Origin of the sequence: Rhodococcus sp. 14-2483-1-2 (genome assembly GCF_002259405.1) — a bacterium.
In the GTDB taxonomy this organism is placed as follows: Bacteria; Actinomycetota; Actinomycetes; order Mycobacteriales; family Mycobacteriaceae; genus Rhodococcoides.
In genome coordinates, this window is sequence record NZ_NPFW01000013.1 from 228,978 (window position 1) to 285,274 (window position 56,297).

Consider the following 56,297-nt stretch of genomic DNA (forward strand, 5'->3'; position numbering starts at 1 on the left):
ATGCCGCGGTACCGATCGCTGAGGCCGTAGATGGTCGTGTTGAACTGATCGTGGCTGCGCAGGGTCTGCAGAATCAGATGGCCCGGTGGAACCTGCAGCACGTCGATCGGTGACACCGCGAATTCACCACGGCCGCTCTTGGTTTCGAACGTCCGACTGTCGCGCGGGGGGTGCGGAAGAACGAAGCCACCGGGGCGTCGAACATTGACCTCGTAGCCCTCGCAACCGGCGACGACACGGGAGATGTGCTTGCGGATGTTGCGGTAGTCGTCGCGGAAACCCTTCCAGTCGAGACCGTATCGGTCACCGAGGGTCGCCTCGGCGATACCGCTGACGATGGCGACCTCGGAACGAAGGAATTCGCTCGCGGGCTTCAGCGGTCCGCGTGAGGAGTGCACCGAGCAGGTGGAGTCCTCGACCGAGATCCACTGCTCGCCACTGGCTTGCACGTCCTTCTCGGTGCGGCCCAGGGTCGGCAGAATCAGTGCGGTCTCGCCGCAGACCAGGTGCGAACGGTTGATCTTGGTGGAGATCTGCACCGTCATCCGCATCTTGCGCAGCGCCTCGAAGGTGACGTCACTGTCCGGAGTTGCCTGGACGAAGTTTCCGCCGAGTCCGAGGAAGAAGTGCGCCTTGCCGTCGCGCATGGCCCGGATGGAATCGACGGTGTCCAAGCCGTGCTCGCGCGGCGGCTCGAAGTCGAACTCCGCGGCCATCGCGTCGAGGAACTTCACCGGAGGGCGCTCCCAGATTCCCATCGTGCGGTCGCCCTGGACGTTCGAGTGACCACGAACCGGGAGCAGACCCGCACCTGCCTTACCGATGTTGCCTTGCGCGAACGCGAGATTGGTGACTTCCTTGATGGTGGCGACGGCGTTGCGGTGCTGCGTCAGGCCCATTGCCCAGCAGAACACGGTGGCCTTGGAGTCGCGCAGCATCTCGGCGGCCTCGGTGATCTGCGCTACCGACAATCCGGTCACCTCGGTGACGAGATCCCAGTCGACCTCGGCGACGTGCGCCTTCCACGCGTCGAAACCGACGGTGTAGGTGTCGAGGAACTCGTGATCGAGCGCGTCCCACTTCACCAGCAGCGAGCCGATGGCCTGGAAGAGTGCGAGGTCGCCGTTGAGCTTGATCGGCAGATGCAGATTCGACAGGTCCGTTCCCGGTCCCACCATGCCGCGCGGAGTCTGTGGATTCTTGAAGTTGAGCAGACCCGCTTCGCGAAGTGGGTTGATGGACAGAATCTTTGCGCCGTTCTGCTTCGCCAGCTCGAGGGCCGAGAGCATACGCGGGTGATTGGTGCCGGGGTTCTGGCCCGCCAGGATGATCAGTTCGGCGTTGTGGACGTCGTCGAGCGTGACACTGGCCTTGCCGATGCCGATCGACTCCTGCAGAGCGATGGACGTCGACTCGTGACACATGTTGGAGCAGTCGGGCATGTTGTTGGTGCCGAACGACCGAGCGAACAACTGATACGTGAACGCGGACTCGTTGGAGGCGCGACCCGAGGTGTAGAAGATGGCCTCGTCGGGACTGGCGAGGGACTTCAGCTCGTCGCCGATCAGGCGGAACGCGTCGTCCCACTCGATGGGCTCGTAGTGGCTGCCGCCGGGCAGCTTGATCATCGGGTGCGTGATCCGGCCCTGCTGGCCCAGCCAGTGCTCGGTATGCGCGTCGAGTTCGGCAATGCTGTGTTGCGCGAAGAACTCCGGCGTCGCTCGCGTCGTCGTCGCCTCCTCGGCAACGGCCTTCGCGCCGTTCTCGCAGAATTCCGCCGCGTGCCGGTGGCCCGGATCCGGATCGGGCCAGGCGCAGCTCATGCAGTCGAAACCCTCGGCCTGGTTGAGCTTGAGGAGCGTCTGCGCGGTGCGCTTCGGGCCCATGTGCCCGAGTGCCCGCTTCATCGACACTGCGACGGCGACGGGGCCTGCCGCGTGGGTCTTCGGCTTCTCGATGTCGAGCTCGGCCTCGTCGACGTCGCTGTCGGTGCGTCTCATGCGGGTCCCTTCGTTGCGTTACCCCCGCACTCGACCATAGCCGTAGGCTCAGCCGGCGAGGAGCTTGGTCACCAGATCCACGTACTGCTGCTTCGCCGAATCCTGGCTCGTACCTTCGAGCTTCGCCCAGGCATCGAACTTCGCGCGGTTCACCATGTCCAGTCGTCCGGGCCGCTTACCCGAGGCGTCACCGATCGAACCCTGCTTGTAGAGCGAGTACAGGCTCAGTAGGTCGTCGTTGCTCGGCTTGGACGTGAGCTTCTTGACGTCTACCTGCGCGTCGGCGAACGACTGGTCGAGATCGGACATGAAGAACTCCTTCGGTTAGAGGTGCAGTCATCCTCGCACGGAGGCTTCGGAAATCAGCCGAATGCAGTGCGCCACGAGGGCTTCGCGGGTGACGGTGACCGTGCCGTCGAGATAGCCGATGAACAGGGCGGTCAGTGCCCCGACGGTTCCGACGGCGATCAGCTGTCGATCGGTGGAGTCGGGGAGTTGGGCGTGCACCAGTTCGACGAAGCCCGGTAGCAAGTCGAGTCCGCGGCGGCTGAGTGCCGGTTCGGCCAACGGCGCGATGAGCAACACCCGCCCCGTTTTCGGTTCGTCGATGATGAGTTCGACGAATGCGCGCACCGGCGCCGCGATGGTGTCCTCGGCGGTGTTCGCCTGCATCACGGCGTCGAGCAAGGCCTTCTGCGCTCTTGCGCCCACCCAGGCGTACACGGCCCGGACGAAGGTATCGCGGTCGGAGAAGCTCTCGTAGAAATACCGTTCGGTCAGTCCGGCGGTACGGCAGACGGCGCGCACGTTGACGGCAGGTCCGTCCGGGGAGCCGAGCAGCTCGACCCCGGCCGCGAGCAGCGCGTCGTACCGCTTGGATCTGCGTTCCTCCAACTGTTGACTACGCATGTTGTCAACTCTAGTCTGACAACATGCGTAGTCAGTCCGATCGACCCGTCCCGCTCGGTCCCGATTCACTCACCTGGAAGTACTTCGGCGACTGGCGGGGGATGCTGCAGGGCGTCTGGGCGGGGTCGATGCAGAACATGCACCCCGGGCTCGGAGCCGGGGTGGAGCAGCACTCCACGTTCTTCGACGAGCGCTGGCAGCGGCTGTACCGGTCGCTGTACCCCATCGGCGGGGTCGTGTTCGACGGCGATCGCGCCGAGGAGACCGCACTGCAGGTCCGCGGTTACCACACGAACATCAAGGGAATCGACGCCCGAGGCCGCAAGTACCACGCACTCGATCCCGACACGTTCTACTGGGCGCACGCCACCTTCTTCATGGGGACGGTGCTCACGGCAGACCACTTCATGGGCGGACTGACCGAGGCTCAGAAGGTGCAGTTGTTCGACGAGCACGTGCAGTGGTATCGCCTGTACGGCATGAGCATGCGTCCGGTGCCCGCGACCTGGCCCGAGTTTCAGCAGTACTGGAAGCACATGTGCACAGACGTGTTGGAAGACAACATGGCTGCCCGCGGGGTGCTCGACCTCTCGAAGTTGGGTCCACCGCCGTACGCGGCGTGGCTGCCGGAACGAGTGTGGGCGGTGCTCAGGCGTCCGGTTGCGGCGTTGTTCGTCTGGATCACCGTTGGGCTCTACGACCCACCGGTGCGCGAGCTCCTCGGATACCGCTGGACCGCACGGGACGAGCAACGGTTCGCGTTGTTCGGTAAGGCGGTGAACCTGCTCTTCGGGCTGGTGCCACCGCGTCTCCGCTTGCATCCGCGCGGGCGGGCCGGATGGGATCGCGCCAAGGGACGTATCCCGAGAACGACACCGCTGGTGCACACACCGGCCCGTAACCTGCCACCGGTGGAGCGCCGCTCGGACCCGTCGCACTACAGCCCCAATGTGTAGATCGACGGGCCCCGGGTACATCGCGGTGTATGTACAACGTACGAACCGGAACCGGAAAACCACTCGTCCTCGTGCACGGGCTCGGGTCCTCGCACCGTAACTGGGACCCCATCGTCCCAGCGCTGGCCGCGCATCGAGAGGTCATTGCCCTCGATCTGCCGGGATTCGGGCAGACCCCGCCGCTGCCCGAGGTGTCGATCGCATCGCTCACCGACGCCCTGCGCACGTACCTCGACGACGAGGGACTGTCCGACGCCGATCTTGTCGGCAGCTCGATGGGCGCGCGCATGGTCGTCGAGCTCGGCCGCCGCGGCCACCGCGGTTCGATGGTGGCGCTCGATCCCGGTGGCTTCTGGAACGACCGCCAGGTCAAGATCTTCGGAGCCACGATCACGGCGTCGTTGGCGCTGATGAAGAACGTGCAGCCGCTGGTGCCGTTCCTTGCCGGTAGTCCGGTGACGAGAACGGCTGCGCTGGCTCAGTTCTCGGCTGCGCCGTGGAAGTTGCCGAGCGGATTGGTGGAGCGGGAGCTGAAGGGCTTCTCGGCCAAGACTTCACCCTCGCTGGACGCCGCCCGCAAGGCCTTGATCCACGGGCCCAAGCAGATCGGTGCGCCGAAGGGGTCGCTGCAAGGCTCGCTGCTCATCGGCTGGGGCCGCCAGGACAAGGTGACGACGCCCAGCCAGGCCACGGTGGCGCTGGAGCGATTCCCCGACGCCACCCTGCACTGGTTCGACAAATGCGGACACTTCCCGCACTGGGATCAGCCCACCGAAACCGCGCGGGTCATCTTGCGGGCGACGGGTCGCTGAAGCTCACCTGCGTCAGCCGTTCCACCAAGGCCGCAGGGGGACGCCTGCTTCGCCCTTCGGTCCGAGCTTGACCGCCAGAACCTGGTGCAGCTGAACCACATTGCGCTCGAATCCCAGACGGGACCCGGCCATGTACAGGCCCCAGACGCGGGCCGTTCCCTCGCCGGCTTCGGCGACGCATGCGTCCCAGTTGTCGACGAGGTTCTGGCACCATCCGGCAAGGGTCAGGGCGTAGTGCTCGCGCAGGTTCTCCTCGTGACGGACCTCGAGTCCGACGTCCTGGATCTCGGTGATGATGCGTCCGGAACCGGTGAGTTCGCCGTCGGGGAAGACGTACCGGTCGATGAAGCTGCCCGCTTTGCTATGCGCGCGATTGTCCGGACGCGTGATCGAGTGGTTGAGCAGTCGGCCGCCGTCCCGCAGCTTGGACTGGATGAACGTGAAGTACGACGGGTAGTTGTGCACGCCGATGTGCTCGGTCAGTCCGATGGAGGAGATGGCGTCGAAGTTGGTCTCGGCGACGTCGCGGTAGTCGGAGAAGCGGACCTCGGCCAACTCGGACAGGCCCTCGTCGGCGATGGCCTTCTGCGCCCACGACGCCTGCTCCTGCGACAGTGTCACGCCGATGACCTGGACGCCTCTGCGCGCGGCGTAGCGCACCATCGAACCCCAGCCACATCCGATGTCGAGTAGACGATCGCCCGGCTTCAGCCCGAGCTTGTCGAACACCAGTCGATACTTGTTCTCCTGCGCCGCTTCCAGAGACTGATCGTTGCTCTCGAACGCAGCACACGTGTACGTCATCGAGGGGCCGAGTACCATCTCGTAGAAGGCGTTGGACACGTCGTAGTGGTGGTGGATCGCTTCTGCATCACGAGTCTTGGAGTGACGCAGACCTTCTGCGATGCGACGCCACCGCGGAATCGCTTCCTGGGGCGGGGGAGCGATGGGCCGCAACACATCCCAGCCGAGTGAACGGGCGATCGAGGTCAATGTCATTGCCGAGGGGCGTCGGAAGTGCAGCTCGTCGCCCATCAGTGCCAGCAACTCGTAGGGGTCACCCGGATGGACGCCCGTAGCTTCGAGATCGCCGGAGACGTACGCGCGCGCCATGCCCAGATCGCCGGGAGCGGTTGCGAGATAGGTGGTTCCGCGAGGGCTCTTGAGGTTGAGGCCGATTCTCGCGTCCTCGGGTCCTGCGGTGCTGCCGTCGTATGCGGTGAAGCGCAGTGGGATGTTGCCGTCGGAGATCAGCTCCAGGATCTCGGAGATCTTGAGCTTCTGGGCACCGTTCACCGTGCGATTGCCGGAGTCCTTGAACGTCGTCATCTGCGTTGCACCGCCTTCGAGTACAAATCCAACAATCGGGATTCGGGATCGTATTTCTTCTTCAGCTGGATGTATCTCTCGCCGCCGTACAGCACGGCGAATTCGTCCTCGGTGTAATAAGCATCCGAGTACAGCGATTTATGCCCGTCGAACTCGGTCACTTTCTTCTCGATGGCGCGGTTCGCGGCACCCTCGGGTTCGCCCGAAACGATCGGGACCGAAGACCAGAAGCCGATGTTGACGTAGGTGCGTTTCGGTTCGAGTGGATACAGCGGCCACGGTCGGGCCGGATTCGCGCCCGGCGCTGCCGGCTCACGAAGTCGCAACGGGCACAACCACAACGGCTCGATCGGGATGTTGTCGAGGAACCACGCCACGAAGCCTGCGGTGTGTTCGATCGGAACCTCGACATCCTGCACGACGCGTTCGCGCGGCGGATTTCCCTTGCGCTTCTCGAGTCGGTCGGCAATGTCGTACTTGCGATCGAGGCCGATGAGCTTCCAGTAGAAACTGCTGCGCCGGTACTTGCGCGGCCAGAAGCGTCGGATTCTCGGGTTCTGTGTTCCGAATGCGCGGGAGCACCAGAACCAGTCGGTGTCCCAGCGCCACAGGTAGTCGTGAATGGTGAGGCGGTCGGTCTTCGGTGTGTCCGACGCATGCTGGATCGAGCGGTAGAAGATGTCGGCACCGGTGTAGTCGCTGACCGGCCCCGGTTCGTCGGTCTGGACGCCGAGGGTGAGGTAGCTTTCGTCGGCGCCGAAGACCACACCGTCGAGGTATTGGACCTCGATGCCGTCGTACTCGCGCTGCTCGACGATGGTGTCCATCGTGGACTGGAGAGTGTCGAGATCGTGAAATCGTAGGTGGCGCAACGCGACATACGGCAGCACGGGTTCGAGCTGAATTCGCAGCCGAGTGGAGTAGCCCAGGGTGCCGTACGAGTTGGGGAAGCCCCAGTAGAGATCTGCGTGTTCGCCCTCCGGTGTCGCGGTGACGATCTCGCCGCTGCCGGTGAGGACGTCGATCTCGAGCACCGATTCGTGCGGGAGTCCACTACGGAACGACGTCGACTCGATACCGAGGCCGGTGACGGCTCCACCGAGAGTGATCGTCTTGAGCTGCGGGACGACGAGGGGCGCGAGACCGTAGGGAAGCGTCGCGTCGACCAGGTCCTCGTAGGTGCACATGCCGGCGACATCGGCTGTGCGCGTGGCGGGATCGACGGTGATGACCTTGCTCAGGCCCGAGACGTCGAGCCCCGGCGTGGTGGTGGTCGTCCTGGCCCGGAACAGGTTGGACGTCTTCTTCGCCAGACGCACCGTCGCATCGGTCGGAATTGCGCGATAGCTGCGAAGCAACTGCTCGACACCCGACCGGTGCGCTGCGTAACCGCTCTCCCTCGGTTCTGGCCGTCGTCCGAGAAGAGCATTCACTGAAGCCACATACAGACGCTATATCTCGTACCGCACGGTATCCACCGGCATTGGCGTCCGACCGGTGAAACTTCACGCAACTGTTGCCGAATCCGAGTGAGGAATCGGAGTAAATCGGACAAATGGTTGCGTCATGCATGTGTTTTGCCGATACGAGAATTGTCGTGTGAAGCACATCACACATGCATCGACGCGATGCCGAAGGTGGCCTCGAGGAGAGGCAGGATGGACGCACATCCCGTCCGCTAGAGAAGGAGAACGTTTCCGTGGCTCAGGTCAGTGCATCCAGTTCCGCCACCATCGCTGCCACACCGGATCGGGTGCTCGCCGCGCTCGCCGACTACGAGACGGTGCGCCCGCGCATCCTCCCCGAGCAGTACCGCGACTACGAGGTGGTCCAGGGCGGGCAAGGGGACGGAACCGTGGCCACGTGGACCCTGCAGGCCACCGAGAAGCGAGTGCGCAACGTCGCCGCGACCGTCACCGTCGCCGGATCGACCATCACCGAACGCGATGCCAACTCCTCGATGGTCACCACCTGGTCGGTCGCCCCGGACGGCGCAGGCACCGCGGTCACCACAACGACGGAATGGAAGGGCGCGGGCGGAATCGGCGGGTTCTTCGAGAAGACCTTCGCACCGCTCGGCCTGAAGAAGATCCAGGCCGCGACGCTGGAGAACCTGCGTCGCGAGTTGATCTAGTTGGGTCGTTCCGCAGGCTCCACTCCTGCCTAGACCCGCTCGAAATCCGGGGCCGCGATCAGCGTCAGGGTTCCGACCACCACGGTGCGCATCGACCACAGGAACATCCCGTCGGGTCCACGGTCGACCGTGTCGTAGGCCCCGGGCAAGGTGTCGAGGTCGGTGCGGGCGGCGATCGCGTCGTCGTACTCACGATCGCGTCGGGCATCGTTGTAGACGACCTCCGCCAACGCCAGCGCATGCTCGACGACGGTGATGACGGCCCACGTCGCCTGCTTCGGAGTGAGGTCGTAGCGAATTCGGTAGCGCGTCTGCACGGCGTCGGCCATCCGAAGAGCGTCGATCGAACTGGGAGTCAGACCGATCAGATACTCCGCGATGCCCGGGTTGGAGTGAACCAGCTCGCGCATCGCGGAGGCGAGGGTCAGCAGAGCGTCGTGCATCGATTCGTCGTCACCGGGAAGCGGCGGCGACCACCTGCGCAGAATCTCCTCCGCCACGAGGGCCTTGAGGGAACCGAGATCGTCGATGTTGTTGTAGATGGCGACGATCGACACGCCCAGACTCTCGGCCACCGACTTCACCGACACCTTCGGCAGCGTCAGCGCGATACCGGCCTCGGCCATGGTCTCGGGCGTCACCCGACGCTTACGAGGGGAGTGACCCTCGGAGTTCGTCGGTGCGTGCATTCGAGGATGGTACGTGTCTCAGTACTGACAGATGTTCAGGCGAGGGGCTCCAGAATCGCATCGTGTCCTTCTCTTCCGCACTACCCGCGACCGACGGGGATCGGACGCTGGTCGAAGACGGATGCGGGATCTGATGAGGACGGCATCCACACGATGGGTGCGGCGGTGAGAGTGGCGGACGGCCGAACCTTCGCCGGGGTGAATCTCTATCACTTCACCGGTGGCCCGTGCGCAGAGTCCGTCACCGCAGGCGGGATCCCGTGTCAGCCGCGAAATTGTGGACACTCAGGTCGGTATGTCGATTCGACGCGCAGTGAATCACAGCGATTCAAGGTGCGACTACGCTGGTGTTCGCTTCGAACCCACGCGAGAGGACGGCACAGTGCAACCCGGTGAACAGCCCGACATGGCATCGATCCTGCAGCAGGCCCAGCAGATGCAGCAGCAGCTGATGGCGGTGCAGGCCGAGATCGCGGAAACCGAAGTGACCGGCCAGGCAGGCGGCGGACTCGTCGTCGCCACCGTCAAGGGAACCGGTGAGGTGGTCGGTCTGACCATCGACCCCAAGGTCGTCGACCCCGAAGACATCGAGACCCTCCAGGATCTCGTGATCGGCGCTATCGCCGATGCGTCTCGCGCGGCTCAGGCCGTCGCGAGCGAGAAGATGGGCCCCCTCGCTGGTGGTCTCGGTGGCATGCCCGGCCTGCCCGGGTTCTAGGCGGTGTACGAAGGTCCGGTTCAGGATCTGATCGACGAACTCGGCAAGTTTCCCGGGGTCGGTCCGAAGAGCGCTCAGCGCATAGCTTTTCATCTCCTGGGCGTCGAGCCTCCCGAGGTGGATCGGCTCATGCGCGCGCTGCAGCGTATTCGCGACGGCGTTCAGTTCTGCATCGTCTGCGGCACGGTCTCGGACAAGGAACTGTGCCGGATCTGTGCCGATTCGCGTCGAGACAGATCGATGATTTGCGTCGTCGAAGAGCCCAAAGATGTTCAGGCCGTGGAACGTACACGAGAGTTCAAGGGCCGCTACCACGTACTCGGCGGAGCGCTCGACCCACTGAACGGAGTGGGGCCGGATCAGCTCCGCATCCGAGAGTTGTTGACCCGTGTGGGAACTCAGGACGACGGAGTGGACGTCACCGAGGTCATCATCGCCACCGACCCCAACACCGAGGGCGAAGCAACGGCCACGTATCTGGTCCGCATGATGCGCGACTTCCCCGGCCTGGCCATTACCCGCCTCGCCTCCGGCCTGCCCATGGGCGGAGACCTCGAATTTGCCGACGAACTGACGCTGGGCCGCGCTCTGACCGGACGTCGACGAATGTGAGTGCCCACGGATGTGGTGCGATCAAGTGCCGCCCAGGGCACTCGACCGCACCACTGCCGTAGGCGCTATCGCAGCCGCTCCTTGCGGAGTTGCGCAACCTCGGGCAACTCGAGCGGAGCGAGCGTGGTGCCCAAGGCGCGCTCCAACAAGTAGTCCGCCAACTCCGGGTTTCGGGCGAGTACCGGCCCGTGCATGTACGTGCCGATCACAGACCCCTGCACGACGCCTTCGCGTCCGTCGCCGACACCGTTGCCCACGCCGTGGGTGACCTTGGCCAATGGGGACGCATCCAGCCCGAGAGTTGTTCCGCCGCGGTGGTTCTCGAAGCCGGTGAGTTTCTGGCTCAGGCCCTCGAGCGCGGGCTCGGTGACGACCTCACCGATGGACCTGGTGGCCTGCGGAGCGGTGGTCACGTCGAACAGGGAAATGCCGTCGACGCGTTCGCCCGCGGAGGTTTCGTACCAGTGGCCGAGAACCTGGATCGCGGCGCAGATCGCGAGCACGGGCGCACCGCGAGCCGCGGCGTTCTGCAATCCGGGATAGCGGGTGAGGTGACGAGTCGCGAGGCGTTGAGCCGAATCCTCTGCTCCACCAAGGGTGTACACGTCCAGGGAATCAGGAACCGGGTCGCTCAGAGTGATCTGGACGACCTCGGCGTCGATGTCGCGCATCCGCAGCCGCTGCCGCAGAATGAGCGCATTTCCGTTGTCGCCGTACGTGCCCATCACGTCGGGCAGGACGAGGCCGATGCGTACGGTGGACTCAGACATCTTTCACCTCACGAGCCAGCGCGCGACCGAGATCGCGGAACGCGGTGTAGTTTGCGAGCACTTCGACGCGTCCCGGCGGGCAGGAAGCAATGGCCTGCAACGGATCTGCGATGGTGGTGTGCTGCGAACCTGCATAGAGCAGCCGCACTCCGAGGTCGGTCGCGCGTTCACCGGCGGCGACGACGGCGACGTTCTCGAAGTGCTCGAAGCGTACGTCCCACAGCCACGACAGGTCTTCACCGTCGGGAACCTGACCGTTGACGGCGATGACGAGCCCATCGCAGGTGGGGTCGATCATCGACAGCGCTTCCTGCCAGCCGGCAGGATTCTTGGCGAGAAGCATTCGGACGGAATGAGATCCGTACTGGATGGTGGAGTATCGACCGGCCACCTCGTCGACGCTCGACGCGGCCGCGACGGCATCGGTCGGTGTCGCGCCGAGCGTCACTGCGGCGGCGACGGCCTGAGCTGCGTTGCCGCGGTTGGCTTTTCCTGGCAGCGACAACGTCATCGGCAGGACGAGCCCGTCGGGCCCGTAGAGATTCTGGTCGTCGAGCCACCAGTCCGGCGTCGGACGCTTGAAGTCGCTGCCGGTGCTGTACCAATGCTCGCCGTCCCACACGATGGGTTCGCCGGTACGCGGACAGCTGACGGAGTCTCCAGCCCACCCACCGCCCGCCGCGACCCAGACGACGTTCGGTGCGTCGAACGCGGCGGACGTGACGAGAACGTCGTCGCAGTTGGCGATGACGACGGTCTCGGGATGCCGGGCCAGTCCGGCGCGCAGTTTGCGTTCGATCATGTTGATCTCGCCCACGCGGTCGAGCTGATCGCGACTGAGGTTCAGCAACACGATGGCAGCGGGGTCGACGGCGTCGGACACATGGGGGACGTGCAGTTCGTCGACTTCGAGGGCAGCCAGCTCGGCGTCGAAGTGGGCGTGCAGTGCGGCGACGATGCCGGCGTCCATGTTCGCGCCGTCGGCTTGGGTGGCGACGTCACCGAGGGTGGCCAGCGCCGCAGCCGTCATTCTGGTGGTGGTGGACTTGCCGTTGGTGCCGGTGACGATGACGGTGCGCCGACCGCGGCCGAGCCCGCCGAGAATGTTCGGGTCGATCTTGAGTGCGACGAGGCCGCCGATCATCGATCCCTTGCCGCGGCCTGCTTTGCGGGACGCCCAGGTCGCCAGCTCCGCCGCGCGCAGTGCCACGCGGCCACGTGCGCCGATAAGTCTGCGCTCACCCACTTCAACCATCCGCCGAGTCTGGCACAGAAGAGGGTGCAGTTTCACGTCGACGGTTTCGACCACCTGGTCATTTCGCGGGCTCCACTCCCGCTACCCCTCGGTCGTTCCGCAGGCTCCACTCCCGCTACCACTTGGTCGTTCCGCAGGCTCCACTCCCGCCCCTCACACCGGCGCTTTCTCCAGCACTTCGGTGGGCCGCCGGACGGTCATGCCGCCCAGACACCCGCCGATGACGACGACGCCACCGATCAGCGCGAGCACCGAGGGGTTCTCGCCCAGGAAGATCCAGGCGCCGGCGATGCCGACGACGGGAACCAGCAGTGAGAACGGCGCGACGAGACCGGCGGGGTTGCGGCTCATCAGGATGCTCCACAGGCCGCTACCGACGATCGTGGCCGGAATCACGATGTAGGCCAACGCGACCAGGCCGGGCCAGCCCTGCGGACCGAACGAGGCCGTCAGTGCGTGCCAGCCGGTGCTCGGACCCTCGACGATCGCCGACAGCGCCAGCATCGGCACCGGCGGCACGACGGTCATCCACAGCATCAGCGTCATCGGCGATTCGGACTTCGCGAGTCGATTCCCCAGGTTGCCGAACGCCCAACCGAGTCCGGCGAGCAGGGTGAGGATCACCGGGAGCAAGGTCGCGTTCTGCGCGCGGTCCCACCCGATCAGCACCATGCCGAGCACGGCGATTCCGATGCCGATGGCCTGCCTGCGGGAGACGTGTTCGCGGAGCAGAACCGCGCCGAGAACGACGGTGAACGGTGCCGACGACTGCAGTACGAGCGACGCCAATCCGGTGGGCATGCCCGCCGCCATCGCTGCGAACAGGAACGCGAATTGCAGGAATCCGAACCCGAAGCCGTACAGCAGCAGCCACTTCAGCGGCACCTTGGGCCGCGGGACGAACAGCACGACGGGGACGGCGATGACCAGGAATCGCAGTGCGGCGAAGAAGAAGGGCGGGAAGTGATCGAGCCCCACACGGATGGCAAGAAAGTTCAGTCCCCACAGCACGACGACGGTCAGTCCGAGGAGGCGGTCGCGAGTGCTCATGGCCCCAATCGTGACGGCAGCGAATGATCAGCACAATCGAATATATCCGCAGGAACAGTTAAGATCCTCTACATGAACGTGGAGCGGCTCAGGATCCTTCGCGAACTCGCCGACCGTGGGACCGTCGCTGCCGTCGCAGACGCGCTGTCCATGACGCCGTCGGCGGTATCTCAGCAGCTCAAGCAGCTCGCCAAGGAAGCGGGGGTGACGCTTCTCGAACCCGACGGCCGCCGACTTCGGCTCACCGACGCCGGGCGTGCGTTGGTGGTCAGGACGGACGATGTGTTCGCCGCCCTCGCCCGCGCCACGGCAGAGATGGATCGATACCGGGCGTCCCCGCGGGGACGCGTTCGAGTCGCGCTGTTCCCGTCCGGTGCTGCGCTCCTGCTGCCCGGGCTACTGACACGGCTGGCGAACTCGGACGTCGACATCGACGCCCGCGACGAGGATCTGCCCGCATCCTCGGTGCCGGAACTTCTGGCGGACTATGACGTCGTCCTCACCCACCGCGACGAGCGGGCACCGTCGACGGCAGGCCCGCGCATCGAGGTGACGACCCTGATGCGTGAGCCCATCGATCTGGTGTTACCGCCCGGACATGCTCTGGCGCAACATGAATCGATAGACCTCCGGGACCTGGTCGACGAACGATGGATCAGTGTCCGCGGCGGATTCCCGGTCGACGACGTGCTGCTCTCGGTGGCCGCGGCGACCGGCGTCGAACCGCGAGTGATGCAGCGAGTGAACGACTTCCGCGTCACCGAGGTCTTGGTGGCCGCAGGTCACGGAGTGGCATTGATGCCGCGCTACGCCGTCGTTCATCCTGGCTTGGTGCGGCGAGAACTGTCCGGGGTGCGGGCAGGGCGAATCTACGAACTCGCGACGCGACCCGACGCGGGACGACTACCCGCGATCGCCGCAGTGCTCGACGCGTTCAGGGCGGAAGCGACGTTCAGGACAGGGCTTTGGCCTTCAACGTCCTGAACTCGTCCTGATCGATGGTGCCGTTGTCCAGCAACGCCTTTGCGTGTGCGATCTCCTCCGATGCCGACCGACCGGCCACTTCCTTGATGTAGTTCTCCTGCTGGTCCTTGGCGTGCTGCAGGGCGGCAACTTGACGCTTGGCCATGTTGCTGCCGTTCACGATGAGGTAGACCAGCGCGGTCAGGAACGGCGCGACGATCAGAAAGAACACCCACACGGCCTTGATGACTCCGGATGTCTTGTGGTCTCGGAAGAGGTCTCCGATGATCGAGAACATCACCATGAGATAGGCCACGAAGGCGAATCCGACGATGAGTAGCCAGAGAAAACCCCAGAAAGAATCCATGGCGAACTTCCATTCCCTAAGGTGCCCCGACGGCAGGTTCATTGTCGCACGCGGCGTACCAGCTGAGCGTCGATAAACAGCGAAAAGCCGCCCGTTCGTGATGAACGGGCGGCTTTTTCGTCGAGCAGAGGATCTATTTCAGAGCGCGGTTCACGGCCGAGACCACAGCGCGCAGTGACGCAGTGGTGATCGACGTCGCGATGCCGACGCCCCAGACGGTGGTGGCGACACCGGCAGGCGAGGTGACCGAGGCTTCGACGTAGGCGGCGGCCTGTGCGTCGTCGCCTGCGGACATGGCGTGCTCGGAGTAGTCGAGGACGCTGACGTCGTAGCCGATGGTGGACAGTGCGTCGACGAACGAGGCGAGTGGGCCGTTGCCGGAGCCGGAGATCTCCTGCTCCACGCCGTCGACCTTGACCGTCGCGGTGATCGTGTCGGTGCCGCCGTCGTGCTCGGCCGCGATGACCGACTGCTTGATGCGCTCGAGCGGGCGGATCGGGGTCAGGTACTCCTCGGCGAAGACGTCCCACATCTCCTTGGGCGAGACCTCGCCGCCCTCACCGTCGGTGATGCGCTGGACGGCCTGGGAGAACTCGATCTGGAGTCGACGCGGCAGGTTCAGTCCGTGATCGGACTTCATGATGTACGCGACGCCGCCCTTGCCGGACTGCGAGTTGACGCGAATGACGGCCTCGTAGGTGCGACCGACGTCCTTCGGGTCGACGGGCAGATACGGAACCTGCCAGGTGACGTCCCCGATGTCCGAACCCTGCTCGTCCGCAGTGACTTTCATCGCGTCCAGGCCCTTGTTGATGGCGTCCTGGTGGCTACCGGAGAAGGCGGTGTAGACCAGATCGCCGCCGTAGGGGTGACGCTCGGCGACGGGAAGTTGATTGCAGTACTCCACCGTTCGACGGACCTCGTCGATGTTGGAGAAGTCGATCTGCGGATCGACACCGCGGGTGAACAGGTTCAACCCGAGCGTGACGAGGCAGACGTTGCCGGTGCGCTCGCCGTTACCGAACAGGCAACCCTCGATGCGATCTGCACCCGCCTGGTAGCCGAGTTCGGCTGCGGCAACACCGGTTCCGCGGTCGTTGTGCGGGTGCAGTGACAGCACGATGCTGTCGCGGCGGTCGAGGTTGCGGCTCATCCACTCGATCGAGTCGGCGTAGACGTTGGGCGTCGCCATCTCGACAGTGGCGGGCAGGTTCAGAATCAGCGGCTTGGCGGGAGTCGGATCGATGATCGCGGTGACCGCGTCGCACACCTCTTTGGCGTAGGCGAGTTCGGTGCCGGTGTAGGACTCGGGGGAGTACTCGTAGCGCCAGTCGGTATCGGGGAACTTGGCTGCTTCTTCGAGGACCTTGCGGGCACCGTCGGTAGCGATCTTCTTGATGACGTCACGCTCGGCCCGGAACACCACCCGGCGCTGCAGGATGGACGTCGAGTTGTAGAAGTGCACGATGACGCTGCGGGCGCCCTCGCACGCGACGAAGGTGCGCTCGATCAGCTCGGGACGGCACTGCGTCAGCACCTGGATGGTGACGTCGTCGGGGATCGCGCCGTCCTCGATGATCTCGCGGACGAAATCGAAGTCGGTCTGACTGGCCGACGGGAAGCCGACCTCGATCTGCTTGTAGCCCATGCGGACCAGCAGGTCGAACATCCGGCGCTTGCGGGCCGGGCTCATCGGATCGATCAGCGCCTGGTTGCCGTCGCGCAGATCCACGGCACACCACTGCGGCGTCCGGTCGATGATCTTGTCCGGCCACGTGCGCTCGGGAAGGGTGATGGGCTCCACTTCCTCGGCGAACGGCCGATAACGGAACGTGGGCATCGAGGAGTTCTTCTGGGTGTTCCAGGCGGGCTGGTCGCTGGGAGCGGGCCGCGAGGGCGGGGTGATGGTGCGGGATCCCGAGGTGAATGCGTCGGCTGGTGACATGGTCTTCGTCTCTCCGTACAGATCAGAGCAATGTGTTCGACCGGCGCAACGAACCCCGCGACGGGAAGCCAGTCTGGTCTCAGACCCCGTCGCGGCTGTTAAGAAGGAGAGCTCGCAGCATGGGCCGAGTGTACTACCGCCGACCGACGGCCTACCCCAGGGTTGACGCGTCGAATTCTGTATCACTGGTCGTTCCTGCCGGCTCCACTCCTGACACCCACCGCATCGAGCCGCCGTTGCCAACGTTCGATGTCATCCATTCGTCCGACGTCGGTCATCGTCCAACAGTGCGCGAGGAGTTCGTACCCGAGGCGATCGACCTCGACATGCTGCGACCAGACCCGATGCGTCCACCCTCGATCGTTGTGCGCGGCCTCGGCACCTGCGAGAGCGGACCCGACGAGCTCGAACTGGACGTCGCGCCGCACGGCGAGAGCCGTCGGCGCGGCCACGTCCTCGGTCCGCAGCACCGTCAGCAGATGCGCGCCGAGCGTCAGGACTCGGCCGTCGGACCACAGCAACGTGCGACGAAATGCCCCGGGCAGCAGCAGCCACAGCGCCGCGAATGCGAAAGCTACTCCCACCGTCGTCTCCACGATCCGGTCGACGACGATGTCCTCCAGCACGGACCCCGGATGGGTCAGGGTGCCCATCAGCAGGGCGAGCGGAGTGATGAACGTGACGGCCAACCCGTAGTTGCGTGCCACCGACACCTCGATCGCGAACTGCAGCACCATCAACACCACGATGACGGCCAGACCGGTCAACGGCGAGAGAAAGATGGCCGAGAACAGCGCGACGCCGGCGAGAGTTCCGCCGAGCCGCTGCAGGCCACGGTAGGTGCCGTGCACCCGATCGGGACCCTGTTGCAACACCAGGACGGCACCTAGGATCGCCCAGTCAGGTCGGCTCAGATCCAGCGCGACGCTGACCCCGCCTGCCGCCGCTGCCGCGCAGAACACCCGAACGGCGGTCGACATCGCATGGGAATCACGGTGCAGCGAGCGCCGCAACCGATACCCGACGCTCGGCCTGGCCAGCGGCAGCTGATCGGACACGGAATCAACCGCCCGATCCGGATCGGCCCGCGCAGTGGTCGTCGCCGCAAAGGCCCGATGCGCGTCGAACAATTTCTGAACCAGCACCGGCCTCGATGACAGCCGCACGGCACCCGCGTCGTACACCGCAGCCCAAGCCGCGTGCAGACGCGCGGCCGCAGCATGACGATCGGCGGCAGACGCCGTCGGCGAGCTCGTGTATTTCTCGATGGCACCCACCGCGGCTCCGACGGCCTCGCGCTCCGGTCCTCGCGGATCCCAGAGCACCCCGGACATCGACACCACCAGCGCCGACGCGACGCCGATTGCCGCACAGACCGCTCCGTGAGCGGCGCTGATGCCGGCTCCGGGGATGTACGACGACACCGCGCACACCAACACGAAGAAGAACGCTCCCGGCGGTCCCAGTCGCAGCGCAGCGATGACGTAGACCGAGACGAGAGCGAGGAGCGAGAGCAGGGTCACCGGGATCATCCGCGCCACTCCGGTGCTCCCGAGATCGAGCGACATCTGCCCGGCCGTCGCCCCGAGCCACACCGAGGCCACCAGTGCGCCGCCCGCGGTCAGGACCACCCACCAACGCGAACGATACGGACGGCCCTCGCCGTAGATGACGGCGAAACTGCCCGAAACCACCAGCAGGGCCTCGGTGTGGAACCCGAGAACCCACGCCGCGATCGCGGGGACACCGAACGCCAGAGCCGAGCGCAGTCCACCCGGCCAGCGACGGCCGACGGCGGGGAGCCCGAAGAGCACCCGCAGACCTCGCGGGGGTGGGGGTGGGCGGTGCTCGGGAAGGGTCACCCGACCATGTTAGGACAGGCGTATCCGCAGGCGAGCCACCCTAAAGTCCCAGCTCGGAGCTACCCGGGCCACTGCTCGGGGCATTCGCTCGGTAGGGTTACCCCGGAACAATCGCCCGATTGTCGGCTATCCAGCGGAGGTAAACAGGCGTGGCTCTCATCGTCCAGAAGTACGGTGGATCGTCGGTGGGAACCGCCGAACGTATCCGACGCGTCGCTGAACGAATCGTCGAGACCAAGAAGGCAGGCAACGACGTCGTCGTGGTCGTGTCGGCCATGGGCGACACCACCGACGAACTACTCGACCTGGCCCAGCAGGTGTGCCCGGCCCCGCCGGCCCGCGAGATGGACATGCTGCTCACCTCGGGTGAACGCATCTCCAACGCGCTGGTCGCGATGGCCATCCACTCGCTCGGTGCCGAGGCCCGGTCGTTCACCGGCTCCCAGGCAGGCGTCGTCACCACCAGCGTGCACGGCAACGCCAAGATCATCGACGTCACCCCCGGCCGCGTGCGCAGCGCCCTCGACGAGGGTTCGATCGTGCTCGTCGCCGGATTCCAGGGCGTCAGCCAGGACAGCAAGGACGTCACGACGCTCGGTCGCGGAGGTTCGGACACCACCGCCGTTGCGCTCGCAGCAGCACTGAACGCCGACGTCTGCGAGATCTACACCGACGTCGACGGCATCTTCACCGCCGACCCGCGCATCGTGCCCAACGCCCGGCACCTCGACACCGTCTCGTTCGAGGAGATGCTCGAGATGGCTGCCTGCGGCGCGAAGGTGCTCATGCTGCGCTGCGTCGAATATGCCCGTCGCTACAACGTTCCTGTTCACGTGCGCTCGTCGTACACCACGAAACCCGGAACGATCGTCTCCGGATCTATGGAGGACATTCCAGTGGAAGAAGCAATTCTCACCGGCGTCGCACACGATCGCAGCGAGGCGAAGGTCACCGTCGTCGGCATCCCCGATTCGCCGGGTTACGCGGGCAAGATCTTCCGCGCCGTCGCCGACGCGGAGATCAACATCGACATGGTGCTGCAGAACGTCTCCAAGATCGACACCGGAAAGACCGACATCACCTTCACGTGCCCCAAGTCGGACGGTCCGACGGCCGTGGAGAAGCTGACCAAGCTGCAGTCCGAGATCGGCTTCGCGCAGGTGCTCTACGACGACCACATCGGCAAGGTCTCGCTCGTCGGCGCAGGAATGAAGACCCACCCCGGCGTCACGGCGACTTTCTGCGAGGCGCTGGCCGAGGCAGGCGTCAACATCGACCTCATCAGCACCTCCGAGATCCGTATCTCGGTGCTGGTCAACGACACCGAGCTGGACGAGGCCGTGCGCGTTTTGCACGCCGCCTTCGATCTCGGCGGCGACGAAGAAGCCGTCGTACACGCAGGGACAGGACGATAGAAGATGACCACAGTTGCAGTCGTAGGAGCTACCGGCCAGGTCGGTGCTGTCATGCGAACACTGTTGGAGGAGCGTAACTTTCCCGCCGACACCGTTCGATTCTTCGCCTCCGCCAGGTCGGCGGGCAAGAAGCTGCCGTTCCGCGGCGAGGAGATCGTCGTCGAGGATGCGTCCACCGCGGACCTGACCGGAATCGATATCGCGCTGTTCTCGGCAGGAGCCACGCTCTCCCGTGAGCAGGCACCGCGCTTCGCCGCTGCAGGTGCCACCGTCATCGACAACTCGTCGGCGTTCCGCAAGGACTCGGACGTGCCGTTGGTGGTCAGCGAGGTCAACCCCGAGGCAGCGAAGAACCCGCCGCGCGGCATCATCGCCAACCCCAACTGCACCACCATGGCCGCGATGCCGGTGCTCAAGGTGCTGCACGACGAAGCAGGCCTGCAGCGTCTGATCGTCTCGAGCTACCAGGCCGTCTCCGGTAGCGGACTCGCCGGTGTCGAGGAACTCGCCACCCAGGCGCGCGCCGTCATCGGCGACGTCGAAAAGCTGGTGCACGACGGTTCGTCGGTGGATTTCCCGGCCCCGAACAAGTACGTCGCGCCCATCGCCTTCAACGTCCTGCCGCTGGCCGGCGCGTTGGTGGACGACGGATCCGGCGAAACCGACGAGGACCAGAAGCTGCGCAACGAATCGCGCAAGATCCTCGGCCTGCCCGACCTGCTGGTCAGCGGTACCTGCGTCCGCGTGCCGGTGTTCACCGGCCACTCGCTGTCGATCAACGCCGAGTTCGATCGCCCGCTCTCGGTGGAGCGTGCCCGCGAACTGCTGGCCTCGGCACCGGGTGTCTCGCTGGTCGACGTGCCGACGCCTCTGCAGGCGGCAGGCGCGGACGATTCCTTGGTCGGCCGCATCCGCCAGGACCCGGGTGTTCCCGAGGGCCGCGGATTGGCCCTGTTCGTCTCGGGCGACAACCTGCGTAAGGGCGCGGCGCTCAACACGATTCAGATCGCCGAGCTGCTGGTCTGACCTCGTGCGCGTTGTGCGTCCCCAGGGGTCACGCACAACGCGCACGACGGTCAGTTCAGGCGGTGACCTTCGGCGGAGGCGTCGAAGATGTGCGCGTGCGCGTCGTCGATGCGCACATGGACGCGGTCGCCCTTCTCGGGCGGGCTGCGCCAATCGGCCCGGGCGACGATGGTTTCGGTGCGGCCGTTGATGTCTGCGCGGCCGAACACGAACGCCTCGGAACCGAGTTCCTCGACCACGTCGATCTCCAGAGCGATTCCACTGCTTGCAATCTCGATGTGCTCGGGCCTGATTCCGAACATCACCTCCGTGGCGGACCCGAGAGTCTGCCGCGGTACGGGAATCACCTGATCGGCCAGGCGAACACCGCCGTCGGTGACCGGGGCACGGAACAGATTCATCGACGGTGAGCCCATGAACCCGGCGACGAACGCATTGACCGGCTTCCGGTACAGCTCGCGCGGAGTCGCGCACTGCTGCAGCACACCACCTTTGAGCACCGCGACGCGATCGCCCATCGTCATGGCCTCTACCTGATCGTGAGTGACGTACACCGTCGTCGTCCCGAGCCTGCGCTGCAGCTGCGCGATCTGAGTGCGCGTCTGGACCCGAAGTTTCGCGTCGAGGTTGGACAGTGGCTCGTCCATCAGAAACACCTGGGGCTGACGAACGATGGCGCGCCCCATGGCAACCCGCTGACGTTGGCCGCCCGAGAGGGCCTTGGGCTTGCGGTCGAGGTACGGCTCGAGGTCGAGCAGCTTCGCGGCCTCCTCGACGCGAGTGCGAATGTCCTCCTTGTTCGCCTTCGCCAGCTTCAGCGCGAACCCCATGTTCTCGGCGACGGTCATGTGCGGGTACAGCGCGTAGTTCTGGAACACCATCGCGATGTCGCGATCCTTGGGTTCGGAATGGGTGACGTCCTTGCCGCCGATCAGGATGCGGCCCGAGTTGACCTCTTCGAGGCCCGCGAGCATGCGGAGCGAGGTGGACTTTCCGCAACCGGATGGGCCGACCAGGACGAGAAATTCGCCGTCCTCGATGTGCAGGTCGAGCTCGTTCACCGCGGGAGTGTCGGAGCCCGGAAACAGCCTGGTGGTGCGCTCGAACGAGATTGTTGCCATGACGAAATAGATCCCTCCACCGGCAGGAACGTGCCGGACGATCCGAGTGTGGGGTGACGGCGGGAGCCGACGAGCACATAGTATGGCCCCCATCACAACCAGTAGAGAGGTGGCCGGGTGAGCGGAGCTGTGTCCCGACGAACCGCGCTGCGAGGGCTGGCCGTGGCCGCCGTCGCCGCCGGAGCCGCTGCTCTTCCGGTGGCGTCGACGACGCGTCGAGCACTGGCGGACGACTTCCTCCGCGGCCAGAGCCCCCTGCTGTTCCACTCACCGCCCCTGACGCCGTTCCGGGACGAGCTGCCGAGGTTGCCGCTGATCAGCGGTACGGAAGTGACGTTGGACGCGCACAGTTCCATGCATGCTTTCCACGCCGATCTGCGCCCCGGACCCACCTTTGGATACGGGCAGTGCGACTACCTCGGGCCCACCATCGAATCGCAGCAAGGCCAGCCCTGGACGTTGAAGTACTCCAACACCACCGCAGGCAACCCGCTCGCCGCGGACATCGACACCTCGCTGCACGGCATGAGCGAGATGGACCGCACGATGACGCCGACGTCACTGCACCTGCACGGCAGCATCACCGAACCGGCGAGCGACGGGCACTCCGAGATGCTGGTGCGCCCGGGCGAGTCGATGACGCACAACTTCCCGGGACTCAACGACGCCGCGGGACTCTGGTACCACGACCACGCCATGTCGATGACGCGCATCAACGTCTACGCAGGTCTGCTCGGCATCAACCTGGTCCGAGATCGTTGGGACACCGGCACACCCGACAACGCACTGGGTCTGCCGTCGGGAGAGTTCGAGCTGCCGCTGGTGCTGCAGGAAAAGATCATGAACCCAGACGGCAGCATGAGCATCCGCTCCAACATCACCGTGCCGCAGGGTAAATGGGAAGGCGGCGGCACCGGAGACGTGGGCGTCGTCAACGGCAAGATCTGGCCGACGATGGAAGTGGCACGCGGGATGTATCGGCTGCGCGTGGTCAACGCCGGGTCGTACAGCGTGTGGAACTTGTTCTTCACCAACAGACTTCGCTTCTGGGTCATCGGGAACGACGGTGGATTGCTCGACGCCCCGGTGGAGACCACCAGCATTCGGCTCGCACCTGCCGAGCGCGCCGACATCCTCGTCGACTTCGGTGCCGTGGAGCCGGGCGCACTGATCGAGCTGCTCAACGACGAGCCACCACCTGCTCAGGCGGCATCACTCGGTGCGGTGCCGATGCCACTGTTCTGTCAGTTCCGCGTCGCGTCCGCCGCAGGCTTCCGAGGCGGCATGCCGTCGTTGCTACGCGGTGGAAAGGGTCAGCCGGATGTGTTGCCGCCGTTGCCGACCGCGACCTTCACTCGAACGGTCACCGTGAACCAGCCGTCCGGTGGGCTGAACCTGGACATGACGCTGATGAACCTGAACAACCTGCGGTACTCGGACCCGGATATCGAGATGCCGAAGCAGGGGACCGTGGAGATGTGGAACATCGTCAACACGACGGTCGAGCCCCACCCGATTCACCTGCACCTGGCGCACTTTCGGACGTTGGGCCGTATTCCCATCGACCTCGCCGCCTACCAACGCGACTTCCCCCGGCCCACGTTCGGTACCAGATGGGCTCCGCCCGTGGAGAAGTTCCTCACCGGTCCATCGGTGCCGCCTGCTTCGTGGGAAGCCGGGTGGAAGGACACCGTCAACACCTACCCGGGCACCGTCACACAGATCCTCGTTCGATTCCCGACGGCCGACGAACTCGGGTTCGACCCCGACGCCACCTTCGCCGGTCCGGCCGCGCACCACGGCGGCGAGCACGGTGGCCATGACATGGGTGGAGGCGGCGAGTTGCAGGGGTACATGTGGCACTGCCACATGCTCGACCACGAGGACCACGAAATGATGTTGCGGTACCGCACCGTCGCTCCGTGACGCACGCACCCGAACCTGTCCTGGGCCGGGAGTTGCTTGCGTTCACCGTCCGGTCGGCCCACACTGGCCCTGCCGCGTCAGGCAATCACCGCGCTCGGTCGACCTTTCTGCCCATCGGCTGACTGCGACAACGGAACGGACCTCGCACATGAGCAGCGGAACCACATCCGACCCTTGGGCTCTCACCACCGCCCCCGGCACCTCGGCGTACACCATGTACCGCGATCCCGACCACGAGCCGCCTGCCCTCGTATGCCAGGTGGGGACGACGACCCTGCGCTACCGCATCGAGGCAGTCGAGGACTTGCACGCGTGGCTCACCGAGCAGGCCGAGTGGGTACTGCTCGGTGCCGCGGACGAGAAGAAGTCGGCTGCTCCTGGCACGGTCGAAGCGTGGGGGCGCTCGCCCGACAATCCAGTCGGCGGTTGGTACGGGCTGAGGAACGGATACCGCGGCCGGTTCGGGATGTACCTGCCGCCGCTACTCGAGGAGCTCGGTCTGGCCGAGCTCACCCACAATGCCCGGAACAACAGCATGCGGGCGTTGTAGACGAGTCATCGAGAAACGTGTCGGTGGGTGGGTATAGCTTTCGTGGGGTGAAGACATGGGGGGATGTGTTCGGGCTCGGGGACCAGGAATTGGTCTCCGAGCTGGCCGACGTTGCCTCCCTCGAAAATGTGCTCGCTGCAACGAGATTGACGCTGCTGGCGGAGATGGACCGACGCGGTTTGGCGATGAAGCTCGGGCACTCGTCGGTGACCCGGTGGTACGCGCGATCGGTGCGGATCACCGACGGGTCCGCTGCCCGTCAGATGGAGCTGGGGCAGTGGCTCACCGAGTGGCCGAGCGTGTCGAACGCCCTCGCAGGTGGTGACATCCACGCCGCGCATACCTCGGCGATCGCCGACGGCTACGCCACCGTGGTGGTCGCCGACCCCACCCTCGACGAGCAGCGCCGTGACGCTGTCGTCGCGGAATTGCTCGAGACCGCGATGCGCAGCACCGCCGGGCAGGTCACCTCCCGTGCGCAGGCACTGGCGCATTCGGCGGCGGACGACGCCAGAGCCCGACACGAGAAGGACCGACGCGAGCAACAACAACGAGAGCAGGAAAAGCGGGAGCAGGAGCGTCAAGATCAGGCGGGTCGGAGCGATCATTCAGCGACTTCCACCGGCAGGCTGCCCGATCCGGAACCGCCTGCACCCGAGCCTGTTCCGCCGACTCCTGCACCGCGACCGGTGGCGGAGAACCCGGACCTGAACCGTTTCGATGTCCACCCGCTTGCCGGTGGCCGCTTCCAGATCGGCGGCAACGTCGACCGGTTGCTGGCAGAAAAGCTGCTCACGGTGTTGTCGCCGTTGACTGCCCCGCGCCCGGGTCCCGGTGGTGAACGCGACCCGCGTGGTCCGTCGAAGCGGCGGGCCGATGCGCTCGATCAGATCCTCGACCGGCACCTACACGGCGGCAGCCGGGGATCGTCGGGCGGGTCGCGAGCGTCGGTGCACCTGATCGTCCCGCTGCGGGAGTTGCTCGCTCGCGGCGACAGAGGCCGATCTGCATGCGCACCAACGGGTTCGAGGCCACCCGCGGCCGATGCCACCGCGCAAACCGGTGATACCGACGCTAGTCTGAGTGGTGTTGGCGGCGGTCACGGCGTCCCTGAGAGCAGTGCTGGCGCTGACGGCAGGCACCGCGTCAGCGAGGGGGCTGGTGCTGGTGCCGATGGCACTGCCCGAACCGGTGATGCCGACACGAGTCCCAACGGTGCGGGCGGCGGTCACCGTGTCAGCGGGAGCAGTGCTGGTGCCGGCGACAATTCACGTACCCACGATTCCAGCAGCGATGCCGGGCAGAGGTCTGCGCCCGAGCCGGGCGATGCCGAGTGGCCGTTCCACTTCGACTGGACCGGGCCGATCAGTCGCTCCCTCGCCGAACTTCTCACCTGCGACGCCGACCTGACCCCCGTCATCGTCGACCACCACGGCGTCCCGCTCGCCCTCGGCCGCACCACCCGACTCGCCAGCGACGACCAACGGATCGCTCTGACCATCCGCGACACCTGCTGCGTGATGTGCGGCCGCCCCGCACAGTGGTGCCAAGCCCACCACGTGAAATTCTGGGAACACGGCGGCCACACCGACCTGAACAACCTCGCTCTGGTCTGCGGAGAATGCCACCGCCTCGTCCACCACGGAGACTGGCAACTGTTCATGGGCGACGACGGACACCCCTACGCCATCCCACCCGAATCCATCGACCCCACACGCCAACCCATCCCCAGCTACCACCGCCGAAAACGTCGCGCAGCCTGACCGCGCATCAGTCGCGCCGCCCTAGCCATTTGCCCCTCGGATCCCTGCGCCCATCGGACATGCTTCGGCGCGCGCCTCCCCGTGTGCACGGTGCTGTCGATCAGAACTGACGCGCGCCCGCCTCTCATGCACCAGCGGCTCTCTCGCCCGATCCCTCGCCACCGCCGGGCCGGCTTTCAGCATTCGGTAGCCGCCCAAATGAACTAGGTCGTTGGCGGCACCAGCGGTGGATTATCCGTCGCCTATCCGTCGCGCGGTGGTCGATGGCCGGTGTCTGTGGGGCCTACGAGACTGCGATAGTGCGCCGCGATCTCGCCCGGGGTGGTGAACCAAACGCCGTCACTGTTGTCGGTTATATGCTGCAGCGCCGCGCGGAACCGTCGGAGACGATAGGGCTGTCCGGTGAGGAAGGTGTGCAGCGAGATCGCGAGCACTACGGGTTGGCGGGTCGAGTTCTCCTTCAGCTCGTCGAAGCTGTCGATGATGTTGCGCTCGAACGTTTCTGCGGTCTGGTGATGGTGAACGAACACAGGGAGATCGTTGACCTCGTGCGGGTACGGGATGCTCAGCAATGTGCCGCCCCGGGTCTCGAGCCACACCGGCTGATCGTCGATGGGCCAGTCCAAGGTGTACTCGTAGCCGCGTTCGGCGAGCAGGTCTTCGGTCACGCGGCTGGGGTTGGCACCGGGGCTCATCCAACCCCGAGGTGGGGCTCCTTCGTGACGCTCGATGGCGGTCGTCACCTCGTCGATGGAGCGTCGCTCGGCATCCTCGTCCAGAGCGTTCGGTTGGACGGCGTTCGTTCGTCCGTGCGCGACCACTTCGGCATCGAGGGCGCGGAAGGCGTCGATCAGCTGCGGGGCATGCTCGTACACCTCGGTGTTGACCAGCAAGGCCGGTCGAACTCCGCTCTGCTGCAACGTCTCCGCAATCCGGAACCCGCCCACTCGGTTGCCGTATTCGCGCCAGCCCCAGTTGTAGGTATTGGGCTGATCCATCGCGGGCGTGTAGCCCAGGCCGGGCTTGCCGTCGTCGTAAGGAAAGTGCTCGCAGTTGACCGCGACGTACACCGCGAGGCCCGCCCCACCCGGCCAGTCGAACTGTGGCCGATCGACGATGGGGGAGTAGTCGAAGCGTCCGTGGGAGGCGAGGGGCATGGCAGCGGTATTGCCCGCGGCGAGCCGAGACAAACGGTGGTCACTGGGACTGCGTCACGGCGGCGACGAGGTCCACGATCTGCTGGTCCCGTGGGGCCTGTCGGTCGTCCTGGCGGCAGATCGCCAGCGCAATCGAAGAGGTGAACGAACTTAAAGTCAGGCTGGACTGTTTGTTGTTTTCGCGCTACTGTGCGAAGTGTGACTACCGACACAGGGCTCGACGATGCAGCTCCCACCGAGCGCCGGACGCAGGCCGAACGCACCGCGGGCACTCGGGCGAAGCTGCTCGACGCCGCGATCGATTGCCTGGTCGAACTCGGCTTCGCCAAGACCAGCACCCAGGAGATCGCCCGGCGCGCCGGTGTCTCGCGGGGCGCGCAGCTGCACCACTTCCCGACCAAGGAATCCCTGCTGATCGCGGCCGTCGAGCACCTCGTCGATCGGCGTCTCTCGGAGATCCTCGAAGCCGAACCGGACCCCGAGCGAGGGCCCGAGATCCTCGCCGACGCGTTCTCCGGCCCCCTGTTCCACGCCGCGCTCGAGCTCTGGGTGGCGGCCCGTACCGACGCGGCGCTGCACGAGGCGATGATCCCGCTGGAGCGACGCGTCGCCGAGGCCATTCAGGGCGGCGCCCAGATCGTCATGGGTAGCCGGATGTCCCCCGAGTCCATCGAGCTCAGTGTCGAACTCGCCCGCGGACTGGCTGTCTCGGCGCTGTTCCGTACTCCCGAAGCCGACGCGCAACTGCGCGGGCGGCTCCTTCCCGTCTGGTCCGAAAAGGTGATGGATTCGTGAACGCAACGCTGCCCGCACACTACGCAACACTGCCCGAACAGCTCGACGTACTAGTGGTCGGAGCCGGTTTCGCGGGCCTGGCCGCGGTGTCGAAGATCCTCGCCGACGATCCGAGCGCCGACGTGACGGTGATCGAACGCGCCTCCGACGTCGGTGGCACGTGGCGCGACAACACCTACCCGGGGTGCGCGTGCGACGTGCCGACCTCGCTGTACTCGTTCTCGTTCGCACCGAGCCCCAAGTGGAGTCATACCTTCGCTCGCCAGCCGGAGCTGTTCGACTACCTGCGTTCGGTGGTGGATCGCCTGAATCTGAGCGATCGCATCGTCACGAACTGTGAACTGAATTCCGCGACCTGGGACGAGGGGAGCAAGCGGTGGTCGGTGCAGACGTCGCAGGGGTCCGCGAGCGCCCGGGTGTTGGTCGCCGCCACCGGGGCGCTGTCCACTCCGAAGATCCCGGACGTCCCCGGCATCGACACGTTCACCGGCACCGTGTTCCATTCGGCCACGTGGAATCACGAGCACGACCTGACCGGCGAGCGGGTTGCCGTCATCGGCACCGGGGCGTCGGCGGTGCAGTTCGTCCCCGAGATCGTCGACCGCGCCGAGCGGCTCACCGTCTTCCAGCGCACCCCCGCATGGGTGATTCCGCGCCTCGACCGCACCATCGGCCGCCTCGAGCGCACACTCTACGAGCGAATCCCGTTGGCGCACCGAGCGGTTCGTGGTGTCATCTACGGCTATCGCGAGGCCTACGTGACCGTGTTGGCGGATAACCCGTGGCTGCTGCCCGCCGTGAAGGTGTTCGCGAAGTCGAATCTGAAGCGTCAGGTCAAGAATCCCGTGACGCGTGCGGCTCTGACTCCCGACTACGCACCCGGCTGCAAGAGGCTTCTGCTGTCCAACGATTGGCTGCCGACGCTCGACCGGCCGGACGTCGATCTCGTGACGTCGGGGCTGACGTCGGTGACCGAGAACGGCGTCGTCGACGCCTCGGGCCGCAACCACGAGGTGGACACCATCATTTTCGCGACGGGGTTCACCCCCACCGAGCCTCCGGTGTCGCATCTGTTGCGCGGCAACGACGGTCGGACGCTGGCGGAACACTGGGGCGGTAGTCCGCAGGCGCATCTCGGGACCACCGTCGCCGGCTTCCCGAACCTGTTCCTGATGTACGGCCCCAACACCAACCTCGGGCACAGTTCCATCGTCTACATGCTCGAGTCGCAGGCCAACTACGTGGTCTCCGCGCTGAACGAAATGAAGGATCGCAGGATCGCGGCCGTCGAGGTCAACGAATCCGCTCAGCGGCAGCACAATTCGTGGGTCGATTCCGCGCTCGACGGCACCGTCTGGAATGCCGGCGGCTGCTCGAGCTGGTACCTCGACTCCAACGGTCGCAACTCCACGATGTGGCCCACCTACACATTCCGGTTCCGCAACAAGACGCGCGAGTTCGACGTGTCGAACTATCGGCTCGTCTCCGACGCTCTCGACTCAGACAACGAGGTGGTATCCGCATGAGCGACTACGACGTATTGATCATCGGCTCCGGTTTCGGCGGCAGTGTCGCCGCGTTGCGGGCAGTCGAGAAGGGCTACCGGGTGGCGGTTCTCGAGTCCGGCCGCCGATTCGAGGACGACGAGCTGCCGAAGACCAGCTGGCGTCTGCGCAAGTACCTGTGGGCTCCGGCGCTGGGTTGCTATGGGGTGCAGCGTATTCACCTGCTGCCCGATGTGCTGGTGATGGCGGGAGCCGGCGTTGGAGGAGGTTCGCTGAACTACGCGAACACGCTGTACCAACCCCCGGCCAAGTTCTTCGAGGACCCGCAGTGGGGTTCGATCACCGATTGGCAGCGCGAGCTGAATCCGTACTACGACCAGGCCCGCCGGATGCTCGGCGTGGAGACCAACCCGACCATCACCGCCTCGGACAAGGTGATGAAAGAGGTGGCCGAGGACATGGGTGTGGGGGACACGTTCACCTCGACCCCGGTGGGCGTCTACTTCGGCGATCGCGGCAAGACTGCACCCGACCCGTTCTTCGGTGGTGCCGGGCCCGAACGCACCGGCTGCACCGAATGCGGAGCGTGCATGACCGGCTGCCGCGTCGGTGCGAAGAACACACTCGTCAAGAACTACCTGTACCTCGCCGAACACGCAGGCGCGCATGTTCTTCCGCTGACCACAGTCGTGGACGTGCGCCCGAACGGCGGTGGCTACGACGTGGTGACGCGTCGGACCGGTGGAAAGCTGCGTCGCAAGGAGAAGACGATCACCGCGGATCAGGTGATCTTCTCGGCCGGCACCTACGGCACCCAGAAGCTGATGCTGGCGGCCAAGGAGAAGGGCTCGCTGCCGCGCCTCTCGGAACGCATCGGTTCGCTCGTGCGCACCAACTCCGAGGCCGTGCTCGCGGCGACCGCCCGCGGCCGTGAGGTCGACTACCACGAAGGCGTGGCGATCACGTCGTCGTTCCATCCGGACGATCACACGCACATCGAGCCGGTGCGATACGGCAAGGGCAGCAACGCCATCGGCCTGCTGCAGACCGTGCTCAGCGACGGCGGCGGCAAGATGCCGCGCGTACTCAAGACACTCGGCGTCGCACTGCGTCACCCCGGCGCTGCGGTACGGAGCCTGTCGGTGCATCGTTGGTCGGAGCGAACCGTCATCGCGCTGGTGATGCAGACCGACGACAACTCGCTCGAGCTCGGATCGAAGAAGGGACCGTTCGGGCGCCGCCTCACCAGCAGGCCCGGCGCAGGTGATCCACCACCGCAGTGGATTCCGCAGGGACACGAGGCCATTCGCCTGCTCGCGGACAAGATCGGCGGTGACCCGGGCGGATCGATCGCCGAGATCGTCAACATTCCGATGACCGCGCACTTCCTCGGTGGCTGCGCGATCGGCGACTCGCCGCAGACCGGCGTGATCGACGGGTACCAGCGGGTCTACGGCTACGAGGGACTGCACGTGCTCGACGGTTCTGCCGTCAGCGCCAACCTCGGTGTCAATCCGTCCCTGACGATCACGGCCCAGGCCGAGCGTGCAATGGCGTTGTGGCCCAACAAGGGTGAGCCCGATCGGCGACCTGCGGTGGGCACGGAGTATCAGGAGATCACACCCACTCAGCCCGTGCATCCGGTTGTGCCGGTGTCGGCCCCGGGTGCCCTGCGGCTCCCCCTGACCGTCGTGGGGAGGGATTCCTGATGTGGAGTGTCACCGAATCCGAGACCGAGCGCACCGACTGGCCGGTCAGTCCGGCAGCGCCGTGGCCGGCGAACGTACGCGCCACGATCTGGTGGCATCGGGCCCGGTCGTCGGATTTCGCACCGAGCGGTGCCAAGACGCTGCCGATCACGATGTGCATGGTCGTCGACTACACCACGTCGCCGGTCGGTCCGTACCGCGAGATCCTGGCGAGCCCGGCGCTGCGCCGGGACGTCGGACGCGTTCCTCGCATGGCGGTGCCGTTCATCGCCGTCGATTCCGCGACGTCGGTGCACGGCGGCCGGACCAACTGGCACCTGCCCAAGGTGCTGGCCGAATTCGAGGGCGACGTGCTGGGCGAGGCCGGGGCGAGTGGCGACGAATGGTCGGTGCGGACGACGTCCCGCCCCGTGGGACCGCAGTTCCCGATGCTCGGCTCCCTCGGTTTCGCGCAGCCGGTGTCCGGCGGCTCGGCCATCGCCACCGCAAGTCTGAAGGGCAGAGCCAGGGTGGCCCGCGTCGAGGTGGACGCGAAAGGCCCGACGCTCAGTCGCTGGATGCCGTCGGGCACGTATTTCGGGTTGCAGATCGTGTCGGGTTCGATGCGGACGGGTGAAGCGCGCCTGGTCGGATAGACGAGATCCGTTTTTCTTGACTTAGTCCAGATTAGGGGCATACTGGAGTACATGCAGCTCACCGAACGCGTCGACCCCGCAGCGCAGTTGCGCTCGGTCGGTCTCCGCGTCACCGGACCCCGAGTTGCAGTCCTGAATGCGGTCACAGCCCGACCGCATTCGGACGCCGACGACATCGCTGCCGCCGTCCGTGCGGACGGTGGTTCGGTGTCGACTCAAGCCGTCTACGACGTGCTCAGGGCCTGCGTCGATGCAGGTCTGCTACGTCGCATCGAACCTGCCGGTTCGGCCGCGCTGTACGAGAGCAGGACGGCGGACAACCACCATCACCTCGTGTGCCGAGAGTGCCACGGCGTAGTCGACGTCGACTGTGTCGTCGGTGCTCCGCCGTGTCTCGTCCCCGAGAACACCCATGGATTTGTCGTCGACGAAGCCGAGATCGTCTTCTGGGGTTTGTGCGGCGACTGCACGAGGCATTCCGTCTGACACTGCGGTCCAGCGTACGGCCGCTCGGTTTCACAGATCTTTCGAAGAACAGCCCTCTTCGGATTCGATTCAGCCCTTCAGGAGGCTTCGTATGACCAAGCCGATCACCAACAAACCGACCACGAGCAACTCGGGAATCCCCGTCCCCAGCGACGATCAGTCGCTGACCGCAGGAACGCAGGGACCGATTCTTCTGCACGACCACTACCTCATCGAGAAGATGGCGCAGTTCAACCGTGAGCGGGTCCCGGAGCGCGTCGTGCACGCCAAGGGCGCAGGCGCGTTCGGTGAACTCGAGATCACCGGAGACATCAGCAAGTACACCAAGGCGAAGGCGTTGCAGCCCGGTGCCAAGACCGAGATGCTGGCGCGCTTCTCCACCGTCGCGGGCGAGCAGGGCAGCCCCGATACCTGGCGTGACCCGCGTGGCTTCTCGCTGAAGTTCTACACCGAGGAAGGCAACTGGGACCTCGTCGGCAACAACACCCCGATCTTCTTCGTCAAGGACCCGATCAAGTTCCAGGACTTCATCCGCAGCCAGAAGCGCATGCCCGACTCCGGTCTGCGCGACAACAACATGCAGTGGGACTTCTGGACCCTCTCGCCCGAGTCGGCACACCAGGTGACCTGGCTCATGGGTGACCGCGGTATCCCCAAGTCGTTCCGCCACATGGACGGATTCGGTTCGCACACCTACCAGCTCATCGCCGAGGACGGCACGAAGACCTGGGTCAAGTTCCACTTCAAGACCGACCAGGGCATCGACTTCCTGACGCAGGACAAGGCGGACGAGGTTGCCGGTACGTCTCCCGACCACCACCGTCAGGACCTCTTCGGATCCATCAAGAACGGTGACTTCCCCAGCTGGACGCTGAAGGTCCAGCTCATGCCGTACGACGAGGCCGAGAACTACAAGTACAACCCGTTCGACCTCACCAAGGTCTGGTCGCAGAAGGACTACCCGTTGATCGAGGTCGGCAAGATGACCTTGAACCGCAACCCGGAGAACTTCTTCGCGCAGATCGAGCAGAGCTCGTTCGAGCCGTCCAACACCGTGCCCGGCATCGGCTTCAGCCCCGACAAGATGCTGCTCGGACGCGTCTTCTCCTACGCCGACGCGCACCGGTACCGCATCGGAGCGAACTACGCGCAGCTGCCGGTCAACGCCCCGAAGTCCGAGGTCAACTCGTACTCCAAGGACGGCAACATGCGGTACTCGTTCAACTCCCCGGAGACGCCCGTCTACGCGCCGAACTCGTTCGGCGGCCCGTCGGCGGACACGAACAAGTACGGCGACGACGGCGCGTGGGACTTCGAGCCCCGTTTCGTGCGCACCGGATACATCGAGCACCCCGAGGACGGTGACTTCGTACAAGCAGGAGCCCTGGTCCGCGAGGTCATGGACGACGCGCAGCGCGAGCGTCTCGTCGGGAACATCGTCGGACACGTGCTCAACGGCGTCAGCGAGCCCGTCCTGAGCCGGGTGTTCGAGTACTGGACCAACGTCGATGCAGAGCTCGGCAAGAAGGTCGAGGAAGGTGTTCGGTCACAGCAGGACGAGACCGCACCGACCACGGGTGCAGGCGCGATCGACGATCCTTCCGACGAGGCCGCGAAGGTCTGATCCGATCGATCCTGGGATCGGCGTCACAGCGATGATGGCGTCGATCCGGAACAACGCGTGGCCACATGCCGTTGTGTAGTACAGACGAAAGAACAATAATGGTGTGCGATGCATACCGTCGTCCAACGGCAGGGAGGCCACATCATGACGAACCCCATCACCAGCACCCTCGACGCAGGTCAGCAGAAGATCGCCGGCGATGCGCTTCAGGGAACCGTGGTCGATCTCATCGACCTCTCGCTCATCGCCAAGCAGGCGCACTGGAACGTGATCGGCAAGAACTTCCGGTCGGTGCACCTCGAGCTCGACGAGTTGGTCACGGCCGCACGTGAATTCACCGATCAGGCAGCCGAGCGCGCCACCGCTATCGGGGTCAGCCCCGACGGCCGCGCAGCCACCGTCTCCTCGACGGCAGGCACCAAGGGCTTCGGTGCCGGATGGACTCAGGACAGCGAGGTCGTGCCTGCCGTCGTCGACAACCTCGCCGCGGTCGTCGAGCGTCTTCGCGGACGCATCGCCGACACCGGCGAAGCCGATCCGGTGACCCAGGACCTGCTCATCGGCATCACAGCGCGACTTGAGCAGTTGCACTGGATGTGGCAAGCCCAGGCCAGCTGACCTTTCTTCACTTCGACAGGCCCCTCGCGCACAGCGGGGGGCCTGTTGTTTGCCTGCACCACCCCCGGGTATCCGATGCTCATGCCTGTTACCGAGCCGAAAGTCGACGCAGTTCTGCTCGACATCGACGGCACCCTCGTCGATTCCAATTACGTGCACGTCGACGCCTGGTCGCGGGCCTTCCGTGATGCCGGCCGCGAAGTGCCTTCCTGGCGCATTCACCGCTGCATCGGGATGGACGGCTCCAAGTTGCTAGAGACGCTCGTAGGATCGTCGGACAGCGCGCTGGCCGGCGAGGCGAAGAAGCTGCACGGCGAGTACTACGCGGCCGCTTCGGTGGATCTCGAAGTGCTCCCGGGTGCCCGTGAATTGTTGGCGGAGTTGAACTCTCGTGGAGTCACCGTGGTGCTGGCCACCTCGGCTCCCGAAAGCGAGCTGTCGACGTTGCGCGACCTGCTCGACGTCGAGGATTCCGTCGCGGTGGTGACGAGCGGTGAGGATGCCGAGGTCGCCAAGCCGGAGCCCGACATCATCGCGGTTGCCCTCGAACGGTCCGGCGTCGGCGCCGACGACGCCGTCATGGTCGGCGACAGTGTCTGGGATGTCGAGTCGGCCGGTCGCGCGGGCGTACGCGCCATCGGTGTACGCAGTGGCGGTATCTCGCGTGGTGAGTTGCTCGACGCAGGCGCGGCAGCGGTGTTCGACGACCCGGCGGATCTGCTGGAACACGTCGAGACCAGCCCGATCTTTGCTGGAAAGGTAAGTGCTTGAACGAGTTCCGTAAGCCGTGCCCCAGGGTCGACGGTTACGTCCCCATCGAGAGTTACGGAGCCATCGGCGACGGCCGAACTGTGGCGATGATCGCCGACGACGGCCGGATCGACTGGTTTCCGGTGCCCAACCTCGACTCGCCGCCGCCGTTCGCGGCGTTGCTCGACGCCGGGAACGGCGGATACATCGAACTGATGCCGCTGGCAGAGTTCACCGTCCGGCGTGAATTCGTCCCCGGGACAAACGTTCTGAGTACTACGTTCCGCACCGACACCGGCTCCGTTCGGATCACCGACTCGTTGAACACCGGGGTCGCCGGGCGTCTTCCGTGGGTGGAGTTGGCCCGCCGCGTCGAGGGGCTCGCCGGCACCGTCGAGTTGTCATGGTCCGTGGCACCGGGCACGATGCTCGGCATCGCGTCGCCGTGGGCGTACGACACCGAGCACGGCACCGTCCTGCGGGTCGACGGATTGACCTTGGCGGTGCGGACTCTGGGCATCGAGAACGTGCGCGTGGCGGACCGCGACATCGGTGGGGTGGTCTCCACGCAACCGGGCTCGCGGCACGTGCTGGGCGTCGTGGGGACGGAGAACGAGCCGCTGCCGTTGCCCGATCCGCAACACCTCGACGAGGGTATCGACCGGACCATCGACAACTGGCGCGTCTGGTCCGACGAGTTCTCGTACGAGGGTCCGTGGGCGGAGCATGTGGCTCGCAGCGCGCTGGCGCTGAAACTGTTGCTGCACAGCCCGTCCGGTGCCATTGCCGCCGCCGCGACGACCTCCCTGCCCGAGAACCGGACCGGTGGCAAGAACTGGGACTACCGCTACGCGTGGGTGCGCGACGCCGCGTACACCATCCGTGCGTTGCAACGGTTCGGCCTTCGTGAGGAGATCCATGCTGCGGTGGCGTGGTTGCTGAAGGTGATCCGTGCCAACGACCCGTTGGTCAACGTCTTCTACACCCTCGGCGGTGAATTGCCCGGTGGCACGGATCAACCCGACGTTCCCGGCTGGCGAGGCATCGGGCCGGTGGTCAACGGCAACGCTGCGGCGGATCAGCTGCAGTTGATGATCTTCGGCGACCTGTTCTCGATCATCCGGCAGTACGTCGACGCCGGGAACATCCTGGACGCGCAGACCGGTCGACTGTTGGCCACCATCGCCGACGAGGCCTGTGATTCGTGGCAGCGCAAGGACGCCGGCATCTGGGAGCTCGAGGACGAACAGCACTACACCAGCTCCAAATTGGGCTGTTGGCAGGCGCTCGACTGCGCGGTGCACCTCGCCGAGGCGGGGGAGATCCCGGGCATACCGGATCGATGGAAGGCCGAGAAGGAACGCATCCGGCACTACATCGAAACCGAGTGTTGGTCGGACGAGCGGCAGGCCTACCTCGCGTACCCGGGTGCCGATGGGCTCGACGCATCCGTGCTGTTGGCCGCCGAGATGGATTTCGATCGTGGAGAACGTCTTTCGTCCACGATCGATGCGCTCGGCGAAGAACTCGGTGCCGGACCGCTGATGTACCGCTACAGCGGGGTATCGAAGGAAGAGGTGACCTTCGTCGCCTGCGCGTTCTGGCGGGTGTCGGCGCTGTCCTGCGTAGGCCGAGACGACGAAGCCACCGCCCTGATGGACCAGTTGGTGGAGCTGTCCAACGACGTCGGGCTGTACAGCGAAATGATCAATGCTTCGGATGGATCGTTTCTGGGTAACTTCCCGCAGGGCTTGAGCCACCTGGCCCTGGTGAATGCGGCGCTGACCATCGCGCGCTCGCACGACGCCACAGCCTGACATCAACCTCTAACGCAAAGTGGGATCGTATGGATCTGGGAATCGACGGTAGAACCGCGCTGGTGACCGGGGCAGACTCCGGTATCGGCTGGCACACCGCGAAAATGCTGTTGGCCGAGGGTGTTCGGGTCGTCATCAGCGACAAGGATCAGAGCTCCCTCGACGACGCTGCAGCGCAACTCGCAGCACCGGAGGGGCAATTGTTCGCATTCGCTGCGGACGTGACCGACACCGAGGCCGTCGAGAATCTGGCCGCACGCACGCAGCAGGCCGTGGGCGACATCGACATTCTCGTCCAGTCCTCGGGGGTGACGGGTGCCCAGGGCCTGTTCCACGAGATCGACGAGGAAGGGTGGCGTTCCACCCTCGACATCGACCTGATGGGACCGGTTCGGCTGCTGCGGGCATTTCTTCCTGCACTTCGACGCGGCGGCTGGGGGCGCATCGTGTTGCTTACCTCCGAGGACGCGGTGCAGCCGTACGACGACGAATTGCCTTACTGCTCGGCCAAAGCGGGCGTTCTGGCTCTCGCCAAGGGACTCTCGCGCAGTTATGCGTCGGAGGGATTGCTGGTCAATGCAGTCTCTCCCGCTTTCATCCACACCCCGATGACCGACGCGATGATGGACAAGCGCGCCGAGGAGAAGGGCACCGACCGCGACGGTGCCATCGAGAGCTTCCTCGACGAGGAGCGTCCGTACATGGAGCTGGGACGTCGGGGTGAGCCCGAGGAGGTCGCCGCGGTGATCACGTTCCTGTGTTCGGATCGCGCGTCCTTCGTCAACGGATCGAACTACCGAGTCGACGCCGGTTCTGTCGCAACAATTTAGGAGAACAGCATGACCAATTTCGGATACACGTTGATGACCGAGCAGAGCGGCCCGAAAGAGTTGGTGAAGTACGCCGTCGGAGCCGAGAAGGTCGGCTTCGACTTCGAGGTCAGCAGCGACCACTACTCACCGTGGCTCTCGTCCATGGGTCACTCGCCCTACGCCTGGACGACGCTGGGCGCGGTGGCTCAGGCCACCGAACGCGTCGAGCTGATGACGTACGTGACGTGCCCGATCATCCGGTACCACCCGGCCGTCGTCGCACAGAAGGCCGCCACGCTGCAGATTCTGGCCGACGGACGCTTCACCCTCGGCCTCGGCAGCGGGGAGAACCTCAACGAGCACGTGGTCGGTGAGGGCTGGCCGTCCATCGACAAGCGGCAGGACATGTTCGTCGAGGCGCTCGAGATCATCAGGGCACTGCACGCCGGTGGCTTGGTCACCTACGAGGGCAAGCACTTTCGCGTCGATTCCGCGCGGATCTGGGATCTGCCCGAGGGCGGTGTGCCGATCGGTATCGCCGCCGGCGGCGAGAAGGCCGTCGCTCGGTTCGCGGAGTACGGCGATCACCTCATCGCCACCGAGCCGGACGCCGATCTCGTCAAGGCATGGTCGGACAACCACGAGGGCCCGGCGCGGTCCATCGGCCAGATCCCCATCTCCTGGGATCCGGACAAGGACGCGGCCATCGATCGCGCACACGATCGCTTCCGTTGGTTCGCCGGCGGCTGGGCCGTCAACGCCGATCTGCCGACGACGGCCGGCTTCGCCGGAGCGACCAAGTTCGTGCGGAAAGAGGATGTGGCCGACACGATCCCGTGCGGACCGGACCTGGACGCGATCGTCGAGGCCGTGAAGCCGTACTGGGAGGCCGGTTACACCGACATCGCACTTGTGCAGGTGGGCGACGAAACCCAGGAACGTTTCCTCGCCGAGGCCGCAGGACCGCTGTTGGAGAAACTGCGCGCTGCGTCCAGCTGACTCGACGTTTCACGAGGCCCCGATCGAGAGCATCCGATCGGGGCCTCGAGCTGTCAGCGGACGTGGATGTCCTTGCGGTCGAGTGCCCTGCCGGCAGATGCGACAACCGAGACGGTGAGCAGTGCCGTGGCCGTCAGGACCGACAGTGCGGCTCCGGTGGTCAGCGAACCCGAGTCACCGAAAGTTCCGGAGGCCAACTGGGTTGCGCGAGTCGCCAGGGCATAGGGCAACAGGAAGATTGCCCCGGTCACCTCGGCGGTGAGGAGGAACACCGATATACCGGCCCCGACGAGAGCGATGGCAATCGGCACCGCGAAAGACCTGACCGCCATCGACAGACCGGATTGCAGAGCCGCCACCGGTATCGATCCCACCACGACGAGTGCACTGGTCGCGAAGAGCTCGGAAGGGAGCATCCCGTCCAGCGAGAAGACCACCTTGCCGAGAACGACGACGGCTGCCAGCATGACGATGTTCATGACCGCGGTCAGCGTCGCCACCACAGCCGTCTTGGCGATCACGATGCGCGCCGACGGAACCGGCCCACTCATCAGGGCATTCCAATTCCCACCTCGGTGTTCGGATTTCCACGCCAGCGAGGCCAGTACGGCAACGCCGAGTGCCAGTGGGAACAGGCCGTAGAACACGACTGTGCGCAACCACAATGTGCGCCATCCCTCTGCCAACTCTGCGCCCGACGCGATCGTGTTGGACGTTCCGACCCCCGCGATGATCAGAGGGAGGAGAACGACGACCGTCCATGCCTGCGAGCGCCTGAGCTTGATCATTTCCGCTGAAAACGCATTCATGCTCGTACCTCCTGTCGATCGAGTCGAACGGTCATGAGCCAGAACAACACTGCCCCGACAACTCCGAGGGCGACGATGCTGGCGTAGGACGGGTTCAGTGTCACCACCTGCTCGCCTCGGTAGTCGGCGGCCGACGCCAAGGAGTAATACCCCCACGGCGTCAGGTGTGCTGCCCAGGAGGGGAATCCGGAGGCGCAGATCGCGATGACGGTACCCACGATGCCGATTCCCAGCGCGACCAGTTGGTTGTCCACTCGCGCTGAGATCACCAGGTGCAGACCGAGTATCACCAGGTTGGCCGTCACCGCTGCCGCCGTGTAGCCCAACCACAGACCGGCGGGCATCGGTTGGGTCACCCCGATGGCGGTCCCCAGAAATACACCTGCTGCGCTGGCCGCCACCGTCGCGCCACCGACAACGAGGCCCGTCGAGACGAGCTTCGCCCGCACGAGGGCTCCGCGGTCGGCTCCATTGGTCTGGTTCAGTAACCAGCCGTTGGACTGGTGCTCGACTTCCACTGTGCGGCTTGCCATCACTGCGATCAGCAGTGGTGACGCGATGGGGACGGCAAGGGACAGACCGGCCAGTGGCAGTGCCCAGGAGACTCCGGTCGAATCGTTCGACGTCGCCGCGGTGAGAGCGCCGACGAAGGTCAACCCTACGATCGCGGCGACCAACAATGCGGCGATCGCGCCGATGTGCAGGTGCCTGAGTTTGGCGAATTCGTTGCGTACGGTCGTCACAATCGGCCACCCTTCGTCAGATTCATGAATACGTCTTCGAGCGACTGATCGTCGCGCCGAACGCCGTAGACGCCTGCGTTTGCGCCGACGAGTTCCGCCACCACCTGTGCGGTACTTCGATCGTCGATGCCGGACAGCCTCAACGTGTGGTCGTCGACCTGCACCGGGATCTTCTGTTGCAGAACCGAACTCGCGCGGCCGGGATCGATCGCGTCGATGAGCACGTCCGGAGTGGAGGCGGCGAACAGCTCGTCGCGGGTGCCTTGGAAAATCAGGCGGCCCTGGCTCAGGATTCCGAGCATGTTCGCCGTCTTGTCGATCTCGCCGAGCAAATGGCTCGAGACCATCACTGTCACACCGTGTTCGGCGAGATGACGGAGCAAGCCGCGGATCTCTTCGATTCCGGCCGGGTCCAAGCCGTTGGTGGGCTCGTCCAGGATCAGAAGTTGTGGCTCGCGCGCGAGTGCCATCGCAATGCCTAGGCGCTGTTTCATTCCCAGCGAGTAGTTCTTCACCTTCTTGTCGAGGTGTTCCTGCAGACGGACGGTGGCTACTGCCCGCTCGATCTGTTCGGCGTGCAGCCCGAGAGAGCGCTGCACGATACGAAGGTTCTCCGCACCCGTGAGATGTCCGTATCCGGGTGGAGATTCGATGAGTGATCCAATGTGTGAGAGCAATTCGCGGCGGGTGCCGTGATTCATCGGTTTCCCGAGGATCTCCACCTCACCGGAGGTCGGTCGGATCAGGGACAACAACATTTTCATGGTCGTCGATTTGCCCGATCCGTTCGGACCGAGAAAGCCGTAGACGCAGCCCTCAGGAATGCGAAGGTTCACGTCGTCGACGACGGCATGGGTGTCGTAGCGCTTGCCGAGGCTGTGAGTTCTGACGATGTCCATGCCTCGACGGTCCCGCATTCGGCGGCGAGAATCGTCGGTCGCGAGTATGTCCGGTGTCCTACTCGGGTATGACTTGCCGTCGGGTGGCGGTACTACGGTGCGAGAGACGACAGATTCTTCGAGATGCTCGACGTCAGTGCCTTGCCGACGATCGCTGCGAGTCCGGGGACGGGCGCGTCGAATCCGATCGTGTAGTCGAGTTCGGTGCCGCCGTCGGTGGTGGGGGTGAACTTCTGTACGCCCCAGTGGCCGCGTAGCGGGCCGCCCTTGGTGATGCGGTACTCGATCAGCGAATTGGGCTCGGACGTGATCGTGGTTTCCTCGAACGCGGGCAGCGGCCCGAGTTTGAGGCTGCGGGTGGAGCCGACGCCGTTGCGCGATGTGTCGCCGTCGCGCACGCGGCCGATCTTCGCCAGGAACAGCGGGCCGAGGTTCTCGTGCTCGGACAGTGCCGCGAACACGACCTCGGGGGGAGAGACGAACCGGTGGGTGACGTGGACGCGGGTCGGTGTCGGCATGGGTCGTGAGATCCGTTCGCTGGGGGTCGACAGAGTCGACTCACAGTAGCCGTCCACCGCGCAAAAAAGGGACCCACTCGATCGAATCGAGTGGGTCCCTCTTCGTGGTCCAACTGTCGGGGTGGCGGGATTCGAACCCACGACCTCTTCGTCCCGAACGAAGCGCGCTACCAAGCTGCGCCACACCCCGTGTACCGCTGGAGAAGTCTAACTCACGACTGCCTCGGAACGCGAAACGCCCTCGTCGGAGACGTTTTTCGGACCCATTCTCGGGGCCGGAGTCAGCGTGATCAGAGTTGCCTCGGGCCGGCAGCAGAACCGTGCAGGCGCGTACGGCGACGTTCCGATGCCCGCGGAGACGTGCAGCTGGGTGTGTGCGCCCCACTTGGACGGACCCTTGACCCGTGAACGGTCGATCTCGCAGTTCGTCACCAGAGCGCCGTAGAACGGCAGGCACAGCTGCCCACCGTGCGTGTGACCGGCGAGGACGAGGTCGTAACCGTCCTGGGCGAACTTGTCCAGGACGCGCGGCTCCGGCGAATGCGTGATGCCCAGGCGCAGGTCGGCCAACGGATTCGGCTGGCCGGCGATGGTGTCGTATCGATCGCGCTTCAGGTGGGGATCGTCGACGCCTGCCGACGCGATCCGCACCCCGGCCACCTCGAGTTCGCGACGCACGTGCGTCACGTCGAGCCAGCCCCGTTCGGAGAACGCGGCCCGCAGATCGCGCCACGGCAGCGACTCGCCCGTCGTGCGCTTGTGGTTCTTGTCGAAGTACTTGAACGGGTTCTTCGGCTTGGGCGCGAAGTAGTCGTTGCTACCGAACACGAACAGGCCAGGGCGGGCCAGCAGTGGTCCCAGCGCCTGCACGACGCTCGGAACGGCGCGCTGATGCGAGAGATTGTCCCCGGTGTTGACGACCAGATCGGGGTCGAGACGGTCCAGTTCACGCAGCCAGTTCTGTTTCATCCGCTGGCCGGGCATCATGTGCAGGTCGCTGATGTGGAGCACGCGCAGCGTCGCCGAACCCGGCTCGAGCACCGCCATCGACGTCTCGCGGAGCGTGAACGCGTTCCGTTCGATGAGGGTGGCGTATCCGATGCCCAGCGCTGCGGCTCCGGCCGTCCCGATCACGGAACTTCTCAGCGGTGACGCTCTGACGACATCTCGCGCCTGCTCTGCGGCGGAGCGAAGTTGTGTGGAGGCACTGCGCAGCTGCGTCGAGGTGCTGAGAAACGAGGGACTGAATTGTGCGGACACCTCATCCACGATACGGCAGCAACCGGATATGGACGTGCGAGCCGACGACTGCGCCGCGTAGCGTTTCCGCCATGTCCGAACTCAAGGCTCGCCTCCGTACCGACCTCACCGCAGCGATGAAGGCGAAGGACAAACTCCGCCTGGCAACGCTGCGCATGATTCTCGCCGCCATCCAGACCGAGGAGGTCTCCGGCAAGGAGGCCCACGATCTGACCGACGACGACGTTCTCAAAGTGCTTGCCAAGGAAGCGAAGAAGCGCGGCGAATCGGCCGAGATCTACACCCAGAACGGCCGCGGCGAACTTGCGGCGAACGAGCATGCCGAAGCGCAAATCATCAATGAATACCTGCCCACCCCGCTCACCGACGAGGAACTGGCCACCATCGTCGACACCGCGATCGCGCAGGTCGCCGAGGACCTCGGTGAGCGACCGGCGATGAAGCAGATGGGTCAGGTCATGAAGATCGCGTCGGGACTCGCAGCGGGCAAGGCCGACGGATCGCGACTGTCGAAGGCAGTCAAGGACCGCCTGTAGTGCGCTCCGCGCAGTGGTGCGGTCATGTCCCCTCCAGGGCACTCAACCGCACCACTGCCGCAGGCACTAGCGAGGTGCCGTCAACCCGGGGATCGCCGGAATCTGGATGCCCGGCGGTAGGTCCGGGATCTGGATGTTCGGCAGCGCGGGTGCCGGAGCCGGAGCGGGTCGAACCGAACCGTCACTGACGTAGATCGTGATGTTCGATCCGGGGACCGCCGAGCCCGACGGCGACGTCGACACCACGGTGCCGCGCGCAGCCTGGTCGGCCGTGGTGGCCACCGTCACCTGGAAGCCCGCACCCTGCAGGGTCGAGGTTGCCGACGACTGGCTCTGGCCGGTGACGTCGGGAACCTGGCCGTTGGCCGAGCCGCGGACGTACTTCTGGTCGACCGGTGGCAACGCGACAGGGCCGAAGTTGTTGGCGATCGGAGTCATGGCGTCGAACCACGTCCGCGCCGGCTCGTTACCGCCGTACAGGTTGCCCGAGCTGCAGGGCCGCAGCGGGAACGAGCAGATCTCGCTCGGCGTCGGGGAGTCGCCGTAGGTGTAGACGGCGGCGGCGTAGTTGTTGGTGAACCCGAGGAAGCCCGAGGATCGGTTCGACTCGGTGGTGCCGGTCTTGCCGGACATCGGCAGGGTCCAGCCGGCGGAACCGGCGGCGGACGCGGACGTGCCGCCTGCCTGGTCGTCCTTGCTCATCGCGTTCGCGAGGGTGTTCGCCAATCCGGGCTCGACGACCTGCTCGCAGGCCTGGTGCGCGACCGGAACGGGCTTGCCGTCGCGGTCGAAGATCGAGTCGATCGGAGTGGGCGGGCACCATTTGCCACCGGAAGCGAGCGTGGCAGCCACGTTGGACAGTTCCAGTGGGTTGACCCAGGTGGGCCCGAGGGTGAACGAGCCGAGGTTCTGGTCCTTCTGGAAGTCGGCCATGGACTGTTCGGTCCCCGACGAACCCGGGTCGTTGTAGGAGCGCAGACCGAGGCGCACGGCCATGTCGACGGTCGGCGTGACGCCGACCGATTCGATCAGCTTGACGAACGCGGTGTTGGGAGACTGCGCCAGCGCGTCGGTGATGGACAGCGCGGGCGGGTAATTGCCCGCGTTCTCGACGCAGTAGGTCGCTGCCGGGCAGTTCCTGGCTCCGCCGTCGCCGACGCCCTTGACCTCGACGCGACGAGGAACCTGCAGCGTCGCGCTGGTACCCAGTCCGCGCTCCATCGCCGCGGCCGTGGTGAAGATCTTGAAGATCGATCCCGCTCCGTTGCCCACGAGGGAGTGCGGTTGCGGTTGCACGGTCTCGTCGTCGTCGGCGTTGAGGCCGTAGGTGCGGCTGCTGCCCATCGCGAGAACTCGGTGCTGGTCCTGCCCGGGTGCGACGACGTTCATGACAGTGGCGACGCCGTCGAGGGTCGGGCTCGTGTTCTCGACCAACGCCGCCTTGGTGGAGTTCTGCACCGCGGGGTCGAGCGTCGTACGGATGAGGTACCCGCCCTTGTCGATCTGCTCCTGGCTGATGCCGGCGTCGGCGAGGTACTGCAGTGCGTAGTCGCAGAAGAATCCGCGGTCACCTGCCGCGATGCAGCCGCGGGGCAGGGTCTGGGGCACGGGCAGCACACCCAGCGGCTCGGACTTGAGTGCCTCGAGCTCCGACGCGCGTTCGGGGAGGTTCTGGATCATCGTGTCGAGCACGGTGTTCCGGCGCTCGAGCACGCCCTCCTCGTTGGTGTACGGGTTGAGCGCCGAGCTGGACTGCACCATGCCCGCGAGCATCGCGGCCTGGACGGCGCTGAGCTGGCTGGCGTCGATACCGAAGTAGGTCTGGGCCGCGTCCTGGATGCCGAAGGACGCGTTACCGAACGGCACCAGGTTGAGGTACCGGGTGAGGATCTCGTCCTTGGTCAGTTCCTTGTCGAGCGTCAACGCCATCCGGATCTCGCGGATCTTGCGAGCGGGCGTCGTCTCGATGGCCGCGCGGCGCTCGGCGTCGGTCTTGGCAACCACGAGCAGCTGATAGTTCTTCACGTACTGCTGATCGATGGTTGATGCGCCCTGCTCCACCTGCCCGCTGGTGGTGTTGGTCAGGAACGCTCGGAGCGTGCCCTGCCAGTCCACACCCTGGTGCTCGGCGAAGCGGCGGTCCTCGATCGAGACGATGGCGAGCTTCATCTCGTTGGAGATCTGGTCGCTCGGCACTTCGAATCGACGCTGCTCGTACAGCCAGGCGATGGGATTGCCGTTGACGTCCGTCATCGTCGAGACGGCAGGCACTGCGCCTTCGACCAACTCGGCCGAGACGTTGTCGACGGTATCGGCGGCGCGGTTGGAGGCGTACCCGAACCCACCGGCCAAGGGGAACATCACGCCGGCGAGCAATGCACCGGCGAGTGCTGAACATCCGGCGAGCTTCGCCACGGTTTTTCCAACTGACACAGAGCACAGCGTACGTGGGCGCCGCTCGGACCGGCAGAGGCCTGCACGCACTGTGTGCTGCGCCCCTGCTCGGGACGGCCGTACCAGAAATGTGACCCCGCCGTCTTGCATTCGGGGCTCGCTTTACCTAAATTATGAGCACGGTGTGATTCGCATAACACTTGATAATGAATGTGGGGCAGCTCCTAGAATTTGTGCTTCGACACAGAGGTACAAACCGCTTCGAGCCTCCGGGACGTCCAGCGAGGACGTCCGCAACGCAAAGGGGTATCCGCATGCACACGACAACCGCGCCGACGCGACTCGATGTAGAAGAAGCAGAAGCACGCATCGCCTGGGTGTCGCACGCCCGTTGCAAGGGCACTGACCCGGACCAGCTCTTCGTCCGGGGTGCAGCACAGCGCAAGGCTGCAACCATCTGCAGGCACTGCCCGGTGCTGATGCAGTGCGGTGCGGATGCGCTCGACAACCGCGTCGAGTTCGGTGTCTGGGGCGGCATGACGGAACGCCAGCGCAGGGCACTGCTCAAGCAGCACCCCGAGGTCGACTCCTGGTCCGAGTTCTTCGAGACCCAGCGCCAGCAGCAAGCAGCTATCTAGCCGCCTGCCGGGCACGGCCGATTCAGGCTTTGCGGGTCAGCTGATCGGCCACTGCCCGCAGCGCGGCGAGGTCGGAGACCTCGAACGGCAGAGACGGAACACCGACGATGGGCACGCGGGGGTGCGCACCGGTGAAGCGCTTGAGCAACCGCACCTCACGCGCTGCCGTGACGGCACGCTGGGCGTGGATCCGGAGGACGGCGGCGGTCAGATCCGCGCCGGGGTCATCGATTCGATCGAGCAGATCGGCTGCCGTCGCGGCGTGATCCGCCTGCACCGTCGACAACGTCGGGTGCGTTCGGTTCACCACCAAACCGGCCAGCGGCATCTTCTCCGCGGACAATCTCTCCACGAAGAACGCCGCCTCGCGCAGGGCGTCGGGTTCCGCGGCAGCGACTACCAGGAAGCTGGTGCCGTCCTCGCGCAACAGCTGGTAGGTACGCGTCGCCCGCTCGCGGAAGCCGCCGAACATCGAATCCAGTGACTGAACGAAAGCTGAAGCGTCGGAGAGCATTTGGCTGCCGATGACCGTGGAGACGCCGCGCATGGCCAAGCTCATCGCGCTGGTGACCACGCGGGTGATGCCGCGACCGGGAGCGGTGAGCAGCCGGATGAACCGGCCGTCGAGGAACGAGCCGAGTCGCTGCGGCGCATCGAGGAAGTCCAGTGCATTGCGCGACGGCGGAGTGTCCACCACGATCAGATCCCACGACGAGTCCAGGGACAACTGCCCCAACTTCTCCATCGCCATGTACTCCTGCGTGCCCGAAAACGACGACGCCACAGTCTGATAGAACGGATTGGCCAGTACCTGCTCGGCCTTCTCCGGCGTCGAGTGCTCGATGACCATCTCGTCGAACGTGCGTCGCATGTTCAGCATCATCGCGTGCAGTTCGCCCTTGGCACCGGCACCCAACTTCACCGGCTGCGGGCTGTTGTCGAGATCGCCGAGACCGAGAGCCTGAGCCAGGCGTCGGGCCGGATCGATCGTCAGCACCACCACGCGCCTGCCCTGCTCGGCAGCGCGCAGTGCCATCGCAGCCGCGGTGGTCGTCTTACCGACGCCGCCGGCCCCACAGACGACGACGATCCGCGAGGTGGGATCGGTGAGAATGCGGTCGACATCGAGTTCGGTTGCTACTGGTCGAGTCATCGGACACCCTGTTCTGCCAGCTTGGCGGCGAGCTCGTACAAGCCGCCGAGATCGACACCGTCCGCCAACATCGGCAGCGACATCCGCGCGACGTCGAGTTCGTCGAGCGTGGTTGCGCTCTCCACCTGAGCCGAGAGCGTCGCCGCGTGCTCGATCGATTCGGTGAGCAGCCCCGCGAAGTCCGCCTCGGACAGCGTGATTCCGGTCTTGGCGAGACCGTCCTGGATGGCGACGGCATCGATCTCGCCCTCGGCGATGGCCTCGAGGGACCCGGCAGGAAGGTACGTCGGTTCGGTGCGATTGACGATGACCGTGCCGAGTCGAAGATCCGCTGCCTCGAGCTCACGCACCGCGTCGGCCGTCTCCTGGACCGGCAGAGCCTCGAGCAGAGTCACCAGGTGCACGACGGTGTCGGCCGAGTGCAGCAACCGCACCACGCCCTCGCTCTGCGAACGAACCGGTCCGCCCTTGGCCAGGTCGGCCATGGCCTTGGTGACGTCCAGGAAGTTTCCGATGCGGCCGGTCGGCGGCGAGTCGACGACGATCTCGTCGTAGATGCGGTTGCCCTTCTTGTCGGTCCGCACCACACATTCCTTGACCTTGCCGGTCAGCAGCACATCGCGCAGACCGGGTGCGATGGTCGTCGCGAACTCGATGGCACCGATCTTGCGCATGGCGCGGCCTGCGAAGCCGAGGTTGTAGAACATCTCGAGGTATTCGAGGAAGGCGGTCTCGATGTCGATGGCCAGTGCATAGACCTCGCCGCCGCCGTCCGCCGAGGCGACGCGCGTCTCCTGCGGCGGAAGCTGCGGAACATCGAAGAGCTGGGCGATGCCCTGTCGGCCTTCGACCTCGACCAGCAACACCCGTCGACCGCCTGCCGCGAGCGCAAGCGCCAATGCGGCGGCGACCGTCGTCTTGCCGGTCCCGCCCTTACCGGACACGAAATGCAGCCGCGCGGCATTTGCCTTCGCCGGCCATCCCTCTTCGTTCGCTGTACCCACACCCCGACCATATAGACGTCGTCTGCGGGCGTCCGACCGAACTCTCTAACTCTGCCCCGCGTGTCGGCGGAGGTGGTCGACCAACCCCTGTGTGTATGCGTCGAGATCCGGAACTGCGTCGGGGCAGGCGACCATCGCGATCGTCACCACGTCGACGAATCCGAAGATTCCGTGATTGAGACACCGGCCGTCTTCCAAGAACGGAAAACCGGCCGAGAATCGCGCAACGGCACCACACAGCTCGAGGTCCGTGCGGCCACGGTCGACACTGACAACGGTTGTCTGTGCACCGACGCGCGACGGAGAGCGGTCGTGTTTTCGGAATCGACGGCCTTGCACGAATCGGACGATCGGCGCGGGCACCCGCTCGTCCGCACGCGCGATTCGAAGCAGTGGCGCGGCCGTCACTCGGGCTCGTTCGACTGCGAGCGACCGAGTGATCAGCTCGGCCCGCTTCTCGACATCGGGTTCGCCGACATGGAGATCGACCGTTCCGACCACAGCTCGATTCGCTGCCGGCCACTCCACGTCACCAGGCAGGGCCATCGGTACGAACGCCGTGACGGTGCCTCCGGTCTCGGACAGTGTCCTGTGACCGTCGCCGAGATACCGATCGAGGCACGAGCCGACGGCGCAGAGAGCGGACACCGTCACCGACGCGGCACCCGCGCGGACCTCTCTCGCCTGCATCGGCACGATGCGGACGACTCGGTACGGCCCCACGGCCCGGTTCAGCGACGTGGCCGGCACCGGTTGCGGTCCGGGCGGCGTCCCTTGGTAGGCGCGAATCGCTCGACGGGCCTCCCACCGTGATCGAACGAGATCCACCGGTGCCCGGGCCACAGCGCCGAGAACGTCGAGAACGTCGAGAACGGGGTTCGTCCGCTCGGGCGTGGTCTCCGGCGACGGTGCCGCACCTGGCGCGGACTGTGGATCGAACAGTGCGCGAACCATCCTCGATACGCCGAGCCCATCGGTCAGGGCGTGCCCGACCTGCAGTATCACCACCGTGACCGCACCCTGCATCAGCGGAGCACTGCCGATTCCACGCACCACGTGCAGGTGCCAGGAGTGTTCTCGGAGGTCGAGCCGAGTGCGGAGCAGGTCGCCCATCAAGGTCTCGAAATCGGCCCAGGGCGCACCGCCGAGATCGTGGTCGGACATCCGTTCGGACAGCGGGGACGTGTCCGGTACCCATCGTGGGTAGTCCAGATTCAGCGGTGCCTCTTTCAGCCGCAGTCCCAGTCCGGGAACGAGAGGTGCGCGGGCCTCGATGTGCGCGACGATCTCCTCGAACGAGGGCGCAGCGCGATCGACCGAGTCGAACGCCGTCAGGGAGAACTGGTCTCGAGAATCACCGCGGTCGCGCGCGAAGTGGTAGATGGCGTCCTTGATATCGAGCCGATCCATGCGACGACTGTAGTTCCGGCTCCGCGCCGGCGGACCCGAACGATAGGCTCACCAGTCATGAGCGAAAAGATCATCTGGGAGTACTTCACCGCGCCGGTTCTGATTCACGCCACCAAGCAGATTCTCGACAACTACGGCTCCGAGGGCTGGGAGCTCGTCACGATCATGGCGGGACCCAACGGCGGCGACACGTTGGTCGCGTACTTCAAGCGCCCGAAGGCCTGAACACGTGACGAAGTGGAGCGAACGACTGTCCGAGCTGGGCATCGAGCTACCCGATGTCGTTCCGCCGCTGGCGGCCTACGTCCCGGCGGTGCAGGTGGGCTCTCTCGTCCACACCTCCGGCCAGCTGCCGATCGTGGACGGAAACCTGACGTCCGTGGGCAAGGTCGGTGCCGACGTCACCGCTGAGGACGCGACCGCCGCGGCACGCATCTGCGCCCTGAACGCGCTCGCCGCCGTGCACGCGCTCGTCGGCATCGATTCGGTGGCCCGGGTGATCAAGGCGGTCGGCTTCGTTGCCTCCGCACCGGGATTCACCGGTCAGCCCGGGGTGATCAACGGGGCGTCGAACGTCATCGGTGAGATCTTCGGCGATGCGGGCAAGCATGCGCGCTCGGCCGTGGGTGTCGCCGAACTGCCCCTCGGTGCTTCGGTGGAAGTGGAGCTCATCGTCGAACTGCGCTGACGCGCAGCCGCACATGTCACTGGGGCGCAGCCGCACATGTCACTGGGGCGCAGCCGCGCTGATCACTTTCTGTAGGTGCAGGCCTCGGTGCACCGAGCATTCGTGATCGACACCCTTGTCGACCGACTCGAGGAATTCGTCCAGCAGGACGGCGAAGCAGTCGGTCGACGAGGTCGATCGGTCGGTGAGAGTGGCGATGCCGTCGGTGCCGCTCAGCTCGATGCGCATCAGGGACGGCATGATCGGCGTCCGCAGCGAGAGTTGAACGGTGCTCGTTGCGCCGCCCTCGTGCTCGAGAACCACGGTCCAACTGTCCGACGCCACCTCGCGGTGCGAATAGGCAACGCGTGCAATGGTTCCCAGTGCGGCGTCGAGCAGATCGAACACGTGTGGGCCGATGTCGAGGATCGCCCCGTCGTCGTGTCGCCACCGCGAGTTCGCGTACGCCCCACCGAGGACGGCACCGGAGAACCAGGTTCCCGAGCCCGCCGCCCACGGTCGTCCGGCGGCCGCGTCGAGGAATTGCCTTGTCTCCGGGGCGAACCGGAGAGTCAGCGTCACCATCGAGCGCACGCCTGCGGCCGTCACCGCCGAGGCCAGTTCCTCGGCCTCGGCCACTGTTGCGGCAATCGGCTTGTCCAACAACACATGTTTGCCTGCCTGCACCGCGCGCAGTGCGTATCCGGCTTGCACGGCCGGTGGTACCGCGAACGCCACCGTGTCGACGGCGTCGAGCAGGGCTTCGAACGACTCGAATACCGGTGCACCCAGCTCGGCCGCCGCTTCGGGTCTGCGTGCCCATACTCCGGTGAAGTCGACGCCCGGATGAGCGAGCAGCGAGGGGGCTTGAGTCTTGCGAGCCCAGGGGCCCGCTCCGACGAGTCCGATCTTCATGAGTGTCGACGGTAGTCCTCGTGGAGATCTCCCGGAGCAGGCGACCTACAGTACTTTCATGGCCGTCTCGAACCCCCAGCATCCCGCGTACGGACTACTCCGGCAGGTGACGCCAACCGCGTCGGTTCTGCTCGCCGACAACCCGGGCAAGATGACGCTCGACGGGACGAACACCTGGATTCTGCAGGCACCGGGGTCGGACGAGTGCATCGTGGTCGATCCGGGGCCGAAGGACCGGGCACATCTCGACGCCGTCGCCGCGTCGGGCACGGTGGTTCTGACCCTGGTGACCCATCGCCACGCCGATCACACCGGTGGGCTGAAGCGTTTTCATCGAAAGACGGCGGCTCCGGTGCGCGCGGTCGGGGAGAAGTTTCTGCACGGAGACGGCGTGAGCCTGGTCGACGGCGAGATCATCGAGGCGGCGGGGCTTCGGATCGAGGTTCTGCACACGCCCGGACACACCGCGGATTCGGTGAGTTTCGTGCTGGACGACGCGATCCTGACGGGAGATACCGTCTTGGGCCGCGGCACCACGGTGCTGGACCCGAAGGACGGCTCGCTCGCGGATTATCTGCAGTCGTTGGATCGTCTCGAAGCGGCCGGTGAGGGGAAGAGCGTGCTTCCCGGTCACGGTCCGGAGCTGCCGGACACCGCCGAGGTGGCGCGAGCGTATCGCGCCCACCGTCGGCAGCGGCTGGATCAGGTCCGTTCGGCGCTCGCGGAGCTCGGCGAGGACGCGAAACCGATGCAGGTGGTTCGCCACGTCTATTCGGACGTGGACAAGAAGTTGTGGCCGGCTGCGCGGATGTCGGTCAAAACGCAGCTGGCCTACCTCCGGGAGAGCTAGCGAGCTCGGCGTGCCAGACGCTCGGAGTCCGAGATCAGTACGGACTTGCCTTCGAGGCGCAGCCATCCGCGGTGTGCGAAGTCGGCCAGAGCCTTGTTGACGGTTTCGCGAGAGGCACCGACGAGCTGAGCGATCTCTTCCTGCGTCAGGTCGTGGGTGACGCGCAGCGAGCCCGCTTCCTGGGTGCCGAATCGCTGTGCCAGCTGGAGCAGCGCCTTCGCGACACGTCCGGGAACGTCGGTGAAGATGAGGTCGGCCAGGTTGTTGTTGGTGCGACGCAACCGGCGGGCCAGAACGCGCAGCAGCTGCTCGGCGATCTCCGGGCGCTGGTCGATCCAGTCCTTGAGTGCAGCTCGGTCCATGCTGACCGCGCGCACCTCGGTGACCGTGGTGGCCGAGGACGTACGGGGACCGGGATCGAAGATCGACAGCTCACCGAACATGTCCGACGGTCCCATGATCGTCAGCAGGTTCTCGCGGCCGTCGGGGGAGCGTCGCCCGAGCTTGATCTTGCCGGAAACGATGATGTAGAGCCGGTCTCCGGGCTCACCCTCGTTGAACACCACGTGTCCCCGGGGGAAATCGACAGGCTGCAGCTGCTTCGTCAGTGCCGCAACCGCTGAGGGCTCGACTCCTTGGAAGATGCCGGCCCGTGCCAGGACGTCGTCCACTTGCGCTCCTTTTGGGATGTCGGTGACGCGGCAACCCGCACCACCGAAAGCGTTTGTACACAGTTCGTGCCATGCACCGAACTGCGGTGCAGTTCAGGCGTCGACGCCGATCCGATGATCAAACACAACAATTACCTCAGGGGAGTCTACTTCGAGTCGGTGGAAACCGAGTGATCGACGCCACCACAGGTTGCCAGAGGACTCGGGCGTGTGTTCCCGTTCACCCGAAATTCATCGAAATTACGACCAATGGGACAAAACGTGCGCTCAGCTGGCCCGTTGGTCGACCATGCCGTCGCGCGTGTCGACGGTCCGCGGAGGGGTCTGGCGGCGCTTGCGGGTGTTGAATCGGGCCAATGCGTGTGGGAAGCCCTCGTTCGCCAGAGTGGCGACCTCGGACGTGCTCGCCTGATCGAGGAACTCCTGGACTTCCTGTTCCCGGACGCCGAGCTTGCTGAGCCGGAACTCGACGCGTTCCATCGCGAGTGCGAAGAGCATGAGTAGTACCGGAAAGAGCACCACGGCGAGTCCTTGCATACCGGCCAGTTAACACCGAAAAGGTCTCGATACAAACACAGCCCACTCCTGCCGCGAGGAACGTTACGCATTCTTGTCCGTACAGTTGTGGAGTGGATTCGACAGCCCCGAAACGCCCCGACGTGCGCAAACGCGAGGAGACTCACCTCGGGCTCGTCCGCCGAGCTCGGCGGATGAACCGGACGTTGAACACTGCCTTTCCGCACGTGTACTGCGAACTGGACTTCACCACGCCCCTCGAACTCGCCGTTGCGACCATCCTGTCCGCGCAGTGCACCGACAAGCGCGTCAACATGGTCACTCCCGCACTGTTCGTGAAATACCGCACAGCCCGCGACTACGCCGAGGCCGACCGTGTCGAGCTCGAGGAGTACATCCGCACCACGGGCTTCTATCGCAACAAGGCGAACTCGCTGATCGGACTCGGGCAGAAACTGCTGGAGAACTTCGACGGCGAGGTGCCCGCGACGTTGAAGGATCTCGTCACGCTTCCCGGGATCGGCCGCAAGACGGCCAATGTGGTTCTCGGCAATGCCTTCGATGTTCCGGGCATCACCGTCGACACCCACTTCGGACGGCTCGTACGACGCTGGCAGTGGACCGAGGAGGAGGACCCGGTCAAGGTCGAGCATGCCGTCGGCGCACTCATCGAACGCAAGGAGTGGACGTTGCTCTCGCATCGAGTCATCTTTCACGGCCGACGCGTCTGCCACGCTCGGACCCCCGCATGTGGGGTGTGCATCCTTGCCAAGGACTGCCCCTCTTTCGGGACCGGCCCTACCGATCCGGCAACGGCTGCTGCGCTGGTGAAGGGCCCGGAGACCGATCACCTCCTCGCCCTCGCCGGAATCGTGTCGTGAACAAAGCTGCTCTGCGCTGGTCTCTCGTCGCTCTGATCCTCGTCGTCGGGATGGTCTACGCGCTGTGGCCCCGCAACGACACAGCACCTGCCGCGCAGCCCACGAACTCACCCGGCCTCGGGCAGCGAGCACCCGGTACGGACGAGCGTCGGGCCGCCGACACCCCCGAGGCCCTCGCGCCGCTGCGTCAGGATGCCGGTCTCGCCGCTTGCCCGACGGCGTCGGGCAACCCCGCGGGTCCGCTGACCGGTATCACCCTCGAATGCATCGGCGACGGCTCGTACGTCGACCTCGGCCAAGTGCTCGCGGGGCGGCCTGCCCTGCTCAACATCTGGGCGTACTGGTGCGGGCCATGCGCCGAAGAGTTGCCCTACCTCCAGCAGTACGCCGAACGAGCAGGCGAGAAGATCGAAGTCCTGACGGTTCACAACGACGCCAACGAGGCCAACGGCCTGACCCGGCTCGCCGATTACGGCATCACTCTGCCCGGAGTTCAGGACGGTGCCGGCCGCGTCGTCGCCGCCGTTGGAGCGCCCAACGTGCTTCCCGTTTCCGTTTTGATATCTGCGGATGGCACTGTCGCCAAGGTGCTGCCACAACCCTTCCGGAGCGTCGACGACATCGCCGACGCCGTCCGCGTGAACCTCGGAGTCGACTCGTGAGCGCACCCGACTGGCTCGGGCGGATGCTCGACGTCGCAGGCAGAGCAGGCGGTCTGACCGACACCACCGGCACCAATCCCGTGCTGCAGCGTCAAGCACCGCCGGCCGACCGGCCGCGATCTGCCGCTGTGCTGGTGCTGTTCGGCGGCCCGGCCGTCGCCGATCCCGGTGCACCCGGCGGACTGCCTGCCGAGGCCGACGTTCTGCTGACCCAGCGCGCGTCGACGCTGCGCGATCACAGCGGGCAGATCGCCTTCCCCGGCGGTGCCACCGATCCGGGCGACGACGGCCCGATCGGTACGGCGCTGCGGGAGGCGCAGGAGGAAACCGGACTCGATCCGGCAGGTGTCGTACCGCTGGCCACGATGCCCGGCATCTACGTTCCGCCGTCGCGCTTCGACGTGATTCCGGTGCTCTCGTACTGGGAGCGACCGACGCCGGTGCGCGTCGTCGATCCCGGCGAGACCGAGCGAGTGGTGCGAGTTCCGTTGCGCGAGTTGCTCGATCCGAACAACCGATTCCAGGTGCGCCACCCTGCGGGTTACCAGGGCCCCGCGTTCGCTGTGCAGGGAATGCTGGTGTGGGGCTTCACGGGCGGTATCCTGGCGGGTCTGCTGGCTGTATCGGGCTGGGAGCCCGAGTGGGACACGGGGGACATACGCGATCTGGAGGCCAGCTTGACTGCGGTAGGA

At 65.5% G+C, this 56,297-nt stretch carries 57 protein-coding genes and 1 tRNA gene (2 of these 58 cut by a window edge); 31 read left to right on the forward strand and 27 right to left on the reverse strand.

Annotated elements, in window-relative coordinates:
* The 3 genes in view from CH295_RS12180 to CH295_RS12190 are tightly spaced (at most 48 nt apart) and all read right to left on the reverse strand, a layout consistent with a single transcriptional unit that may run on beyond the window.
* A protein-coding gene (locus CH295_RS12180; protein ID WP_037187805.1) for an FdhF/YdeP family oxidoreductase crosses the window boundary here: on the reverse strand, window positions 1-2,000 show its 5' portion. Its footprint begins 367 nt before the window's first position; 2,000 of the gene's 2,367 nt are visible here — the first part of the coding sequence; it begins with the start codon at window positions 1,998-2,000; its stop codon lies off the left edge, out of view.
* Between the two features lie 48 nt (window positions 2,001-2,048).
* Window positions 2,049-2,309, reverse strand: a complete 261-nt coding sequence (locus CH295_RS12185; RefSeq protein WP_032379982.1) for an acyl-CoA-binding protein — start codon at window positions 2,307-2,309, stop codon at window positions 2,049-2,051.
* Window positions 2,310-2,336: 27 nt separating this feature from the next.
* A complete protein-coding gene (locus tag CH295_RS12190) occupies window positions 2,337-2,909 on the reverse strand; it encodes a TetR/AcrR family transcriptional regulator (protein ID WP_094740836.1) in 573 nt (190 codons plus the stop codon).
* A 23-nt stretch (window positions 2,910-2,932) separates the two neighbouring features.
* Here CH295_RS12190 and CH295_RS12195 point away from each other — a divergent pair, with 23 nt between their 5' ends.
* Window positions 2,933-3,865: an oxygenase MpaB family protein gene (locus CH295_RS12195; RefSeq protein WP_094740837.1), complete on the forward strand. Its 933-nt coding sequence runs from the start codon at window positions 2,933-2,935 to the stop codon at window positions 3,863-3,865.
* Between the two features lie 29 nt (window positions 3,866-3,894).
* Entirely contained in the window at window positions 3,895-4,677 is a 783-nt protein-coding gene (locus CH295_RS12200; protein WP_094740838.1) for an alpha/beta fold hydrolase, read from the forward strand.
* Between the two features lie 12 nt (window positions 4,678-4,689).
* Here CH295_RS12200 and CH295_RS12205 read toward each other — a convergent pair whose 3' ends face one another.
* Both CH295_RS12205 and CH295_RS12210 read right to left on the reverse strand, forming a co-directional pair.
* Entirely contained in the window at window positions 4,690-6,006 is a 1,317-nt protein-coding gene (locus CH295_RS12205; protein ID WP_094740839.1) for a class I SAM-dependent methyltransferase, read from the reverse strand.
* Window positions 6,003-7,448, reverse strand: coding sequence for an FAD-binding oxidoreductase (locus tag CH295_RS12210; RefSeq protein WP_170945876.1), 1,446 nt, complete (start codon window positions 7,446-7,448; stop codon window positions 6,003-6,005). The genes CH295_RS12205 and CH295_RS12210 overlap by 4 nt, the downstream gene beginning before the upstream one ends.
* Window positions 7,449-7,705: 257 nt before the next feature.
* On the opposite strand from CH295_RS12210, the gene CH295_RS12215 reads away from it, so the two are divergent.
* A complete protein-coding gene (locus CH295_RS12215; protein ID WP_094740996.1) occupies window positions 7,706-8,140 on the forward strand; it encodes an SRPBCC family protein in 435 nt (144 codons plus the stop codon).
* A 29-nt stretch (window positions 8,141-8,169) separates the two neighbouring features.
* Here CH295_RS12215 and CH295_RS12220 read toward each other — a convergent pair whose 3' ends face one another.
* Window positions 8,170-8,829, reverse strand: a complete 660-nt coding sequence (locus CH295_RS12220; protein WP_141217010.1) for a hypothetical protein — start codon at window positions 8,827-8,829, stop codon at window positions 8,170-8,172.
* Window positions 8,830-9,211: 382 nt separating this feature from the next.
* On the opposite strand from CH295_RS12220, the gene CH295_RS12230 reads away from it, so the two are divergent.
* Entirely contained in the window at window positions 9,212-9,547 is a 336-nt protein-coding gene (locus tag CH295_RS12230; RefSeq protein WP_094740840.1) for a YbaB/EbfC family nucleoid-associated protein, read from the forward strand.
* A gap of 3 nt (window positions 9,548-9,550) precedes the next feature.
* Entirely contained in the window at window positions 9,551-10,159 is a 609-nt protein-coding gene (gene recR / locus CH295_RS12235; protein ID WP_032379989.1) for a recombination mediator RecR, read from the forward strand.
* A 65-nt stretch (window positions 10,160-10,224) separates the two neighbouring features.
* On the opposite strand, the gene CH295_RS12240 is transcribed toward recR, so the two are convergent.
* From CH295_RS12240 to CH295_RS12250, 3 genes are all read right to left on the reverse strand, one after another.
* Window positions 10,225-10,929 carry a type 1 glutamine amidotransferase gene (locus CH295_RS12240; RefSeq protein ID WP_037187811.1) on the reverse strand — a complete coding sequence of 235 codons (705 nt, stop codon included), beginning with the start codon at window positions 10,927-10,929 and terminating at the stop codon, window positions 10,225-10,227.
* Entirely contained in the window at window positions 10,922-12,184 is a 1,263-nt protein-coding gene (locus CH295_RS12245) for a Mur ligase family protein (protein ID WP_094740997.1), read from the reverse strand. Before CH295_RS12245 ends, CH295_RS12240 begins: the two co-directional genes overlap by 8 nt.
* Window positions 12,185-12,337: 153 nt before the next feature.
* Complete coding sequence (locus CH295_RS12250) at window positions 12,338-13,234, reverse strand: EamA family transporter (protein WP_094740841.1); 897 nt, start codon at window positions 13,232-13,234, stop codon at window positions 12,338-12,340.
* Window positions 13,235-13,306: 72 nt separating this feature from the next.
* On the opposite strand from CH295_RS12250, the gene CH295_RS12255 reads away from it, so the two are divergent.
* On the forward strand, window positions 13,307-14,218 hold the full coding sequence (locus CH295_RS12255; RefSeq protein WP_094740842.1) for a LysR family transcriptional regulator: 912 nt from the start codon (window positions 13,307-13,309) through the stop codon (window positions 14,216-14,218).
* On the opposite strand, the gene CH295_RS12260 is transcribed toward CH295_RS12255, so the two are convergent.
* The 3 genes from CH295_RS12260 to CH295_RS12270 all read right to left on the reverse strand — a co-directional run bounded on the left by CH295_RS12260 (window position 14,187) and on the right by CH295_RS12270 (window position 18,371).
* Window positions 14,187-14,564, reverse strand: a complete 378-nt coding sequence (locus CH295_RS12260; RefSeq protein ID WP_094740998.1) for an SHOCT domain-containing protein — start codon at window positions 14,562-14,564, stop codon at window positions 14,187-14,189. The two genes, CH295_RS12255 and CH295_RS12260, sit on opposite strands and share 32 nt — an antisense overlap.
* Before the next feature lie 133 nt (window positions 14,565-14,697).
* Window positions 14,698-16,509 (reverse strand): 2-isopropylmalate synthase, encoded by a 1,812-nt coding sequence (gene leuA / locus CH295_RS12265; protein WP_094740843.1) that lies wholly within the window; start codon window positions 16,507-16,509, stop codon window positions 14,698-14,700.
* Window positions 16,510-16,691: 182 nt separating this feature from the next.
* Window positions 16,692-18,371 carry an FUSC family protein gene (locus CH295_RS12270; RefSeq protein ID WP_141217011.1) on the reverse strand — a complete coding sequence of 560 codons (1,680 nt, stop codon included), beginning with the start codon at window positions 18,369-18,371 and terminating at the stop codon, window positions 16,692-16,694.
* Between the two features lie 149 nt (window positions 18,372-18,520).
* On the opposite strand from CH295_RS12270, the gene CH295_RS12275 reads away from it, so the two are divergent.
* Window positions 18,521-19,786: an aspartate kinase gene (locus CH295_RS12275; RefSeq protein ID WP_037187823.1), complete on the forward strand. Its 1,266-nt coding sequence runs from the start codon at window positions 18,521-18,523 to the stop codon at window positions 19,784-19,786.
* A gap of 3 nt (window positions 19,787-19,789) precedes the next feature.
* Entirely contained in the window at window positions 19,790-20,812 is a 1,023-nt protein-coding gene (locus CH295_RS12280; protein WP_037187825.1) for an aspartate-semialdehyde dehydrogenase, read from the forward strand.
* A gap of 50 nt (window positions 20,813-20,862) precedes the next feature.
* On the opposite strand, the gene CH295_RS12285 is transcribed toward CH295_RS12280, so the two are convergent.
* Window positions 20,863-21,933: an ABC transporter ATP-binding protein gene (locus tag CH295_RS12285; protein ID WP_094740845.1), complete on the reverse strand. Its 1,071-nt coding sequence runs from the start codon at window positions 21,931-21,933 to the stop codon at window positions 20,863-20,865.
* A 117-nt stretch (window positions 21,934-22,050) separates the two neighbouring features.
* Between CH295_RS12285 and CH295_RS12290 the strand changes: the two genes are divergently transcribed.
* From CH295_RS12290 to CH295_RS28235, 3 genes are all read left to right on the forward strand, one after another.
* Window positions 22,051-23,859 carry a multicopper oxidase family protein gene (locus CH295_RS12290; protein ID WP_094740846.1) on the forward strand — a complete coding sequence of 603 codons (1,809 nt, stop codon included), beginning with the start codon at window positions 22,051-22,053 and terminating at the stop codon, window positions 23,857-23,859.
* A 148-nt stretch (window positions 23,860-24,007) separates the two neighbouring features.
* Window positions 24,008-24,409 carry a DUF6855 family protein gene (locus tag CH295_RS12295; protein ID WP_094740847.1) on the forward strand — a complete coding sequence of 134 codons (402 nt, stop codon included), beginning with the start codon at window positions 24,008-24,010 and terminating at the stop codon, window positions 24,407-24,409.
* A 47-nt stretch (window positions 24,410-24,456) separates the two neighbouring features.
* Window positions 24,457-26,172 carry an HNH endonuclease signature motif containing protein gene (locus CH295_RS28235; RefSeq protein WP_252342016.1) on the forward strand — a complete coding sequence of 572 codons (1,716 nt, stop codon included), beginning with the start codon at window positions 24,457-24,459 and terminating at the stop codon, window positions 26,170-26,172.
* A gap of 242 nt (window positions 26,173-26,414) precedes the next feature.
* Here CH295_RS28235 and CH295_RS12310 read toward each other — a convergent pair whose 3' ends face one another.
* The gene (locus tag CH295_RS12310) at window positions 26,415-27,329 is read right to left on the reverse strand and encodes a polysaccharide deacetylase family protein (RefSeq protein ID WP_094740848.1); all 915 of its coding nucleotides are present in this window, start codon (window positions 27,327-27,329) and stop codon (window positions 26,415-26,417) included.
* Here CH295_RS12310 and CH295_RS27770 point away from each other — a divergent pair.
* From CH295_RS27770 to CH295_RS12365, 12 genes are all read left to right on the forward strand, one after another.
* Window positions 27,328-27,483, forward strand: coding sequence for a hypothetical protein (locus CH295_RS27770; RefSeq protein ID WP_170945877.1), 156 nt, complete (start codon window positions 27,328-27,330; stop codon window positions 27,481-27,483). The two genes, CH295_RS12310 and CH295_RS27770, sit on opposite strands and share 2 nt — an antisense overlap.
* 35 nt (window positions 27,484-27,518) lie before the next feature.
* Entirely contained in the window at window positions 27,519-28,124 is a 606-nt protein-coding gene (locus CH295_RS12315; protein WP_502694489.1) for a TetR/AcrR family transcriptional regulator, read from the forward strand.
* A complete protein-coding gene (locus CH295_RS12320; protein ID WP_252342017.1) occupies window positions 28,121-29,650 on the forward strand; it encodes a flavin-containing monooxygenase in 1,530 nt (509 codons plus the stop codon). Before CH295_RS12315 ends, CH295_RS12320 begins: the two co-directional genes overlap by 4 nt.
* Entirely contained in the window at window positions 29,647-31,338 is a 1,692-nt protein-coding gene (locus CH295_RS12325; RefSeq protein ID WP_094740850.1) for a GMC oxidoreductase, read from the forward strand. Before CH295_RS12320 ends, CH295_RS12325 begins: the two co-directional genes overlap by 4 nt.
* Window positions 31,338-31,973 carry an acetoacetate decarboxylase family protein gene (locus CH295_RS12330; protein ID WP_094740851.1) on the forward strand — a complete coding sequence of 212 codons (636 nt, stop codon included), beginning with the start codon at window positions 31,338-31,340 and terminating at the stop codon, window positions 31,971-31,973. The genes CH295_RS12325 and CH295_RS12330 overlap by 1 nt, the downstream gene beginning before the upstream one ends.
* A 51-nt stretch (window positions 31,974-32,024) precedes the next feature.
* On the forward strand, window positions 32,025-32,459 hold the full coding sequence (locus CH295_RS12335; RefSeq protein WP_094740852.1) for a Fur family transcriptional regulator: 435 nt from the start codon (window positions 32,025-32,027) through the stop codon (window positions 32,457-32,459).
* Window positions 32,460-32,550: 91 nt separating this feature from the next.
* Window positions 32,551-34,083: a catalase gene (locus CH295_RS12340; RefSeq protein ID WP_371828413.1), complete on the forward strand. Its 1,533-nt coding sequence runs from the start codon at window positions 32,551-32,553 to the stop codon at window positions 34,081-34,083.
* Between the two features lie 144 nt (window positions 34,084-34,227).
* Window positions 34,228-34,701: a Dps family protein gene (locus CH295_RS12345; RefSeq protein ID WP_037188889.1), complete on the forward strand. Its 474-nt coding sequence runs from the start codon at window positions 34,228-34,230 to the stop codon at window positions 34,699-34,701.
* Between the two features lie 75 nt (window positions 34,702-34,776).
* Window positions 34,777-35,472, forward strand: a complete 696-nt coding sequence (locus CH295_RS12350) for an HAD family hydrolase (RefSeq protein ID WP_502694490.1) — start codon at window positions 34,777-34,779, stop codon at window positions 35,470-35,472.
* Window positions 35,469-37,268 (forward strand): glycoside hydrolase family 15 protein, encoded by a 1,800-nt coding sequence (locus CH295_RS12355; protein WP_094740853.1) that lies wholly within the window; start codon window positions 35,469-35,471, stop codon window positions 37,266-37,268. The genes CH295_RS12350 and CH295_RS12355 overlap by 4 nt, the downstream gene beginning before the upstream one ends.
* A gap of 29 nt (window positions 37,269-37,297) precedes the next feature.
* The gene (locus CH295_RS12360; RefSeq protein ID WP_094740854.1) at window positions 37,298-38,098 is read left to right on the forward strand and encodes an SDR family NAD(P)-dependent oxidoreductase; all 801 of its coding nucleotides are present in this window, start codon (window positions 37,298-37,300) and stop codon (window positions 38,096-38,098) included.
* 9 nt (window positions 38,099-38,107) lie between these two features.
* Complete coding sequence (locus CH295_RS12365; RefSeq protein WP_027494506.1) at window positions 38,108-39,079, forward strand: LLM class F420-dependent oxidoreductase; 972 nt, start codon at window positions 38,108-38,110, stop codon at window positions 39,077-39,079.
* 53 nt (window positions 39,080-39,132) lie between these two features.
* On the opposite strand, the gene CH295_RS12370 is transcribed toward CH295_RS12365, so the two are convergent.
* The 6 genes from CH295_RS12370 to CH295_RS12395 form a co-directional block, all read right to left on the reverse strand.
* Window positions 39,133-39,888 (reverse strand): ABC transporter permease, encoded by a 756-nt coding sequence (locus CH295_RS12370; RefSeq protein WP_094740855.1) that lies wholly within the window; start codon window positions 39,886-39,888, stop codon window positions 39,133-39,135.
* Window positions 39,885-40,631, reverse strand: a complete 747-nt coding sequence (locus CH295_RS12375; protein WP_094740856.1) for an ABC transporter permease — start codon at window positions 40,629-40,631, stop codon at window positions 39,885-39,887. Before CH295_RS12375 ends, CH295_RS12370 begins: the two co-directional genes overlap by 4 nt.
* Window positions 40,628-41,530, reverse strand: coding sequence for an ABC transporter ATP-binding protein (locus CH295_RS12380; protein ID WP_094740857.1), 903 nt, complete (start codon window positions 41,528-41,530; stop codon window positions 40,628-40,630). Before CH295_RS12380 ends, CH295_RS12375 begins: the two co-directional genes overlap by 4 nt.
* Window positions 41,531-41,622: 92 nt before the next feature.
* Window positions 41,623-42,048, reverse strand: coding sequence for an SRPBCC family protein (locus CH295_RS12385; RefSeq protein WP_141217012.1), 426 nt, complete (start codon window positions 42,046-42,048; stop codon window positions 41,623-41,625).
* Window positions 42,049-42,164: 116 nt separating this feature from the next.
* Window positions 42,165-42,238: transfer RNA gene (locus CH295_RS12390), tRNA-Pro, on the reverse strand.
* A 17-nt stretch (window positions 42,239-42,255) separates the two neighbouring features.
* Complete coding sequence (locus CH295_RS12395; protein WP_037188893.1) at window positions 42,256-43,194, reverse strand: metallophosphoesterase; 939 nt, start codon at window positions 43,192-43,194, stop codon at window positions 42,256-42,258.
* A gap of 185 nt (window positions 43,195-43,379) precedes the next feature.
* Here CH295_RS12395 and CH295_RS12400 point away from each other — a divergent pair, with 185 nt between their 5' ends.
* A complete protein-coding gene (locus CH295_RS12400; protein ID WP_037187848.1) occupies window positions 43,380-43,844 on the forward strand; it encodes a GatB/YqeY domain-containing protein in 465 nt (154 codons plus the stop codon).
* A 66-nt stretch (window positions 43,845-43,910) separates the two neighbouring features.
* Here the strand turns inward: CH295_RS12400 and CH295_RS12405 are convergent, their stop codons facing one another.
* On the reverse strand, window positions 43,911-46,259 hold the full coding sequence (locus tag CH295_RS12405; protein WP_037187849.1) for a penicillin-binding protein: 2,349 nt from the start codon (window positions 46,257-46,259) through the stop codon (window positions 43,911-43,913).
* Window positions 46,260-46,552: 293 nt separating this feature from the next.
* Here CH295_RS12405 and CH295_RS12410 point away from each other — a divergent pair, with 293 nt between their 5' ends.
* The gene (locus CH295_RS12410; RefSeq protein WP_008712729.1) at window positions 46,553-46,876 is read left to right on the forward strand and encodes a WhiB family transcriptional regulator; all 324 of its coding nucleotides are present in this window, start codon (window positions 46,553-46,555) and stop codon (window positions 46,874-46,876) included.
* A 22-nt stretch (window positions 46,877-46,898) separates the two neighbouring features.
* Here CH295_RS12410 and bagB read toward each other — a convergent pair whose 3' ends face one another.
* From bagB to CH295_RS12425, 3 genes are read right to left on the reverse strand one after another with little or no spacing between them, the layout of a single operon-like run.
* On the reverse strand, window positions 46,899-48,029 hold the full coding sequence (gene bagB, locus CH295_RS12415; protein ID WP_037187851.1) for an ATPase BagB: 1,131 nt from the start codon (window positions 48,027-48,029) through the stop codon (window positions 46,899-46,901).
* Window positions 48,026-49,033 carry an ATPase BagA gene (gene bagA, locus CH295_RS12420; protein ID WP_094740858.1) on the reverse strand — a complete coding sequence of 336 codons (1,008 nt, stop codon included), beginning with the start codon at window positions 49,031-49,033 and terminating at the stop codon, window positions 48,026-48,028. Before bagA ends, bagB begins: the two co-directional genes overlap by 4 nt.
* A 45-nt stretch (window positions 49,034-49,078) precedes the next feature.
* Window positions 49,079-50,443, reverse strand: a complete 1,365-nt coding sequence (locus CH295_RS12425) for a wax ester/triacylglycerol synthase domain-containing protein (protein ID WP_094740859.1) — start codon at window positions 50,441-50,443, stop codon at window positions 49,079-49,081.
* A 57-nt stretch (window positions 50,444-50,500) separates the two neighbouring features.
* Between CH295_RS12425 and sp36 the strand changes: the two genes are divergently transcribed.
* Together sp36 and CH295_RS12435 are read left to right on the forward strand one after the other, a co-directional pair.
* Window positions 50,501-50,668 carry a Sp36 family protein gene (gene sp36 / locus CH295_RS12430; RefSeq protein ID WP_094609297.1) on the forward strand — a complete coding sequence of 56 codons (168 nt, stop codon included), beginning with the start codon at window positions 50,501-50,503 and terminating at the stop codon, window positions 50,666-50,668.
* A gap of 4 nt (window positions 50,669-50,672) precedes the next feature.
* Window positions 50,673-51,131 carry a RidA family protein gene (locus CH295_RS12435; RefSeq protein ID WP_037187854.1) on the forward strand — a complete coding sequence of 153 codons (459 nt, stop codon included), beginning with the start codon at window positions 50,673-50,675 and terminating at the stop codon, window positions 51,129-51,131.
* Window positions 51,132-51,170: 39 nt separating this feature from the next.
* Here the strand turns inward: CH295_RS12435 and CH295_RS12440 are convergent, their stop codons facing one another.
* On the reverse strand, window positions 51,171-52,025 hold the full coding sequence (locus CH295_RS12440) for a Gfo/Idh/MocA family protein (protein WP_094740860.1): 855 nt from the start codon (window positions 52,023-52,025) through the stop codon (window positions 51,171-51,173).
* A 58-nt stretch (window positions 52,026-52,083) separates the two neighbouring features.
* Here CH295_RS12440 and CH295_RS12445 point away from each other — a divergent pair, with 58 nt between their 5' ends.
* A complete protein-coding gene (locus tag CH295_RS12445; RefSeq protein WP_094632725.1) occupies window positions 52,084-52,875 on the forward strand; it encodes an MBL fold metallo-hydrolase in 792 nt (263 codons plus the stop codon).
* Here CH295_RS12445 and CH295_RS12450 read toward each other — a convergent pair.
* The gene (locus CH295_RS12450; RefSeq protein WP_027494494.1) at window positions 52,872-53,546 is read right to left on the reverse strand and encodes a Crp/Fnr family transcriptional regulator; all 675 of its coding nucleotides are present in this window, start codon (window positions 53,544-53,546) and stop codon (window positions 52,872-52,874) included. The two genes, CH295_RS12445 and CH295_RS12450, sit on opposite strands and share 4 nt — an antisense overlap.
* Before the next feature lie 267 nt (window positions 53,547-53,813).
* The gene (locus CH295_RS12455) at window positions 53,814-54,083 is read right to left on the reverse strand and encodes a hypothetical protein (RefSeq protein WP_032395258.1); all 270 of its coding nucleotides are present in this window, start codon (window positions 54,081-54,083) and stop codon (window positions 53,814-53,816) included.
* A gap of 173 nt (window positions 54,084-54,256) precedes the next feature.
* Between CH295_RS12455 and nth the strand changes: the two genes are divergently transcribed.
* The 3 genes in view from nth to CH295_RS12470 are tightly spaced (at most 50 nt apart) and all read left to right on the forward strand, a layout consistent with a single transcriptional unit that may run on beyond the window.
* Window positions 54,257-54,943: an endonuclease III gene (gene nth, locus CH295_RS12460; protein WP_252342030.1), complete on the forward strand. Its 687-nt coding sequence runs from the start codon at window positions 54,257-54,259 to the stop codon at window positions 54,941-54,943.
* 50 nt (window positions 54,944-54,993) lie between these two features.
* A complete protein-coding gene (locus CH295_RS12465) occupies window positions 54,994-55,605 on the forward strand; it encodes a TlpA family protein disulfide reductase (RefSeq protein WP_094741002.1) in 612 nt (203 codons plus the stop codon).
* Between the two features lie 23 nt (window positions 55,606-55,628).
* Window positions 55,629-56,297, forward strand: the 5' portion of a protein-coding gene (locus CH295_RS12470) for an NUDIX hydrolase (RefSeq protein ID WP_094741003.1). The gene runs 18 nt beyond the window's last position; only the first 669 of its 687 coding nucleotides appear in the window; its start codon is at window positions 55,629-55,631; the stop codon falls past the right edge of the window.

What these genes read in the sequence shown, in the direction of transcription:
- CH295_RS12205 (WP_094740839.1), bottom strand. Translation starts at nt 6,006, where the DNA reads ATGACGACGTTCAAGGACTCCGGCAATCGCACGGTGAACGGTGCCCAG.
- sp36 (WP_094609297.1), top strand. Translation starts at nt 50,501, where the DNA reads ATGAGCGAAAAGATCATCTGGGAGTACTTCACCGCGCCGGTTCTGATT.
- CH295_RS12360 (WP_094740854.1), top strand. Translation starts at nt 37,298, where the DNA reads ATGGATCTGGGAATCGACGGTAGAACCGCGCTGGTGACCGGGGCAGAC.
- CH295_RS12285 (WP_094740845.1), bottom strand. Translation starts at nt 21,933, where the DNA reads ATGGCAACAATCTCGTTCGAGCGCACCACCAGGCTGTTTCCGGGCTCC.
- CH295_RS12400 (WP_037187848.1), top strand. Translation starts at nt 43,380, where the DNA reads ATGTCCGAACTCAAGGCTCGCCTCCGTACCGACCTCACCGCAGCGATG.
- CH295_RS12365 (WP_027494506.1), top strand. Translation starts at nt 38,108, where the DNA reads ATGACCAATTTCGGATACACGTTGATGACCGAGCAGAGCGGCCCGAAA.
- nth (WP_252342030.1), top strand. Translation starts at nt 54,257, where the DNA reads ATGAACCGGACGTTGAACACTGCCTTTCCGCACGTGTACTGCGAACTG.
- CH295_RS12380 (WP_094740857.1), bottom strand. Translation starts at nt 41,530, where the DNA reads ATGGACATCGTCAGAACTCACAGCCTCGGCAAGCGCTACGACACCCAT.
- CH295_RS12295 (WP_094740847.1), top strand. Translation starts at nt 24,008, where the DNA reads ATGAGCAGCGGAACCACATCCGACCCTTGGGCTCTCACCACCGCCCCC.
- CH295_RS12200 (WP_094740838.1), top strand. Translation starts at nt 3,895, where the DNA reads ATGTACAACGTACGAACCGGAACCGGAAAACCACTCGTCCTCGTGCAC.
- CH295_RS12185 (WP_032379982.1), bottom strand. Translation starts at nt 2,309, where the DNA reads ATGTCCGATCTCGACCAGTCGTTCGCCGACGCGCAGGTAGACGTCAAG.
- CH295_RS12350 (WP_502694490.1), top strand. Translation starts at nt 34,777, where the DNA reads ATGCTCATGCCTGTTACCGAGCCGAAAGTCGACGCAGTTCTGCTCGAC.
- CH295_RS12250 (WP_094740841.1), bottom strand. Translation starts at nt 13,234, where the DNA reads ATGAGCACTCGCGACCGCCTCCTCGGACTGACCGTCGTCGTGCTGTGG.
- leuA (WP_094740843.1), bottom strand. Translation starts at nt 16,509, where the DNA reads ATGTCACCAGCCGACGCATTCACCTCGGGATCCCGCACCATCACCCCG.
- CH295_RS12445 (WP_094632725.1), top strand. Translation starts at nt 52,084, where the DNA reads ATGGCCGTCTCGAACCCCCAGCATCCCGCGTACGGACTACTCCGGCAG.
- CH295_RS12340 (WP_371828413.1), top strand. Translation starts at nt 32,551, where the DNA reads ATGACCAAGCCGATCACCAACAAACCGACCACGAGCAACTCGGGAATC.
- CH295_RS12425 (WP_094740859.1), bottom strand. Translation starts at nt 50,443, where the DNA reads ATGGATCGGCTCGATATCAAGGACGCCATCTACCACTTCGCGCGCGAC.
- CH295_RS12385 (WP_141217012.1), bottom strand. Translation starts at nt 42,048, where the DNA reads ATGCCGACACCGACCCGCGTCCACGTCACCCACCGGTTCGTCTCTCCC.
- CH295_RS12280 (WP_037187825.1), top strand. Translation starts at nt 19,790, where the DNA reads ATGACCACAGTTGCAGTCGTAGGAGCTACCGGCCAGGTCGGTGCTGTC.
- CH295_RS12260 (WP_094740998.1), bottom strand. Translation starts at nt 14,564, where the DNA reads ATGGATTCTTTCTGGGGTTTTCTCTGGCTACTCATCGTCGGATTCGCC.
- CH295_RS12255 (WP_094740842.1), top strand. Translation starts at nt 13,307, where the DNA reads ATGAACGTGGAGCGGCTCAGGATCCTTCGCGAACTCGCCGACCGTGGG.
- CH295_RS12245 (WP_094740997.1), bottom strand. Translation starts at nt 12,184, where the DNA reads ATGGTTGAAGTGGGTGAGCGCAGACTTATCGGCGCACGTGGCCGCGTG.
- CH295_RS12370 (WP_094740855.1), bottom strand. Translation starts at nt 39,888, where the DNA reads ATGAATGCGTTTTCAGCGGAAATGATCAAGCTCAGGCGCTCGCAGGCA.
- CH295_RS12220 (WP_141217010.1), bottom strand. Translation starts at nt 8,829, where the DNA reads ATGCACGCACCGACGAACTCCGAGGGTCACTCCCCTCGTAAGCGTCGG.
- CH295_RS12195 (WP_094740837.1), top strand. Translation starts at nt 2,933, where the DNA reads ATGCGTAGTCAGTCCGATCGACCCGTCCCGCTCGGTCCCGATTCACTC.
- bagB (WP_037187851.1), bottom strand. Translation starts at nt 48,029, where the DNA reads ATGACTCGACCAGTAGCAACCGAACTCGATGTCGACCGCATTCTCACC.
- CH295_RS12330 (WP_094740851.1), top strand. Translation starts at nt 31,338, where the DNA reads ATGTGGAGTGTCACCGAATCCGAGACCGAGCGCACCGACTGGCCGGTC.
- CH295_RS12345 (WP_037188889.1), top strand. Translation starts at nt 34,228, where the DNA reads ATGACGAACCCCATCACCAGCACCCTCGACGCAGGTCAGCAGAAGATC.
- CH295_RS12310 (WP_094740848.1), bottom strand. Translation starts at nt 27,329, where the DNA reads ATGCCCCTCGCCTCCCACGGACGCTTCGACTACTCCCCCATCGTCGAT.
- CH295_RS12465 (WP_094741002.1), top strand. Translation starts at nt 54,994, where the DNA reads ATGGTCTACGCGCTGTGGCCCCGCAACGACACAGCACCTGCCGCGCAG.
- CH295_RS27770 (WP_170945877.1), top strand. Translation starts at nt 27,328, where the DNA reads ATGGCAGCGGTATTGCCCGCGGCGAGCCGAGACAAACGGTGGTCACTG.
- CH295_RS12325 (WP_094740850.1), top strand. Translation starts at nt 29,647, where the DNA reads ATGAGCGACTACGACGTATTGATCATCGGCTCCGGTTTCGGCGGCAGT.
- CH295_RS12455 (WP_032395258.1), bottom strand. Translation starts at nt 54,083, where the DNA reads ATGCAAGGACTCGCCGTGGTGCTCTTTCCGGTACTACTCATGCTCTTC.
- CH295_RS12190 (WP_094740836.1), bottom strand. Translation starts at nt 2,909, where the DNA reads ATGCGTAGTCAACAGTTGGAGGAACGCAGATCCAAGCGGTACGACGCG.
- CH295_RS12440 (WP_094740860.1), bottom strand. Translation starts at nt 52,025, where the DNA reads ATGAAGATCGGACTCGTCGGAGCGGGCCCCTGGGCTCGCAAGACTCAA.
- CH295_RS12240 (WP_037187811.1), bottom strand. Translation starts at nt 10,929, where the DNA reads ATGTCTGAGTCCACCGTACGCATCGGCCTCGTCCTGCCCGACGTGATG.
- CH295_RS12410 (WP_008712729.1), top strand. Translation starts at nt 46,553, where the DNA reads ATGCACACGACAACCGCGCCGACGCGACTCGATGTAGAAGAAGCAGAA.
- CH295_RS12335 (WP_094740852.1), top strand. Translation starts at nt 32,025, where the DNA reads ATGCAGCTCACCGAACGCGTCGACCCCGCAGCGCAGTTGCGCTCGGTC.